Genomic DNA, 57,671 nt, shown 5'->3' with positions numbered 1-57,671 from the left:
TTGATGGGTAAGCCAAGCTTCCTGAATAATAATATTGATTGAACAACGGTACTTGTTGTGCCTGTGCGCTATTGGCTATCAAAGCCAAGGTAAACGCAAGGATGAAGATGTTTCTTAAGTTTTTCATTTGCTTTTGCATGACTTTGATGTTTATCTGTTTCTAATTATAGTTAAGAAGCCTTTAATGGTTCTGGCTGGCGTGGTGGACAGGGCATCTGCATAGATGAGAATCTCATAGTAATAGGTTCCTTCTGGCACTGGGTTATCCTTGAATGTTCCTGCCCAATCGTTGGAGTAATTCACCTTACTATAGATGAGTTTTCCGCCTTGGGCGAAAATTTTCACTTGGTTGAACGGATTGTCGAGCAAGTCTTCAATCACCCAGGTTTCGTTGACTCCGTCACCATTTGGCGAGAATACGTTTTTCACATCGGCACCTGGTTCGTTCTGAGTGTACTCCCTCACCGGTTCGGCCACCACATCTTCAATAGTTATGCTGAAGGTTTGCTCGAAAGTAAGCCCGCCTGCATCGGCTACTTGCACACGAATGCTTCGGCTTGCTCCATCTTCAAAATCTATGGCACCAGCACTGCTTAATGTGTTTCCACTAATGGCAAACTGCGCGTTATCGGCATCGCCAGCACCAGCAATTAAGCTATAGCTAAAGCTGTCTCCATTGTCTGGGTCGAGTGATATGAGCTGCCCTACTTCTTGGGCTTCATCGGCTTCTTCGATGGTGGCATTGGTAAGGCTCAGGGTAAATGGTGCTTCGTTTACATTGGTCACCGTAATTTCAAAGGTCTTGGCAAAGATTCCGCCTTCTCCATCGTTGGTTTCAATACGAACAGAATAGCTGGCTTTATCCTCAAAGTTGAACGAAGTGTTATTCGTTTTTAAGGTTGAACCCTCTAGCGTGAAGCTCGCATTGTCCGAATCGCCAGCGCCACTTACCAATGCATAAGTATGAGTGTTAGTAACATCAGCATCAGTTGTAGACAATGATCCGACTGTAGCATCCAGCGCATTGTTCTCTGCAATAGAACTTGCACTTAAAGTGATGTCGGTTGGGAAGTTATTGAAGTCATCGTTAACGATGGTTACCGTGGCTTCATCACTGACATCAACCCCCAAGGCAGTGCTTAGCCTGCTCATTGAAACGGTTAGTGTTTCATTGGCCTCAATAACCAGATCATTGGTTGGAGTTACGGTAAAGGTTTGTGTTTCTCCGGCTGTTCCGGCAAAGATCAGCGTTTTACCCGCAACGGCTGTGTAGTCGCTATCGGCTAGTGTTGCTGTTCCATCTGTTGTATTCACTTCTACCGTGAACCCGCCCTGAACAGCATTGTCTAGGGTAGCCGTAATTGTAATGGCTCCGTCTCCTTCATTTCCGCTGACATCGGCAAAGGTTACTGCCGCGGTATCATCGTTCTTGATCGTCAATACGGCCTGATCTGTGATCACTACATTGGCTGTGGTTCCAGCCAAGTTGCTCAAAGAAACGGTAAAGGTCTCATCGACTTCGAGTTTACTATCAACACCCGGAGCAATATCCAGCTTTTGAACCTCACCATCGGTTCCGATGAAGGTTAATGTAGTTCCTCTAACAGCAGTGTAGTCTCCATCGGCCACCGTAGCCGTGCCATCGGTAGTCGATAGATCAACTGTAAATCCGCCTTCAATAGTCCCTTCAAGTGTAGCTGACACTAAGAAAGACTCTCCGTCTTCAAACTGGCTTATATTTTCGAAGGTCACTTTTGCATCGTTGTTTACAATGGTATAAGTGAACACTGTATTGACGCCCAAGCTAGCACCAGAGGCGTTGGATAGCGCAATCACTACCGTCTCATTTTCCTCAATAAGTGCATCGTCAACAATTGTCAGGTCTATCGTTTTGCTTAACTCTCCTGCTGCAAAACTGAGCGAACCATTGGCAAGCGTGTAATCTACTCCTCCTGTGGCTGTACCTGTTATTGTATAGTCAACAGTGGCAGCAGAAAGACCAGCCTGATCCAGGTTCACCACAATGCTACTGCTGGTCACTGATTCTGCATTACTTTGGGCCGTTGTGTTGAATGAAACTACAGGCACATCATCGTTTAGAATGGTTATTGTCGCCTCATCAGTAATCGTCACCGTATTATTGACCCCTGTTATCAGATTGTCCATACTTACTGTCAGGGTCTCATTGACTTCTACATCGATATCAGTAGTTGGGGTGATGATAAATGTCTGGATCTCTCCTGCTGTACCTACAAAAGTGATGGTTTCGGCAGTCACAGCAGTGTAATCCGTACCTGCCTCGGCAGTTCCATTGCTTGTGCTTACATCTACCGTAAAGCCGCCTACTACAAATGCGTCAGAAGTTAGGGTAACCGTAATAGCACCATCATCTTCATTGGCCGATACATCGGCAATAGTAACTGTGGCTGAACATCCTTGGGTATCATTCTCGATAGTCCAATTATGCTCATCAATCAATGATTGTCTTGCTTCGGTACCTGCGCAGTATTGAAGGCCTGCGACCCCAAACTCAACATCGTTCTTTACCTCTTGCGCAGCCCAACCGATTAGCGTAGCATCATAATTAGCCACGGACAAACCTGAGTTATCTAAAATCGCATAGAGGTTCTCAATGTTAGTTATGTCCCAAGTGCTCAGGTTTTGGTTAAATGCAGTGGCATTCTCAAACACACTACTCATGCTGCTCAAACCATCGGCAAATACCCATTCACTTATATCCTGATTGAATACTGTGGCGTTTTTAAACATGCTGTTCATGCTTGTGGCCGCACTCATATCCCACTCACTGATGTCCTGATTGAACATGGAAGCTCCCCTGAACATACTGCCGAAACTGGTTACTGAGCTTACATCCCAGCTTCCAATATTCTGATTAAAGGACTCGGCATTTTCGAACATAGAGCTCATGTCTACAATATTGCCAGTCTCCCACGATGAAATGTCCTGATTAAAGGCCACTGCCTCATAGAACATCTGGTTCAGCCTATCAGCATTAGGGAACCTCCATGAGCTAATGTCCTGGTTAAATAGTCTGGCATCTCTGAACATGGCCGTAAGGTTTTCGGCACTGGTCGGCTGCCAGTTGCTTATGTCTTGGTTAAAGGCATGGGCATCTTCGAACATACGTTCCAATTTAGTAGCATTGGAAACATCCCAGTTGCTGATGTTTCCATTAAACGTATCGTTATTCTGGAACATGGCTTGGAAGGTTTCCACCTTACTCACATCCCAAGAGTTAAGGTCTTGGTTAAAGGCATCGGCATCATTGAACATTGCATTCATTCTGGTAACGTTACTCACATCCCAGCCATTGATGTCCTGATTGAATGCTTTGGCATCGTCAAACATGTTCGACATATCCGTTACACCACTCACATTCCAGCCTGTTATGTCACCATTGAATAGCAAGGCATTATCGAACATCTTATCCATTTTATTCACGCTGCTCACATCCCATGAATTGAGATCCTGATTGAACACTGCTGCATCAGCGAACATGGACGACATCAATGTTACCGAGCTTACATCCCAAGCATCAATTGGTTGATCAAAACTCTGAGCATAGTAGAACATATAAGACATGTCTTGAACAGTTGATGTATTCCAATTGGAGATGGATGTATTGAAGTTTCCTGCTTGAGCAAACATGTATGACAGGTCGGTTACTGCACTGACATTCCAGCCGCTAATGTCTCCATTAAAATCGCTCTCTTTAAACATTTCAGACATATCGGTGATGTTAGCAACATCCCAAGATGTTAGGTCTGGGTTACCGATGAAGGTTCTCTCGAACATGCGTTTCATTGAGGTCACCTGCGTAAGGTTTGGCGCATCAGTAGCATTGATATCGAAATCGGCAGCGACAAATGCTCCTTCCATACTTTTCCACTCAATATCACCCCATTGTTCAACAGACCTCAGTCTGGAGAAAGACAATTCAAACTGTGGAAACTGCCCACTTATCTTAACCGTGTAAGTACCCTCTGCCACGTAAGTATGCGAGGCAGCACCGGTCAGGTCAGTTTCGACAGCACCGTCACCCCAATCAATGTCATAGAGATAAGTGTGACTTCCAAGAGTATTGAAGAATGTTCTGGAACGGTTTACATCATTGCTGGTTATCTCCCAAGTGGTAATGAATGGTCTCGGCTCTACAGTCATTTGGCCATTAACTAAGTTGATATTATAGTTAGTTGCGGCACCACCAGAAAGCGTGATATCATAAGTCCCAATTGGACTAGACGCATTGGCTACAGTAGAAGCGGTCGGTTCTGTAATATCTGCTTTGGTATCTCCGTTTGCAAAGCCTGAATAGCTAATGGTTAATTCAGGATTTTCTTCACCATAGGCTTTGGACTTGTCATCAGCAGTGGCTGTTAAAGTCGCTTTACCAATGGTCAGGTCCGCACTAACAAAAGTGATCCTGTAATCAGGATTGAATAAGCTACCCTGCAAGGCATATGTGCCGACATCTTCCCCCTCAACCCTGGTAATTCCTCCACTCAGTTCGTCTCCATTTTCTAAAGCCCCTTCAGTAATGCTGTAGTTGAAAGTAGGGTCCGCATCGCCATAGGTTTTGGTTGCAGCCTCTGCTGTTATCGTCAGGCTTCTTTGTGAAATTGTGAATACTCCTGGAACAGCCGTTATTTCATAATTGTCTGCATCTGCACCATCAGTTAGGTTTATGGCATAAGTACCCGGTGCTTCACCAGCATCTCTGCTTACGGTCACCACTTCATCACTACCTACAATACTTCCGGTTGTTACTGTATAATTCAGGATTGGATCAGTATCGCCTACACTCTTGCTTGCATCAGTGGCAGTCAATTCAATGGCCTTCTTGCCTATGGTTATAGTGCCTTGAACTTGTCTTGATTGATACTCTGCATCTTCAGCCAAGCTGACATTAACGGTAATCTCACCCGCATTGCCCAAAGTCACAGTAGAACCATTGATAGCTGCTCCTGTCTGGTCATTGTTGAAAGTGTAGTTAATTGCTCCTGAAGAATTAGTGTTTGCAGATAGAATGAAATCAGCATCACCGTAAGTCTTGGCAATATCGCTTAAAGATAAAGCCGGGGTTTTCTTGTCTACTGGTCCTAAAACAGTACTTTCTACGGTGGCACCATCAACCTTACCATCGTTTGGAGTCACTTCGAAGCTAAGATATTTGCCAGCATCTGCTACGGTCAAAGTATAGGTAACTGAGGTTGCCCCATTTATTTCAGTTTTGCCTGAACCCGAAAGATCATCATATCTGTACCACTTATAGTTAGAGTTATCTGGATCCGATTCCAAATCGATGAAGTTGTATAGTCCGCGCAATGAAGCACCAATAGTTGGACTAGTTACAACATCCACACCAACCGATTTCACGATAGGAGCCGTATTGCTTGCCAGCACTGTTACTGTGAACTTTTGGGTTTCAGTACCTCCATTCCCATCATCTAAAGTCAGTACTACATCATGCTCACCAATATTGGCTGAAGTTGGGTTACCCGATAACACAAACCCATTTACCGATAACCAATCTGGCCCAGTGGTTTTAGTGAGTATTGGCACATCGTTGTTCAGGTCTTCATAAGTGATGGTATAGCTATAAGCTGCATTATCCATCACAGATGTCAAAGCATCTGAAGTAAAGGCTGGTGGAATATTGGTGACTCCATCATTGATAAGAATTGGACCAAAGTAAGTGCTTTCTTTGGCTGTACCTGCCAGGGTTCCATCGTTCGGAGTTACCTCAAAGCTTACAAACTTGCCGTTGTCGTCATTAGTGACCGTATACAAATTCGAAGTTGCCCCGTTGATCGCTGTTTTGCCAGTTCCTACCGCATCATCTGCTCGGTACCATTGGAAGGTTGTACCCGATTCAGCATCATCATTCTGATCGAAATAAGTGTACGAACCTTCCAGTACCCCATTAACAACCAAAGATTTTTTAATACTTACCCCTTGAGCTACAGGTGCTACATTGGCCTCTTTTACCGTAAAATTCCATGTGGTCTCATTGGTCAATCCAGTAGAATTGTTGTCATTTGCATCTACAAAAGCAGTAGCATCGAAGGTGACTGTATAGAACTCCCCTTCCAAAAGATCGGAAGCTGGGTTGATGGTTACATCGGTTCCCAAAATAGTCACCTCGGCAGAAGTAACATCAATTACTGTGGCTGTTCCATTAACCGGAGTCAAGGTAATGTTTCCAGTTCCCGCAGTAACATCTTCACTCAGAGTAAGGCTCAGGTTGGCGTCTTTTAAAATATCAATCGCTCCATCGACTGGGGAAGTGCTGACCAAGGTTGGTATAACAGCTGCCTCTACGGGACCGGCATAAGCCGCTAAAACTCTTGTTCCGGCATCGGTTCCATCGTTTGGTGTTACCGCAAAAGTGATATACTTGCCCACTTCAGAAGAAGTCAGGGTAAACGTGCTTGACGTTGCGCCTGAAATGGCCGTTCTGTTTGAACCAGTAGCATCATCGGCCACAAACCATTGGAGTGCAGAACCAGATTCGGCATCGGTATCTGCATCGCTATAGTTATAAGAACCTGTAAGCTCCAGATTGGCTTCTAAGCTGCCAGCAATGCTTAAGCTACTAGCCACTGGTGCCGTATTAGGCTGGCTTGCCGTGGTAAAGCTGATCACCGTAGGATCAGTAATCGCTTCTGTTTTCACTCCATTATTACTAACAAAAGCTTCATCATCAATCAATACATAATAAGCTGTATTGTAGGCCAGATCGCTGGACGGGTTGATGGTCACTTTAGAACCACTGTAAATCAAGGTGTTGGCAGGGAAAGTCTCTACTAGATTATCATTGGCATCATAAAGTACCACATTGTTGGTGGCTGTGCCACTTTCTCCAAATAAATAAGGTTGAATGTTTTCGCTGTAGGTCAACACTATATTACTGTTTACAGCAACACCCGTTGCGCTCGTGGCTGGCTCAATACCTATTAATGTTGGCGTGGTTGGCGCTGCCAATGTGGTAAAACGCCATGTAGTAGGGTCTGAGATGCCAACATGAAACAATGCGTTTTCATATGACACGATAAAACCGTCATCAATGAGCACATAGTATTCTGTGCCAGGTTCCAGTTCATCATCATCAAACTCAAATTTGATATAGTTTTCGTCATCGCCATAGTCTAAGTCTCTATCATTCTGGCCATCATATTCAATAGTTTTGATTAGTTCGTCATTGGCTGCTTTATATATTCTAAAGGAACCCAACGGATCTCTTTCTAGGCCTACTCCTATGCTTGTAAAGAGTTTAAAATCAACTTCAGAATCGGCTACATAAGTGGTACTTCCAGTGGCTGGGAAAAAGCTGGTAATGATGTTTTCATTGAAACTCTCTGCTTTAAAAGCAAGGGTTGTATTATCATCAATGGCTTGAATCACTTTTGTACCATCTAAACTGGTGATCAGCCCTTGAGGATATTGAATATAATATTCAACCCCTGCCTCCCAGTTTTGTGAAAGTTCTAACTGAGCCTGCAAAGGCCTACCACTATTTTTTATTCTCGCAGTAGAGATATCTAAAGTTTCAAATAGGCTATTATCACTAGTACGATAAATACTAACTTGTCCTGAGCCAATAGCAATTTGTTCATTGAACTGAATATTTAAGAATGGAAAATCTATCTGGGCATCGCGAGTAGCACTTGGGGAAGTAGCAGCCACAATAAGAGGTATTACTTCTTCCGCTTCTGTAGTAAAACTCCAAGTGTTTTTGTCAGAAATCCCAGCGAATGCAATACCTGACCCATTTTGAAAAGCGGTGTTTGGAATGGTGATGTAATACTCCGTATCTAGTTCAAGATTGGTATCGCCCAATACTATGGTAGCCGTTTGATCATCTACTGTAACCAATATAGAATTGACAGCGACATCTACCAGCAGCTCATCATCTGAGGCTCTTCTTACTTCAATATTTCCCGTACCTTTTACAATGGCCTGATCGAAGGTGATGCTGATTTCAGGAGAAATGTCAACATCTAATTCGTCATCGGCTGGAAATAGGTTTGTAACCAACGGGGCTGGTGTGCCCAAAGTAAGTTTGACTATCTGAGATGTCTCCTCGCATTCACCCTTAGTGACCACCACAAAATATTCGGATTGGTCGAGATCTTCAGTAAGGTTGCTGATGGTTAGCGAAGCGGTAGTGGCACCGGAAATATAATTATCGGATTGAGGGTCTGTTCCAGATTTCAGGGATGTTACACCAGAGTGTTTCACAAGTGTACCTGAGTATCCACCAGCAAATACCTGTCCGTTTAAAACAGATATTGTCCTTTCCCTATACCCAGAGGCATCTGTTTGTGATAGTGTGGTTAGGGTATTACCTTCATCAGCGCTGGAATATACAGCGGCTCCCAAAGACTCTTCCTGCACATTGATATAAAGAATATCATCTTCTATATCTAGGTCGTAAACTTGTGATGATAAAAACTGTTCAGCAGCAGGCAGTTCGGTAAAACTATCCCCTCCATCCTTCGAAACAAACACACTAACGCCTCCTGCATAGATAGTACCATCAGAAGCAACCGCCAACTCTGAAATAGATGAAGTGAGGCCACTATTTCCACCTATTCTGGATGTAAAAGTTTCTCCTCCATCAGTGGAAACACTAAACCCACCATTGGAGTTAGCAGCATACACAGTAGAACCTTTCGCATAAACTTCTTCTACGGAATTACTCCCCAAACCATCATTTGTTGTCTTGGTAACAAAACTTTCACCATTATCTGTTGAAATACTCAAACCAGAGTCAGTAGATACATAGATGGCTTCATTGTTAACATAGATGCTATTTACATTATCATCTGCAAGTCCATTATTTGCCTGATTCTTGTAATCGAAAGTTGCCCCATTGTCTGTGGAAATGGCAAGTCCCATGTTGAAAGTGGCCACATACAACACACCATCAAACTCTACTACCTTCCTTGCTCTTCCTGCGATGTTTACATTTTCGGTGAATGACTCACCTCCATCAGTAGAAGTGAATAGTCTTTCAAAGCCTGTTGTTACGTGAATTGTAGACTCATTTGTATTAATATCGGTAATGAGCAATCCTGAAAAATCATAAATCTCTTCTGTTTTGTTTTGGCTTTTGAACCATTGGTAACTCGCTCCGGCAACCTCAGGCACAGAAAAAGTAACACTGCCAGACACAAAGCCTGACTGATCTTCCGGTTGCGTAAGCACCAAAGGTTCACATACCGTATGGAAAGACCAAATGTCTTTATCGGTTAAGGCCAGGTTGCCGGCATTGCTATTGTCTTTTACCAGATCGGCATCTAGGGTGATGTAGTATTGGCTGGAATTGTCTAGCGAAACGCCCGAGGTAATAGAAACGGTGCTACCGTTGATAGTCAGATCATCGGCTGTGAATGTTTGGACCAGAGCATCGGTAGCATAGTTGAATATCTTTAGCTCTCCTGAGCCTTTGGAAACGGTTTTGCTAAACTCGATGCTCAGTTCGGTATCTATGGCTACATCTGTAGTGCCATTGGCAGGGCTAATTGATGTGACTCCTGGTACATCCAGAACAGTTAACAAAAGATCATCTGATTGCTGTTTGCAATCTCCTTTGGTGACCTCCACAAAGTACACCGTTCCATTTTGCTCTAATGCTACTTTACTGATGGTAAGCTTTCGGGTTTTTGCCCCTTCAATCAGGTTAGTAGAGCCACTGGTTTCATCTTCGAGCTTCAGATTACTTCTATAGGTTGAAAGACCTTCGCTTGTACCTACCTCTAGCTGTCCATTATATTCAGAAAGGGATAAAACACTTTTTGTGAATGCGTCCGGAGAGGAGAATTGGCTAAATGTATCTCCCTGATCTGAAGAAACAAAGAGACCTCTGGATGTGCCTACGAAGAGGTCACCAGCGAATTCGTAAATGGCATTCACGAGATGCCCGTTAAAACCATTGGCTTCTGTAATGGTTTTGGTAAAAGACTCACCAGCATCTGTGGAAATAGAAATAGCTCCATCTTTAAAATCTGCTGTTTGTGTACTTACATAAAGCGTATTTCCAGATTTATAAACATCTCGAATACTATTGAAAGCAAGACCATCTGTAATAGTCTTCTGAATAAAAGTAGCTCCATTATCATTTGAAATAAATAGCCCTTCACGGCTTCCTACGTAAAGAGTTTCACCCACCTCATAGAGCACATCAACAGTTCCTGTAACATCCGTATGTTTGTTGAAGTTTGCTCCCCCATCAGTAGAAACAAGCAAGCCGTTTAAAGCTCCGATATAAATAGACCCATCTTCCGCTTTCAGTACCGTATTAGGAATAGGGCTAGTGATTGAGGTGCGTTGAAAAAGTGTTTGGAAACTATTACCTCCATCTTTTGAAATACTCACAGCGGTATTTTTTTGCACCACATAGATGTCATTGTCAAAAACCCGAATCTCATTAATATCATTTATAACCAAACCATGGGCTGTGGTTCTTATCACCTTAGTATTTCCTTCATCAGTGGTATAATAAATACCTGCGGTTGAAGTGGCGTTGTAGATGGTGCCATCGGGTCCCCGATATACGTCTCGGATTGTAAGGTCTCCGGCTATTTTGACTTCATCAAACCCTTCCTCTCTTCTATACCATTGGTAAGACGCGCCTGGAATTTCTTCCACTTCAAATGTCACATTCGTAGATGCAGCAATTATTTTTCCAGCAGGCTGTGTTGGTATCAGATTGGTATAGCTTAGACTAAAGTCATCTGATTTTTGGAACAGTGGTGTACCATAAGTTACAGAATACGCTGTGGTGCCTTCTTCTACAGTAATATTGCCGATGGCATCAGTATCAAATTCTATCCCTCCTTTTTTCCAGGAAAAAGTGTAATGAGCCGAAGCATCATAATCTGGAATCACCTCCTCCAGGTTATTGACAATAATGGTTTGGTGTGAGGCCAAACCATTATTTCCATTAGCAGTCAGGTCTCGCAATTGGTTATCTGCAATATTCTTATGTGTACCATAAGCTGCTACCAAATTAGTGGCATCGTGTGCCGGGGCAGCGCCCATTAGGCTGGTTACTTCTTCCTGAGTTAAAACCTTATCCCAGATGGTAATTTCGGCCATTTTGCCATCCAAGTAATCTTCCAGGCCATTGTCATTATATTTTGCTCCTAAGGTGGCAAACCATCCTTCACCCAAAGGCATATTCAGCGTTCCGCTGTCTTCCATATTACCGTTTAGATAGAGTTTTGTCTCACCTGTAGCATTGTCATAAGTGTACCCTACATAATACCAGGTGTCATTGGACAATGCGGAAGAGTTTAGACGATCGTTGGTACCATCCCATAAGGCTAAACGCTCCGTATCTCTGATGTAAAAACGGCTTAGATTGTCTACATCTGAATCCTGAAAAACCAAGACCTCATTAAAGCCTCCACTGCCAATGTTACTCTCTTTATTCAGCCACATAAACACAGAGCGGCTTTTACCGGCCAACGCATCGGCCAAGCCATTCACTTCAATGGAATTATTCTCCGTTTCTTCAAAATCCAGATAATTCACCTGACTGGTAGTTACCGTCCGGGTTACGGGATCGTTTAAGCACAGGGTTTCGTCAGTAATTTGGTTTACCGTAGTGGCATTGCCATTTACCGTCATAGACCATGTGTCGGTGCTTTGCACAAAGTTTCTGGTGGCTACCAACTCATAATTTCCAGCGGCTACACCGAAAGTATATGCAGGATCAGTTGAAACTTCTACTCCATCCTTTTTCCAACTTATATGTTCGTACCAGTCAATGGCATTAAAGCCCGGAATAGACTGCACATTTTGAAAATCAACCGTGAGGTTATTGACCATTACCCCATCATTGCCTTTGCCTGAGTGGTCTTTTAAAACATCCGTGGCATCATCGCAATCTCCAAAAACCGAGTAATAGCCCACTAGATTGGCATATTTAGGGTGACCATTATTGATTTTGGCCTTCATGGCCTGCCTAATATCAGCTCCTGTCAGCACCTCATCCCATACGGAGATTTCTGCCATGTCGCCATTGAAATGGTCCGTATCATTGGCATTGTCAAATTCCTGACCGAGAGAGTATTTGGAATCAGCTACCGTACTTTGGTTATTCGTGAATCTCTGGTTTTCAATACCATCTACATAAATCACAGTCTCATTGGTGTTTACATCATAGGTATATCCTACATAATGCCAGAGCTGGTCACTCATATTAAAGGAAGCGGAGCGGGCATTGTTTCCATCGTATAACTCCAGATTGTCTCCGTCATTATCAATCCAAAAAATGGCAACATTGCCCCCTGAGCCAGTATTGATGGCAAATAGTACCTGATTATCATTAGCCACATTGGCCTCGGATTTTACCCACATAAAAACGGAACGGCTGGTGCCATTGAGGTCATCCTGAAGCGCGTTCATGTCTACCCAATAATCCTGATCTTTATCAAAGGTGAGCACTCCTGTAACACTGGTTTGGGCGGTGTAGGCAACAGAGCCTGATTCTGCAATTAAGCCATCAGAGAATACATTAGCACTTGCCTCTGCCCTATTGAAAGTAACATTGTAGTAGGTTTTAACTATTCCCTCTGTGACCTCATAAGTTCCGTTGATCGAAACTAAATCTCCGCCAGGCACCTGATACTTATCACTGTCGCAAACAGATACGTTTTGAACATCACAAGTAAAGCCTGCCTTGCAATTGACTGTACCTAAAGATGAAAGCACCTCTGACCCGAAGGACGTCCCATCATTTGGTATAATTTTCACTTTTAGCTCAGAACCTAGATCAGCAATGGTTGGTGTATATTTCACACTCGTAGCTCCTTCAATAGCGACATCATCCGAATACCATTGAAATGTAGTACCCGATTCTGGATCATCTTCAGGATCAGAATATTCATACATTGCTGTAATTTCTTTACCCACCTCTGCGCCACCTGTTGCTGTTTCATCAAAAATCACTGAAGGTGCCTGATTAAATATACCGTAAAGTTGAACTTCTGATATCTGAACACTATTTGCCTCACTCGCATCACACGGGTTATGAAGCCTGATCCAGTAACTATTAAAGGCCAAATCATTATCAACATCTTCAGTGTTGTCAGCATGTCTCTCCTCATTCAAGTCCCTGCACCTAAAGCTCACCTCGTCAATAAGAGTCCATCCGGGCTTTGTGTCTGTACTGTTTGTTCCTGCAGGAACATTTCTTCCATAAATCTTGATCAACTTAGGGTCCCGTTCTGGATGGTCATTCGCAGTTGTAATGGTCAAGGATTTAACAATTGATATCTCTTCTGTGTCGACATAGAAGTTTAAACCCCAAGACTTTTCGAAAGTCAGAAATTTGTTTGACTTACTTCCATCAATCACATTGCCTATCCCCTCGCCCAAAGCAGATTCAGAAGGTCCAAATGCTATTGGTGTCATTGATGGATTGAAAATTGGCTCTAGGGTCTGTGCTTCTGAAAGTGAAGTTGACAAAAGAGTTATAAAGGAAAACGAAAGAATTAGTGCTTTTAAAATGGGACTTTTCATATAGCAAGTGTTTCGGTATTCAATAGTCAGCAGCGAAGAAACCAATGGTTCGTTGCGCATGAAAAATTATGTTCTGAACTATGGCTGGTTTGTTCTGAAAGTGTGGATGGTTGATAAACCTCTTCACATAGAGAGGAAGAAAGTCTTCTAAAGAAATCTATTTGATCAAAATCAGTGTTGACAGTGTTGAGGTTCCCTAATGGGAATGTGATGTTAATGAAGGGTTAGTTTAGAAACCTGAAATTGTTCTGAATGGGTGATTTTTTGTTCTGAACCCCACCGCCCTATGGGCACTTCCCTTTTAAGGGGATGATTTTTTATTAGGTTGTTATTGCGGGAAGCAAAACTGAGCACTAGCGGAAGTTTGAGACGAAGCAATCTCGAGCTGTTGAGACTGCTTCGTGCCTCGCAGTGACGTGACCGACAGTTCATTGCCTCATAACAACCTTATGCTCATAGCGAAGCTGCTTCTCTCAATGGCGGTGACCAGAAGGTTGGTAGTTCAAGCATTCGTCACCCTCTAAAATCGTCACCCTAAACTCTTTTCAGAGCCTTTTTAGTTCAACAGGAGATGCTGAAACAAGTTCAGCATGACGTACCAATTTAGCTTTGAGTTACTCTACCCGAATTTTCTTCAGGAGGTCGTCACGGTAGTTTTTGCCGATAGGGATTTGTTCACCATTCATCAACACATAGGCTGAGTTGATAGCGTCCATATGGTCTACATTGATGGTAAAACTGCGATGGGTGCGGTAAAAATTATTGGGCAGTCTTTCTGAGAGGTCAGTCAAGCTACCACGAATAAGGTGTTTTTGATCTTTAATCGTGTAAACCTCCACATAAACATGATCGCTCTTTAGAAAGCGTATGTCTTCTAGCTTGATCTTATGAAATAGGTTTTTCTCTTTAATAAAGATGGCATCCTTGATGAGCAATTCTTCGTCAACCTTTCCTTCATTTTTCTGCTCGGCATATTTATGAAGGGCTAACTCAATGGAAGTGTATAGGTCGTCTTTTTTGAATGGTTTGACCAAGTAGGCTGGTGGAGCCACTTTCTTTACCCGCTCTATTGTTCCTGCATCGGCATTGGAAGTGAGGAAAATGAATGGAAAATCAAACTGTTCTTTAATTGTCCAGGCCAGGTCTACTCCGTCTTTTCTTCCCCCCAACTGAATATCTAAAATGGCGATATCTGGGCGCTCAGATTCAATCATCTCCAAAGCTTCTTCGTAGTTAATAGCGGGTTCTAAAACCTCATAACCCAAATCTTCGAGTATCAGACAGATGTTATCTGCTATCACCATTTCATCTTCTACTACCAGTATTTTTACTTTGCTCATTTTTAGATTGCCTTGCGCTGTAAGGTATCGGTGAAGTTAATCACAAATTTTGCTCCTCCAATATTTGAATACTCCACACTGCCATAAAGTTGCTTTGCCAATCTTCTCACTAACCTTAACCCAAGGCTTTTGGCCTTATTAAAGTCGAAATCTTGCGGCAGACCTAGGCCAGAGTCACTCACTGTCAACTGATGTTTCCCATTGCCCAAATCTTCAATCGAAATACTTAACTCTCCTTCTCCTTCTTGGAAGGCATATTTGTAGGCATTTGAAATCAATTCATTCAAGATGAGTCCTAATGGTATAGCCGTATCGATGTCGAAATTAGCTTTCTGAGCAGATTTAACAGACCCTTTAACTTTTCCAGAGCCAGCATAAATAGATGCTAGTTCTGTCATTAGCTGTTCTGCATATTCAGCAAAATCGATTGTAGCAAGATCTTCATTTTGATAAAGCTTTTGATGAATAAGCGCCATCGCTTTCACCCTATTTTGCCCTTCCATAAAGGTATACAGTGCCTTTTCATCTTCAATTCCCCTCGACTGTAAATCGAGCAAACTGGAAACTACTTGCAAGTTGTTTTTTACCCTGTGGTGAATCTCTTTTAATAATAGCTCTTTTTGCTCCAATGACTTCTCTACTTGCGCATTGGCCTTTTTAAGCTTGAGTCCATTACGTTGAATAATAAGCATAATAGCTACTATCAATATCAATACTACTAAAGCACCTGCAATTAGATATCGCTGTTGCTTCAGTTGTGCTGTTTGTCGTTTTTGTGTTTCCTGAAGTAAGTCATTTTGCGCTTCAATGCGCTCTGTTTCAAACTCGGCAGACATTCGCGCTATGGCATCTGTTTTGGCCTGATCGTTAATCTCTTGTGATATCTCTAAGGCTAGTTTACCAAACTCAAAGGCTTTTTTGTAGTCTTTCAATTTAGCGTAAAGATTTGCTTGCCCCAAGGCCAACCGATATCGTACGTTGCCTGCTTCTGATTGTTGGGCTAACTCCCAACCTTCTCTGGCATAAGGCAAAGCCTCATTCCATAATTGTCTTTGTTTGGTCGGATTGTTGGCAAAAACAGAATCAGCCAAAACCAGCTTTTTCTCTACCAAACTCCCATAAATATCACCAACAGACTGAGGGGCCGTTCCTTTTGGAAGATTGGCCACTGATTTCTCGATGTAATCATGTGACTGCTGATAGTTGCCTTTATAAAATTCAATTGTAGATACATTCCTATAATAGTCCGCTGTTGGCCAACCAGAAGTGTTAATTTCTTTTGAAATCTCCCATCCTTTTGTCAGCGATTCAAAGGCCCTATCAAGACTATCTTGTTTAATCAATATCTGTCCGATATTGGTATGCGCCAAAGCAACTGAATTCAAGTTTCCGATCGCCTCATTAATCACCATGGCCTTTTTCATGTACTGCTTGGCCAATTCGTATCTGTTTTGCTCCTTTAATACCAAACCGTAATTCATGTAAAAGGCCCTGAGGTTAACGGTATCTGGCGTTGTTTTTACATATCTAATTCCGTCCAATAAAATTCCAGAAGCTTTTTCCAGCTCTCTTAAATAGTAATACAGCAAACCAGCATTATTATAAGCAGCAGCCATCTTAAATTCTGTGCCTTCTTTTATGTTTCTATTTATTACCGCTTCATATTGCTCAATCGCATTATCAAATTGAGATGCTCTATCATAAGCCTTACCAAGATCATACTGTGTTAGCGTCAGTTCTTCATTCCACTCTATAGACCCAAAAACGTCCATTGCTTCTAGGTAGTACTCAAAACATTCTTCGTCTCCATTGGCCAAATAGGCTTCTGCTTTTGCCCTTAATACAAGGCCTTTAAATTGGGGAGACTCGCTAAAATGTCTTTCAGAAAGTAGTAGTGCTTCATCTAAATAAATCAAACTGGAGTCTAAATTTTTTCTTTCATAGGCCTTACCTAATTCTAAATAGGTTTGAATTTTCAAAGTGTCTTGAATATCAACTCTAAGTATTGCTCTGAGAGAATCCAGACTTTGGGAGAGGCTACTAAAGGGTAGTAATAAAAATAAAAAGCAAGATAGCCTTATAAATGTCTTCAAGGATAAAGGCATGGTTTGTAGTCTAGTTTGAATTCCATTTCAAGATACATTTCATTTTTGTAAATAGAAGAGCTCATTTTTTTTCCTTGCTCAACACCATAAAGGTTAGTCATTTTAAAAACGAATAAGAATTAGCATTTACACATACTTATCTAAACTACATTACGAGACCATTATAACCTTTATAATTATTTGATCACTCATTTTGAAAATAGAGACAAGTGCTACTTAGAAATAAATTGGAAGATTGAGTTCAATCATTATTTGAAAGGAGACATCACGATGAGCCTTTACTGAAATTGTAAGTTTCATTTTTAAACTCGAAATCAAATACTATTTTCAGAACCTAATAGTAAACACATGAAAAAATCAATTCTGGCATTACTACTCCTCTTCACAATGGGGTGCGCCCCAAAAGCTGAAAAATTTACCACAGAGGAATTACCTATTGCCATACCTACCAAGGGAAATACATGGATTGAAGGACTGGATTCTCAGCAAGATAGGGCACTGCTTGATAATGGTGTGAAAAATTGGAATCCAAATAAAGCAACCGCCAAAACCTATTTTTATACTAAGGCCATTGGTGAAATTAAAATTGGGATGAAGGCAAAGGCGGCCAACACTACAACCGTAAATGTCAGTTTCAATGGTGAAAGGAAAACGGTAAAACTCTCCAATACTGAACTCGAACTAGTTTCAATTGCCAGCTTCAATATTGAAAAACCGGGCTATCATACGCTCGAAATCACAGGAGATGACAATTCATCATCTATAGATATTTCTGAAATACTCATTGGCGGGGCTGCTACAGAAGAAAAAGTTTATTTCGCCAAAGATGATTTTTACTGGGGGCGAAGAGGCCCTTCAGTTCATCTAACATATCAGGTGCCCGAAGAGGCATCGGACGTGCTTTATTTCTACAATGAAATCAATGTACCCGCAGGCGAAGATGTATTGGGTAGTTATTTTATGGCCAACGGATTTGTGGAAGGCTATTTTGGAATACAAGTAAATGGCGCTGATGAAAGAAGAATCCTCTTCTCAGTGTGGAGCCCCTTCAAAACCGATAACCCAAAAGAAATTCCTGAAGACCAACAGATTAAAATGTTGAAAAAAGGTGATGGTGTTTATACTGCTGAGTTTGGCAATGAAGGTTCAGGCGGACAGAGTTATCGCAAATACATGTGGAAAGCTGGAACTAGCTATCGCTTTCTTTTAAAGGCAGAACCAGCAGGGAATAACAGTACAGACTATACTGCCTATTTCTTTGCTCCTGAAATTGGGGAGTGGGAATTGATCGCTTCTTTCAGACGACCCAAAACCGATACTTATGTAATGAGGCCTCATTCATTTTTAGAAAACTTCCATACCGAAACGGGTAATCAATCGAGAAAAGGACTATACTCAAACCAATGGGTGTATGACACTAAAGGTAACTGGCATGAAATGACCACCGCCAAGTTTACCGCTGATGCTACCGCCAGAAAAGAATCTAGAATGGACTATGCTGGAGGGGCCGAGGGCACTTCTTTCTTTATGAAGAACTGTGGCTTCTTTACTGGCTGGACACCCATAGATAGCATGATTGAACGTGAACCTTTGGGCGTCGCTCCTAAAATTGATTTTAGCTTGTTACCTTAAAAATTCAGACATAAAAAAAGGGCTTAATAAGCCCTTCCTTCTTTTCCTTCATAGAAATTCATAAATGCCTTATTCACTACCCGATGCCCACCAGGGGTTGGATAATTTCCGGTAAAGTACCAGTCGCCTGAATTATCTGGGCAAGCTTTATGCAGGTTTTCAACAGTTTGGTACACTACTTCAAGTTCTGCTTTCATGCCTTTCGGGCGAACAATTTCAGTGATTTTAGCCGAAATTTCATCGTCAGTAAACTGATCGTAAAGTGCCTTTATATAATTTGTCTGATCTTTATTATCAATGTTTGTCGCAGCCATTTCGTAAGCCTTCTCAAGCTCTTTATGACCTTTGCCATACTTTTCTTCTAGCAACAGCAACATTGCCCTAAAGGCTACAAACTCCTTCATTTTCGACATGTCTATTCCATAACAGTCTGGGTAACGAATTTGCGGTGCTGAAGAAACAATCACAATCTTTTTAGGCTCGAGCAAATCGAGCATCTTTAGAATACTTTTTTCCAAAGTAGTTCCTCGAACAATCGAATCATCAACAACTACGATGGTATCTACCTTTTTCTTAATTACCTCATAAGTAGTATCGTATACACTGGCTACCAATTGGTCCCGACTTTCATCACTAGCAATAAACGTTCGCAGTTTGGCATCTTTAATTACCAGTTTTTCTACCCTTGGCTGAAAACTCAAAAGTTCTTCAACATCATCAATATGCGGTTTCCCATCAATGATAATATCCTTCCTTTTGCGAAGCAGGTATTCGTCTACCCCTTGCATCATACCCAAGAAAGAGATTTCAGCAGTATTAGGTATATAAGAGAAAACTGTATTCTTTAAGTCGAAATTAACAGCCTTTAATATTTGAGGGATTAATAGCTTACCAAGCTCTTTTCTCTCACGATAAATATCTGGATCGGTACCTTTCGAAAAATATATTCTTTCGAATGAACAAGCCTTAAGCTCGCGTTTTTTCATGATTGGCACTTCATCCCATTCACCATCCTTATGTACAATCAAGGCATGGCCTGGCTCTACCTCAGAAATATCGGAATAGTTTACATTGAAAGCTGCTTTGATTGCCTGCTTTTCGGAGGCCACAACAATCACTTCATCATCAATGTATTTGAAAGCTGGGCGAATTCCATTTGGGTCGCGAACCACAAACGATGCCCCATGCCCTAGCATTCCCACCATGGCATAGCCGCCATCAAAGTCCTTAAATGAACGTTTCAGCACACGCTGAATATTCATTTCACTTTCTATAATTTCGGTAATTTCGGTATTGTTCTTTTTCTTTTTGTATTTCTCAAAAATTCGCTGGTTTTCCTCGTCCATAAAATGGCCGATTTTCTCCATTACCGTTACCGTATCTGTTTTTTCTTTTGGGTGTTGCCCTAATTTTAGAAGCAAATCAAAAAGCTCGTCAACGTTAGTCATGTTGAAGTTACCCGCCATTACTAAGTTTCGGCTTCTCCAGTTATTTTGTCTCAGAAATGGGTGACAATTTTCAATACTATTTTTGCCGTGTGTTCCATAACGAAGGTGACCTAACCAAACTTCACCCGTAAAACCCATATTATCCTTCAGCCATTTAGCATCTTTAGGATTGTAGCCTTCTTTCTTTTGGGCCTTCTCAAATTTCTTCGAAATTTTCCCGAAAATATTCGTGATCGGCTGCTGGCTTATGGTTCTGTAACGGCTAATGTAACGGGTTCCAGGGTCTACGCCAATCTTGATGTTTGCCACCCCAACCCCGTCTTGACCGCGGTTGGCTTGCTTTTGCATCATGATGTAGAGTTTACTTATGGCGTAGGTGGCTGAGCCATACTTGTCGATGTAGTATTGGAGGGGTTTTCTGAGACGGATTTTAGCAATCCCGCACTCGTGTTTAATCTGTTCGCTCATTTAGTCGATTCAAAGGGCAAAGTTAATACTATTCAAAACGTTCAACAACCAATCTGATTTAAAGAATAACAATAACAGGGGCGCAACCAAAATAGTGCCCAGTATTTTGTCAGTTAAGCTTCCTGTTACAGGGTTCTCGGCCTCTTCCCTAGTTTTAAAAAACATGTAATAAGGTATTTTTAAATAGAAAAAGAGAGAAACAACAGTATTCAACAAACCGAAAATTAAAACCCAAATTAAAATGGAAGAGCCTTCCGTTTGCCAAGATTCCCAAAGGCTTGAGAAAATATAAAGCTTGGCATTGAAACCGGCCATAGGTGGAAGTCCTGTGAGCGAAATCATTACAATAAGGAGCAACACTCCTAAATAAGGCACTTTGGATCCCATTCCTTTAAAGACATCAAAAGAAGTTTTGCCTTCATTATTTTCGAATAACTGAACCAAGAAGAAAGCCCCAAAATTCATTAACAGATAGATACTTCCGTAGAATAGTGCCGAAGTTGATCCACTTTCAGAAAAAGCTAAAACACCAACCAGCAGAAAACCCGCATGAGCAATGGAAGAATAGGCCAACATTCGTTTGACATCTTTTTGCCAGAGGGCTGAAAAATTACCCACCGTCATGCTAAGAATGGCAATAATTCCTAGCCATAACTGCCAATCGATTATGGCTACATCAAGGTTTGCCACAAAGCGGAACAAAATGGCCAAGGCTGCTAATTTCGGTAATGAAGAGAAAATAGCCACAATTGGTGTGGGGCTGGCCTCGTACACATCGGGTGACCAAATATGAAAAGGAAAGGCACCTAGTTTGAAGACAAAGCCACCAATAGTCATTATTAAAGCCAAGGAAAGTGGAATTATTGATACTTGAGAAATGCCTTCTGCAAAGGCAGTTGAAGTAAAATCTAATGTGCCCGTAAAGCCATACAGCCAACTCATTCCGTAGATCATTACTGCAGAGGCCACAGCGCCAAACAGCAAATATTTCATGGCTGCTTCAGAATTTTTTTTGCTTTTGAAAAGCCCCGTGAGCACATAAGAACAGATAGAAACCAGTTCGATGGCCACATAAACCATTAAAAAATTAATAGACGTGGTCATCAAGAAAGTGCCCAAAACCAAGCCGAAGAATAGCAATAGCGTTTCGCTTGATTTAAAAAATTTCTCCTTTTGCTTAGAGCGAAGCATCATCACCAAACCGATCATTCCGCCAATACTGAAAAGCGCTTTCAAGTAAATGGCTGCTCCATCCAAACGGACCATTCCGCCCATAAGGATTCTATCTCCTTCAATATTTCCCCAACCAGCAATAAGTAAAGCCAAGGAGAATGCCAGACCGACAAAAGCAATGGCTGCCAAACCAACCGACTTGTTTTCTTTGAAAATCAAGTCATAAATCAACAAAAGCACTGCGGTGATGACCAAAGTGATTTCTGGTGCTAACCAAGCAATATCAGCTGAAATACCCTGAATTTGCTCTTTCAGCCCAAGTGCCATATTGGATTGAAACAACATCATTCAACGGAAAGGATTAAAAGCTGTGTGAAACCTTCCACTGAATTGTTGATAAGATCGAGCAAAGTGGCTGGATAAATACCGAACCAAATGATCAGGATTACCAATGGAACCAACATCACATATTCTCTGGCATTCAAATCCACCAAAGTCTCTCTCCAGGCCTTGTCTTTCACCCAAAACTTGCCAAAGAACATTCGCTGGAGTGTCCACAAATAATAGCCTGCGCCTAATACTAAACCCAAAGTAGCCACCACTGGCATCCAATATGGAATGGCGCCAATTACGGTTGAAGATTTAAACGCTCCGATAAACACCATCAGTTCGGCAATAAAGCCTGAGAAGCCCGGCAAGCCTAATGAGGCAAAGAAAGCGATGGTAATCAGAATGGTGAATTTCGGCATTTTAGAAGCCAAGCCGCCATAGTTTTCGATTCCACGGTCATGTGTTCTATCGTACAATACACCCACCAAAAGGAAGAGCATACTCGATATTAATCCGTGACTGAACATTTGATAAATCGCGCCAGTGACACCCTCGACTGTCATGGCGGCTAAACCTAGTAGCACAAAGCCCATATGAGAAACGGAACTGTAAGCAATCAATCGCTTTAAATCTTTTTGCGCCAAAGCGTTCATTGCGCCATACAAAATGGAGAACAAGCCAAAAAAGCCGATCAGCCACGAATAGTGAAATGCACTATCGGGGAAGAAACTAAAGGCCGTTCGGATGATTCCGTAACCGCCAATTTTCAATAGAATTCCTGCCAGCACTACAGAAACTGCGGTTGGTGCTTCTACGTGTGCATCGGGTAACCAAGTGTGGAACGGAAAAGCTGGAAGCTTAATCGCAAAACCGATCAACAAGGCTAAAAACGCCATCCATCGGGCAGATTGACCGAAGATTTCACCATAACTGTTTTTCCCTAAAAATGAATCAGGCAGGTAGTTAGCGTCATCCGCCATTGAAATCATGTTGAATGACTTCACAATATTTTCACTTTCCATTTGCCCAGCTTGCACCGCATACTGTATACTACTGATCATGTCCGGAGAAGCCTCAGAAACATTTTCAATCACTCCTGCTTCTATACCTGTTTTTACTGGGTCATAAACCGAATTGTAAAGTCCAATCATAACGATCAGGATTAGAATGGAACCAACTAGCGTATAAAGGAAAAACTTAATAGCAGCGTATTCTCTTTTTGGCCCGCCCCAAATTCCGATAAGGAAATACATAGGCAAAAGCATAAACTCGAAAAAGAGGTAGAAAAGGAAGAAATCTAGCGCCACAAAACACCCTAAAACGGAAGTTGATAACAGCAAGTACAACCCAAAATAGCCCTTTTGTTTTTGTTTGATTCCAAAGGAAGAAATAGCACCAATAAAAAGTACAATGGCCGCTAGAAGCAACAAAGACAGGTTTAATCCATCTACCCCTACAAAATAATCGACAGAGAATTTACCGAGGGAACCCAGTTCCACCGAAAACCATTCGGCTTTATCTACCAACTGAAGTTGATCTTCGGAATTGGTGAGGCCTTCCACCGAAGCATCAAAACTAGTAACTGCCACTACGGATAACACAAGCGTAACCCCCAATGCGCCAAGAGCGACCCATTTGAAACTACTGGTTTTAGACTGTGGTAAAAATAAGACCACAAGCGCTCCAAGTAGCGGGGTAAATATGATATAGGTTAAAAGATTTTCTATCATTTCACTAAAATAGAAGCCAGATTAACATAAGAATTAAAAAGGCCAAAGCAGCCATAATATATGCTTGTACATTACCCGACTGCACCGAACGCGTCAGTTGCCCAACGCGCCCTGTGGTATAAGTCGTCAAATGTACGAATCCATCAACGATATTCCTGTCGAACCAAGCAATGAGGTGCGCAAACACCACCTGAAACTTGGCGATAAAATTGATGAAACCGTCTAAAACCACACGATCGAACCAAGCAATACGCTTCGCCTTCCACAATATGAATTTCAATATAATCTTTTCGTAAAGCGAATTCTGATACCAATGGTAAAATGAAATTTGGGCTACAAAACCAATTGGTTCGCGCTGCTCAACAAAAGAAGCTGAAAATTTTGCTCCTGGCCTGAATAAGAAGTAGGCAATCGCCAAACCCGCCAATGCTAAGGTAATTGAAAGACCCGCCACCCAAAAATGTAAATTCTCAAACCATTCATGAGGCAAATCCATCAGATTGAATGCCGCATAACTTTCGGGCACCAAGAAAATTGGATCTTGAATTAGGTTATAAAACCAAGTGTTTTCTGCCTTCATAGTGAAGCCAAAAATTACGCTCAGAGAACCAATGGCCAATAGCACCATAGGCAATTTCAAGAATACATTTCCTTCCTTTAAAGGCTTGAGTGTAGCATTTGCTGGAATAAGTTTTGGCAATCTGAAATCACCCGTAAACACCAAGAAGATCATTCTAAAGGTGTAGAATGCAGTGATCAATACTGTGGCAAAGGCTAGCACTTCAATAAAATAGAAGCCTCCACCCTTTTCATCAATCCACACTGCAGTGTTCAATAAAATTGCATCTTTTGAAAGGAAACCAGAAAAGCCAGGTAAACCCGCCAAGGCCAATGCGCAAATCAAAAAGCAAATGAAAGTCACTGGCATATACTTCCTAAGTCCACCCATTACGCGCATGTCTTGCGGATCAAAGTTGACATCCTTGCCCTCAAGTTGATGCAATTGATGAATGATAGTTCCGGCACTTAAGAAAAGTCCTGCCTTAAACATGGCATGAGTTACTAAATGGAAAAGCCCAGCGGTATAAGCACCCACGCCCATGGCCAACACCATATAGCCCAATTGCGAAATGGTACTATAGGCCAAAACCTTTTTAATATCGAATTGAGAAAAAGCTGCAACGGCAGCCATAAAAGCAGTAATAGCTCCTACAACGGCCACAACTTCCAAGGCCTGAGCATCTAAAATCACAAAGATTCGTGCGATCATAAACACACCAGCCGCCACCATAGTAGCTGCGTGAATCAATGCCGAAACTGGCGTTGGCCCTTCCATGGCATCGGGAAGCCAGACTTGCAATGGGAATTGAGCCGATTTACCTACAGCCCCACAAAACAGGGCAATTCCAGCCGCACTGAGCCATCGGCCATCGAGGCTATTTCTGACCAACTCGCCATTTTTAAAGTATTCGGCTACCCAATTTCCATCTTCAATACTGCTGAGTACTGTCAATGATTTTATGCCTTCTAAATCGAAAGTTTGGAACTGAGAATAGAGAATCATCAAGCCAGTGATGAAACCTAAATCACCAATGCGGTTCATGATAAAGGCTTTGTTAGCTGCTAGAGAAGCTGATTTCTTTTCGAACCAAAAACCAATAAGCAGGAAAGAAGATAAACCCACCAATTCCCAAAAAATGAAAATGAAGAGCAAATCGTAAAACAGAATAATGCCCAGCATGGAGAAGGTAAACAGGCCAAGCAAACCAAAATAGCGGGACTTGTTCTCATCATGGCGCATATATTCCATAGAAAAGAAATGCACCAACACCGAAATAAAATTAACCACCACCAACATAATCAGCGCCAGTTGGTCGATGAGGAAAGAGTAAGTGAGTTGCGTATCACCAATGCTGAACCAGTTACCACGAATTGATACTCCCGTAGTGTCCCAATATTGCGAAGCCAGGTAAATGGAAATCACAAGGTTAATTCCCAATAACATCGTGCCCCAGACGGGCGCTATTTTCTTTAGGAAAGTGGTTGTGAAAAACGACATTAACGGAATGGCCATCAAAGCGATGACCCAATAAATCAGAGGATTAAATTCCGTAGTCGATATGATATCATTCAAATCAATCATCCTTTCAGTTCATTGATTTTATCCAAATTGGCCGTTTGGAAATGTTGATAGACTTTGATTACGATTGCCAGCGCTACTGCGGCTTCGGCAGCGGCTACGGTAATGACGAAAAGCGCAAAGATCTGGCCCTGCAACTCTACCGCATCAAAACGGCTAAAAGCAACTAAGTTTAAGTTGGCAGCATTCAACATAAGTTCAATACCAATCAAAACGGCAATGGCATTTTTGCGAGTAACCACAACGGCCAAACCGATACAAAACAAGGCAGCACCCAACAGTAAAATCGTATTAAGCGGCATCGGTTCCCTCCTCTCTTGTATTTCCTGCAATGCGCACTGCGCCAATTAAAGCGAGTAAAAGCAAAATGCCAATCACTTCGAAAACCAATACATAATCCGTCATGATTTTCATTCCTAAATCTCGAACACTTGAAGGGGATGAAGGCGCATTTTTCATCCAACCCATATTGGCAAAATCTGCCATTTCAATGGCTTTGGCCAAAATATAAAATAGCCCGACCGAGATCAAAATTCCAAAAAACTTATTGTACACCTCAGTTTCCACTTTGGCTTGCGACAGACGGTTGGTGAGCATAATTCCAAAAACCATCAATATGAGGATGCCCCCTACATACACCAAAATTTGGGTGATGGCTACAAATTCAGCACCGAGCAATACGAAAATGCCCGCCATGCCGATGAACGTGGCAATAAGGGCAAATGCCGAATACAGAATATTCTTAGACAATAGAATAAACAAAGCCGACAGACCCGTAAGTCCTAAAAACGCATAGAATATGATGTTCTCTATTGGCATCCGTTAATCGTTTGTCTCATTTTTATCTTCATCATCCTTTTTCTTCGGCTGAATTTTTGGCCGCATTATCGGGCGAGGTTTTGGCTTGGCTTCTTCCGAAGAACCTTCCTCCTCTTTCTTCCTTACCTGAATTTTAGGTCGAATCACCACTCGCTGCACAGGCTTTTCTTCCGAAGCATTTGCTTTTGGTGCTGCAGGAATTTTCGGTTTCGCTGGGATTTTCGGTCTTGTAGCTTTTGGAGCCTCGTCTGCTTTAATTTCCTCCTTTGGTTCCTCTGTTTTCTTGGCCTGAATTTTTGGTTTCATCACCACTTTTGGCCTTACTGGCTTAGGCGCATCATCCTTCTTTTCTTCGGTAGAAGTTGTAGCCGTCTTTGGCTTCATTGGCTTAGGCCTGAAAGCTGGCTTTGCCCCTGCGGGTTTTGCAGCCGTTTCAGTTGCAGGTTTGCTTTTTGCAAAAGCCGCCATCTTCTCTTTCTCTTCTTCCTTCTTTTTGTTGAACTCTTCTAAAGCCTGCTTTTTCTCCAGAATTTCCAGCGGTGTCATTTCGCCAAAAGCAAAATTATGGTCCGCAAAATCGAAAGCACTGAAATCGTATTCCTTCGTCATGGTGAGGCATTCCGTAGGGCAAACGGTAGTACACAAACCACAGAAGCAGCATTTTGCCATATCAATATCGAATTTGGCGGCATGAATACGTTTTGGAGTGCCATCGGAAGTCTTCCCGATTTCTTCTACCGCCCTTACTGGCTCAATGTCAATACAGTCTACAGGACAAATTTTAGCGCACTTGTCACAGACAATGCAATCTTCAATTTCATTGTGAAGCTTATAGCGCCCATTGTCGGGCACAGGAATTATTTCTTTAGGGTATTGCGTGGCAAAAATCCCATTCTGCTTCTCGAAGTAATTTTCTTCATCCACATACAATGGATCGCGCTGAGTAGTGGCATCCTTCATGTGCTCAAAAGTAACCTTGAGCCCTTCTTTCAGGGTTTTTGTAGCAATGGCGATATTTTTCCAGTACTTACTCATATCATCAGCAATCTCCACAAAGCACTCACCAAAACCAAAATTATAGCGCCCGGAGTCAGGTATTTCCAGCTTAAATTCATGAGCTGATCTAGCCTTAATCTAGGGTAGGTCCAACGGATCCAAATTTGCAAACCTACTGTAAGCAAAGCCTTCGACACCAACCAAAATGCGCCCCATAAATGTCCTGCAATTGTGCCCGGTTCGCCACTGGTCCAATCGGCCAAGGCCACAGCACCAATGTTCGGTAGTGGAGTATTCCAACCACCCCAAAACAGAATTGCTCCTAAAAATGAAATCAAGAGCATCATACCATATTCTGAAAGCATGATCATGGCCCATCTGAAACCGGAATATTCTACATGAAAACCAGCGACCAATTCCGATTCTGCTATCGGAATATCAAATGGAGCACGGTTGGCCTCGGCCAAAGAGGCAATGAAAAAGATAAGATAAGCAAAGAAGAAAAATGGTATTCTGAAAATGTTCCAAGTCAGGAAGCCGCCAATGTGAGTAGTTTCAATTCCCAAAGCCTTAATGCCGAAAAGGAAGTTCTGAGCATTCGGGTCTATGGCATTGATGAATATCCCTTGCTGATAAACGATCTCTTGTAAGTTGAGGGACTGAGAAACCATAATGACGCAGACCACGGACAGCCCTAAAGGAATTTCATAAGAAATAATTTGAGCCACAGAGCGCATAGCGCCCAGCAAGGCATATTTACTATTAGAACCCCAACCTGCCATCAAAATACCAATCACATCTAGCGAAACGATGGCCAATAGGTAGAAAATTCCAGTTTCAATTTGAGAACCCCCAAAATCTGAAGTGAGCGGGAGCACGGCAAAACCAGCAAATACCGAAGTAAAAATAATGAGTGGGGCTACTTTGAAGATTCTTTTATCGGCTGCTAAAGGAACAATATCTTCTTTTTGGAGCAGTTTGAGCAAGTCGGCAACGGTTTGGAGCAAACCATAAGGACCCGTTTCCATTGGACCATACCTGTCCTGAATGAATGCAGAGATTTTTCTTTCCGCATACACCGCAAAAATGGTATAGATGAGCACAAAATTTAAAAAGAATAAAAATGCGTACACGATCCGAATTTCCCTTGTTCACTGCAAAGAAAGTATATAATTCGTTAAGTCGTAAAGTAAAGCCTACAAGATGTGTAGGATAATCAGTTATTAACTCAGAACAAGCCTCACTTATGTTTCCTTTTTAACCTATCTACTCCCACAAAACGTGTTTCTCCAATTTAATTTCTTCTTGAAAAAAGAGTTCGGCAGCAGCCTGAAAAGAAGGGGTGAAATCAGAAACAAGGAACCTGTTCTTCCCTGAGCGTTCAATGGCAAGTAAGTCGCTTTCTTGAAGCATATTTTGCAAAGCATGAGCAACTATGGTGGAAGAATCAATCACTTCGATTTTATCCTGAAAAAATGCCGACACCTGCTTTTTGATCAAAGGGTAATGCGTGCAGCCCAAAATCAAGGCTTCTATCCCTTCAAGTTCTTCTCGCCCCAAGTACTGATTTATGATTTGCTCCGAAATGTCGTTCTTGTAAAAGCCCTCTTCAATCATGGGCACCAAGAGCGGTGTTGCTAAAGCTCCAAAGTTAATTTTTGGGTTTTCACTCTTTAGCTTTCGTTCATAAACACCAGAGCCCACAGTTTGCTTTGTGCCTATCAAACCGATATTAGCATCATCATTATATTTCTCGGCCACATAAGCCACCACAGGGTCGATTACATTAAGCACTTGTGCTTTGCTACCCACATAAGCTTTAACGAGCTCATAAGCGGCCGCAGAAGCCGAGTTACAGGCAATCAAAATCACCTTACAGCCTTGTTGCAGCAGCACATCACAAATTTTTACCGAATAAGCCTGAATGGTAGCCGCAGACTTATCTCCATAAGGTAAATGAGCACTATCACCAAAATAGATGATTTGTTCATTGGGTAGTAGGTTTTTTACCGCATGCGCCACGGTAAGACCTCCCATTCCACTATCAAAAATTCCTATGGGTTGATTTTTTGTCATGTATAACTACGAAGGTATTTGTTTCGAATAAAAACTTAACGCGGCAGTGCTAAATTATTATTGACTTTCTGAAGGAAGGGAATCCGACTGTTTATTTTTTTACCAGCCGTTAAATAATGTGAAAGGCAGGTAGACTGCCATTTGCCTTACTATCTTTAGGGATGCTAAATCACGGAAAAAACACGAATGTCGAGCAAAGAAGTAGAGACATAAAAAAAGTCTCAACTTTCGCTGAGACTTTAGGAAGTGATCTGGCTGGGGCTCGAACCCAGGACCCTCTCCTTAAAAGGGAGATGCTCTACCAACTGAGCTACCAAATCAAAATGTTTTTCTTGTTGTATTAAGGTCGTTTTCCTTAATTGCGACTGCAAAGGTAAGAGGTAAATAATTAAATGCAAGAGCGAAATTTTAAAATTCTGATATTCATTTTTCTGGGACTTCTATATTTCCAAGAACCTTCTTATTCTCAAGAAGTTACAAATGATTTAAAAATTGCAGATTCTTTGTTCCAAAAGAAGCTCTATACGCAATCACTCACCATTTACGAAAAAATTGCGCGAGAAGAGCAGCTTGCATCACCTGCTATGCTATTAAAGATGGCATTTATATATGAGAGTTTAGAGGATTTAGGAAATGCTCTTTACACTTTGAACAACTATTACAAACTCACTTCAGATAAAAAAGTGCTCACCAAAATGAATGAAATGGCGCAGCAAAATAATCTGGAAGGCTACTCTACCAGTGACTTCAACCTCTTTTTAAAGTTCTTTGATGAAAATAGGAATTACTTTGTGCTGGTGTCTCTTGCATTGGGTGTTCTTATTCTAAGCATGATTTTGAAAAGGAAGAAAAAACTAGAAGAAAGATCTGCCGGGCTTACCATAGGCTTGGCCTTTACACTTTTACTTGCCACCTATTTGCTTAATTTTTCGCAGTTGGCTACCAAAGGCATTATCACTTCGGCCAATGCTTATTTAATGAGTGGTCCTTCTGCTGGAGCCGATTTAATCGAAATTACTGGGGAAGGCCACAAAGTAGAAATTGTGGGTCAGAAGGACATTTGGGTAGAAATTAAATGGAAAAACACTAGGGCTTTTATCAGAGAAAACAACCTTAAAGAATTGCCTTAGAGGTAATGATTCATCCTTGCAAATTTAAAACTGCACTTTAAATTTGTAAGGGTCGTCTATCGATCTACCTCGCCCAAAACAATATCAATCGAACCAATTACCGCAATTAAGTCCGATATTAAACCGCCCTTGGCAAGCTCGTTGATAATAGATAGGTTTACGAAACTTGCACCTCTTGCTTTGCAGCGGAATGGCACATCAGATCTTCCATCGGCACGGAAGAAAAAACCAGTTTCACCTTTTGGGTTTTCGGCTCGAATGTAAAAATCTTGCGCTTTAGGCCTGATTTTCTTTGGCGCTAGTGCGCGAGGGTCGAAATCACGAGTTCTCTTGTGTTCACCCGTCAGTTTCTCTAAGCACTGCTCAATAATCCTTACCGACTCGTAACATTCTTGTACACGCACCCAAGTCCTGTCCCAGCAATCGCCTAAGGTTCCCGCTTCGCCTTTACCTACTGGTATATCGAAATCTATTTCTGGATAAACTGAATAGCCATCTATTTTTCGTAAATCATACTTCAAGCCAGAGCCACGCAGCATTGGACCAGTGATGCCATAATTAATCGCTAAATCGACAGGCAATACGCCCACATTGGCGGTTCTGTCAATAAATATTTTATTGTCGATGACTACTCTTTCTAGCTCCTTAATTTTAGGCTTTAAGTAAGTAGTAAACTCAAGACATCTTTCTTCAAAACCTACGGGCAAATCGTAAAACAAGCCGCCCACCCAAATATAATTGTAAAGCATTCTCGCACCAGAGGCCCACTCCAATAAACGAACAATATGCTCTCTGTCGCGGGTCATCCAGAAAAATGCAGTGACCGCACCAATGTCCATTCCGTAGGAACCAAGCGCAATAAAATGAGAGGCCAATCGGTTCAGTTCGGCTACTAAAACGCGGATGTATTCAACTCGTTTTGGAATAATTTTATCGATACCCAACATGCGCTCAACCCCCATTGCATAAGCATGTTCGGTGTTCATGGCGGCCAAATAATCCATTCGATCTACAAAAGGAATGATCTGATTATAAGGCAGTTTCTCCGCATGTTTTTCGAAACAGCGGTGTAAATAGCCCAAGTGCGGAACCACTTCAATTACTTCTTCGCCTTTGGCCAACACCTCTAAACGAAGTACCCCGTGGGTAGAAGGATGTTGCGGACCAATATTGATAATCATCTCCTCTCTTTTCAAATCTTCTGACTTGAATTTTTGAGGAGCCGACTTGCGCAAATTCTCCTGATCGAAAATATACTGTACCTGATTCGCCACTTAATATTCTACTTTAATTCCGCGATAGTATTCTTGTTCTTGGTAGTCTTTTCTGAGGGGGAAACCATCCCAATCGGCTGGCATTAAAATCCTTCTCAAATCAGGGTGATTATTGATATGAATACCGTACATATCGTAGACTTCTCGCTCTTGCCAATCGGCAGTTTTCCATAAACCACAAAGCGAATCGATGGCTGGTTGCTCTCTTGACAATTCCACTTTTACCATTAAATGGTGATCGAAAGGAATAGAATAGAGGTTATAAATCATCTCCATTGTATTTGATTCTGGGCCGTTGTCTAGGCCAGTAATACAGGAAAGCGAATCGAAATAAAGCTGATCATCTTTCTGAAGGAAACCCATGACCTCCACCAAGTTTTCAGCATTAATATTAATGGCCTTTGGCGAAGCATTTTCGTCTGTCGAAAGAATAATTTCTTCTCCTAAACTGGCTTTAATATGGGTTACAATTTGCTCGAAATTCATGCTACTTTGGCTTTCTTTTCCAACAACTTTTCAATGGCTTTTGGTGCCACAATGGTTTCTTGTCTTATTTTTTCTTGAAGCTTAAGCAAACCACCAATCAGAGCTTCTGGCCTTGGTGGACAACCTGGCACATACACATCTACAGGAATTATTCTGTCTACGCCTTTTACTACATGGTAGCCATGTTCCCAATACGGGCCTCCACAATTAGAACATGAACCCATGGAAACCACATAGCGTGGCTCGGCCATTTGCTCGTAAAGTCTTCTTACACGGTCGGCCATTTTGAAGGTGACCGTTCCCGCTACAATCATTACATCTGCTTGGCGCGGACTTGCGAAAGGCACAATACCGAATCGGTCTAAATCATAGGGAGTGGATTGAGCGCCCATAAATTCAATGGCACAACAGGCTGTACCGAAGGCCATAGGCCACATGGAAGATAGTCGTGCCCAGTTAATGAGGTCATCCAATTTTGAAATGACAATGCCACCTTTCTGTATGTTTCGATCTAAAAGCCCCATTAGTCTCTATACTTTTGATATGCTTCTGCAGGAATTGGCGATTTAAAATCAGAGGCTCGGTTGACTGGCTTTACCCAATCTAAATATCCTTTTCGCCAAGCATAAGCCAAGCCCAAGGCCAATATAAAAATGAAAATGAACATTTCAGTAATTGCGAACCAAGCCCAAGTATAATCAGTGCCTTGTATCAATTCTTTGTCTCCAAAAATTACAGCCCATGGGAATAGATAGATGATTTCCACTTCGAAAAGCAGGAAGATAATAGCGACAATGTAAAACTTGATATTGAACTGACCCCAAGCCGTACCGATGGTTTCTTCACCCGACTCGTAAGTAGTCAGTTTTTCGTAATTAGGTTTTTTGGGACGAATAATACTGGCTGCAATAAGCCCTACCGACACGAATGTGATGGCTCCCAAGATAAAAATCAATACCGTTCCGAATTCTGTAAGGTTAGGCTCTATCATTCTAATTTAAAACTTCAATGGGTCGATATACTGAAAATGACCATTCAACTGGATGCGCTCTTTGGCGCGCTCCATTTCTTTCACAAAAGGAATAGCTAATTCCATATGCCTGATCAAAAATTCGTATCGCTGCGACTGGTTTTCCATTTGCAACATATCGTATTCTTGTTCCAAAGATAAGCCCAATTTATGAACCAGCTCATATTCCTCGGTCAAATTCGCAACATTGAGTTTGTGATCCATCCTGAGAATCTCCACTAATTGAGTGGCCAGTTCCTTTAAGCGAGACCATTGTTTGGCTTCACCGTCTTTATTGTTCTTTATAAAGGTAACTTTCCCTCCTGCGTAGAGTTTTCCCTGTACCATTTCTTGAAATGTAACCAATTCGAAAACCCGAGTACAGCGGGTCACAATATCCATTTCCCCATTGGCGTAAGTTTTGACTACCTTCTCAACAATCATTTCAGAACCAAACTCCATAATTCCGGTGTCGAATACAGGAATACCAAAGCTTTTGCCCTCGGCTACACACTCTTTAATCAGCTGTTTATAGCGAGGTTCAAAAATATGAAGGTTGAGTTTTTCGTCTGGAAAAACGACAAGCTTTAAAGGAAAAAAGGGGAGAAATGTTTCCATAATAAATCAATTGGTAGTAAAAAAGAAAAGCCCCTGTCGGGGCTTTTTGTTTTACATATTCTTTACAATTTCATCTCCAAATTCAGAGCATTTAAGGAGTGTCGCTCCGTCCATCAGTCGCTCGAAATCGTAGGTTACTCGTTTTTTAGCAATTGAAGCTTCCAAACCTTTGTAAATCAAATTAGCAGCTTCTTGCCAGCCAAAATATTCTAACATCATAGCGCCAGAAAGAATTACTGAACCTGGATTCACTTTGTCCTGACCTGCATATTTTGGAGCAGTACCGTGGGTAGCTTCAAAAATTGCATTTCCTGACAGGTAATTGATGTTTGCTCCTGGTGCAATACCAATACCACCTACAATAGCAGCCAAAGCATCAGAAATATAATCACCATTAAGGTTTAATGTTGCGATTACTGAATACTCAGCTGGTCTCAAAAGGATTTGCTGAAGGAATGCATCGGCAATCACATCTTTGATGATCACTTGGTGTCCATCTTTCTCAATGATCTGCCAAGGTCCACCTTCATAATCTTTAGCTCCGTAGCTATTTTTAGCCAATTCGTAACCCCAAGTTTTGAAAGCCCCTTCGGTGTATTTCATGATGTTACCTTTGTGTACTAGGGTAACAGAATCTCTTTTTTGTTCGAAAGCGTAATCGATGGCGCTTTTCACCAAACGATGTGTTCCTTCTTCTGAAACTGGTTTTAAGCCATAACCTGCGGTTTCAGGAAATCTTACTTTTTCGAATTTTTTAGGGAAAGTTGACTTTAAAAAATCATTCAATTTCTTAGCGTCTTCAGTTCCTTTTTCGAACTCAATACCAGCGTAAATATCTTCTGTATTCTCTCTAAAAATCACCATATCAGTAAGACCTGGCTCTTTTACTGGAGAAGGCGTTCCTTCAAACCATCTTACCGGACGAACACAAGCGTACAAATCCAATTCTTGACGAAGGGCAACATTTAATGAACGAATTCCTCCACCAACTGGAGTAGTTAATGGGCCTTTAATACCTACCAAATACTCTCTAAAAGCATCTAGCGTAGCGGCTGGCATCCATTCGCCTGTTTGGTTAAAGGCTTTTTCTCCAGCCAAAACTTCTTTCCAAACTATGCTTTTTGCACCACTGTAAGCTTTCTCTACAGCGCTATCCAAAACCTTTTGGGCGGCTGGCCAAATATCTACACCAATGCCATCTCCTTCGATAAATGGAACTGTAGGGTTGTTGGGTACATTTAGAACCCCGTTACTAATGGTTATTTTTTGTTCGCTCATTTCGTTAAACGGTTATTTGATTCGTAATTTGAGTTAATCTTGCTAAGGTAAGAAATTATCTAGGTTGAAAGTTCCTCAATTTGGACTTTCCCTTCAATTTAAACACCTGCTTTTAATAGCTTTCCTTATCGTTAGGAAAGTCTTTTGCTTTTACGTCTTTCACGTAGTTGGTCACCGCATCTTTAATTGTAGTACCCAAATCGGCATACTGTCTTAAAAAACGTGGTTTAAACTCTGTGGTAATACCCAGCATATCGTGGATTACCAACACCTGACCGTCTACATGTGGGCCAGCCCCTATACCAATGGTTGGAATATTAATTTCTTCAGAAACACGTTTGGCGAGTTCGGCAGGAATTTTTTCGAGCACGATTGCATAGCAACCGCAGGCCTCTAAAAGCTTAGCATCTTCAATTAGTTTATCTGCCTCTTCTTCTTCTTTCGCCCTTACTGAATAAGTGCCGAATTTATAAATAGACTGAGGTGTTAGGCCCAAATGCCCCATTACAGGAACACCCGCACTCAAGATTCTAGTGACGGATTCCTTAATTTCGGCACCGCCTTCCATTTTCACACTATGCGCACCAGATTCTTTCATAATTCTGATGGCAGAACGCAAAGCTTCGGAGCTGTTTCCTTGGTATGAACCAAAGGGGATATCAACTGCTACAAAAGCGCGCTTTACAGCCCTTACCACAGAACTGGCGTGGTAGATCATTTGATCAAGTGTAATTGGCAAAGTAGTTTCGTGCCCAGCCATTACGTTAGAGGCCGAATCGCCTACCAGAATTATATCTATACCCGCTTCATCCACCAATGAAGCCATTGAATAATCGTAAGCCGTAAGCATAGAGATTTTCTCTCCGCGGTCTTTCATGGCTTGAAGTTGGTGGGTAGTTACTTTCTTTATTTCCGATTTGTGTATTGACATGTCGATAAAATTAAAGGGGTAAATATAAACATTTACCCCTTCTTGTTTTGCAAAGTATAGCGATGGCTATCTACGGTTATTTTTCATTGAAGATGTGTACATCTCTTTGTGGGAAAGGAATTGAAATTCCTTCAGCATCAAATGCTTTTTTCACCTTCTCAATCATATCCCAGTTAACATTCCAATACTCAGGAGTTGCCACCCAAGCGCGCACAGTAATATCTACACTGCTGTCACCTAGGTTTCCTACCCTTACCATTGGGGCTGGTTCTTTTAAAAAGCGGCTATCGTTTTCTATTATTTTTAAAATAATGGCTTTAGCTTTTTCGAAATCATCTCCATAGCCAATTCCAAAAACTTTGTCCCATCTACGATTTTCTTCCATAGAGAAGTTAACAATATTGGCGCCTGCTACTTTTCCATTAGGCAGAAAAATAGTTTTATTATCGGGTGTTTTCAGTACAGTGTTCATGATAGAAACCCCATTTACTGAACCTCCTGTACCGTCTATTTCTACGTAATCACCTGCCTTAAAAGGCTTAAGTGTTAACACTAAAATTCCACCTGCAAAATTAGCCAAACTGCCTTGTAGCGCTAAACCAATAGCTAAACCAGCCGCACCAAAGACTGCCAAGAAACTTGCTGTTTCAATTCCAATTTGGTCTACAACTGCAAAAAGTAAAACAGCATATAAACCAACTTTAACTACCCCCACTAAGGTTGGGATTAATATTGGGTCAGTCTCTCTTTTAATTAATGTTTTATGAGCAAGTTTTACAAGTCGTTTTATAAGCCAAACTCCAACTATAAGGGTTATTAATGCACCCAATACCTGTAGGCCATAGCTTACTACATAGCCCACTATAAGGTCCCATACTCCTTTTACACTTTCTTGTAAATCAGATTCCATTTTGTTTTTTATTAGTCGTTTAAGGTTTTACTGGTCTAATTTGAACTTAGACTGTGTATTAAAAATCAATACAAATATGCGGAGAAATCAGAGTCCGTCAAATTCACTTGTATATGTTCTTGAATGGTAGTGGCCAGTTCAAGGCCTTTGTAGTCTACCGAAATTGGAAAGCGCTTGTGACTTCTGTTTACCAAAACCGCAGTTTGTATTTTTTTTGCCCCCATTTTCAAGAAGGGATCGAGGGCGTAAATCATGGTTCTTCCTGAATTCATTACATCGTCAACAAGAACCATGGTAAACTGTTCAATTTCTGGAAAGTCAGAAAACTGCACCTGAGGCTGTACTGGCGCATCTTTTTCTACGCTCAGCTTAGCCACGTGTACCGAAATTTTTGAAATCGACTCTATCTCCTTCTTTAACATTGAAGAAATTTTGAGCCCATTTTCAGCTACTCCTACCAAAATAATCTGTTTGAGCTCATGGTTTTGCTCATAGATTTCGTAAGCCATTCGCCTGATTTTTTGTTCAATCTGGCTTTTATCTAAAATTTGCTTTTTCTCTTTTGACATAAACTTTTACCTACTCCGTAGAGGATAGAGGCATTACTTTGCTATCCTTAAAAGTAGAGAGTATGACCATAGACTGCAAGTTATCTACCACAGATATATCGCTTACTTTCTCGAGCATTAGTTTTTGATAGGCTGAAATATCAGCGGCAATCACTTTTAGAACGAAATCGCCAGAGCCGGTTACGTGATGGCATTCGATAACTTCATCTATTTTGTTAATCTCTTCTAAGAAAACATCAATGTTTCCTCTGTTATGACCTTTTAGAGTAGCATATACAAAGGTGCTCACCCCAAGACCGATTTTGTCGGTATCGAGTTTGGCGTGGTAACTTTTGATGATTCCCGAAACCTCAAGTTTTTTTACTCTCTCTAAGGTTGGAGCGGGAGACAATCCAATTTCTTTGGAAAGTTGTGCATTGGTAATTTTTGCATTAGACTGAAGTATCTCTAAGATCTTTCTGTCTATTTTGTCGAGTTTGATATTTTGACCCATTACTAAGTGTTTTTACGAAATAATATTCGGAATACTAGTTATTTACTGAAATAAAAGCAATACGAAATTACATTTACGGAGAATTTTCAACGTTTTTTCTTTTTGATTTCTTTTTCTAGCTCTCTGGCTTTTTTATTAGTTTCCTCTTTACGCTTTGTGTTGTCTCTTATTTTATCAAGCATAGGGGTAGCCTCATCGTACCGCTGTTCTTGTACATAATATTCTGATAGGTGAAGTAAAGAATAGATATGATAACCAGATTCCTCAAGCTCCAACGCATTTGAATAGGCAATGGTTTGGAGATAATAAGCTTCTGCTTTATCCCACTCGTTTCGCTTCCTATTAATATCTGCCAAAAAGAAGCTGGCATACCTGCCACTCATTTCTTCATAACCTACCTTACCATCCTTTATTCTACTCATAATTTCGAGCGAAACTCTTTCTGCATCTTGAAACTGCCCCGCGGTATATAGCATCTGCGCGTAAAAGCGATGAAAATACGGGTTGTTTGGGTATTGCTCATTCATGTATTCAGCCCATCTGAGGGCATCGAATGTTTCGTTCAACTCAAATGCCTTGATACGCATTAAAAAATAAATGGCCTCTACCCTAGTATAAAAAGCATTGGTTGCTACCGTTTTCATTTGTTCAACCCCCAATTTTTTATCGCCTTTTGGGAAGAAAAATAAAACCGGCCTTAAAAGTGGATATTCTTCTCTAATCCAAACCGAATAATAGTTAAACAAGGCATCTCCAAAAAGGATTTCGGGGCTGAAACTTTCGTTGCCGTGTGTTCTTTCTAAATACTTTAGCGCAAGTCTTCCTGCATTAGTCGCTCTTCCCCAATTCTTTTTTTCAGAATGATATCGACCTTGAAAACCATAAGAACCAGCTAAGAAGAAATTTGCTTCTATGTTATCCTTATCAATTTCTATCATGGCCTCTGCCTTTGCAATAGCCGTATCCATGTGGGCCAAAAATTCCTCTCCTAGCGGAGATTCCTTTTCCAAATTGGGCATCATTTGCCACCAAGTACTTATTCCATATAAGAAATAACCGAGGGGGTGTTCTGGGAAATTGTATTTTATCCAATTGAACTCAACTTCCGCTTTACGAAAATCGAAGTTATACATATAGTCAACCGCATCTGTAATTTCCTTCTGAAGGTTCATGTTGAGCAACAGATACTTGGCCGTATCGCCTAAAACCTTCTCTTTTTGTACCTGCGCATTTATCACATTCGGCACTGCTAAAAACAGCACGAACACACCTATAATTACCTTCTTCAAAACCTTCAAATTGATTTATGTGCAACGGACACGCAAAACTACTGCCACACAGTCGATTCACAATACGCTTAACTAATTTTATTATTGCTTTTAGCCATTAATCGTAGATTTGTCGAAATTGTTTTGCCATGCCAAGAGAATATACACCGCTTGAAGTAAAAATGAAGGAATACACTTCCATCAATAAAACAATGGTGTTTATACTAATGTGTATCATCTCTACTCTGCTACTATACATTCAGCAAACTTTTATTTTGTATGAAATTACCGCATTTAAATTCATGGACGGGGTTGACCTAATGATTTTAAAGGCAATTTCCGGACTAAAATACCTTGGGATACCAATTATGTTTGCCTTGAAGTTTACCGTCACAGGTTTCATTTTATGGACAGGCTGTTTTCTATGGGGCTACAAGGTAACTTATAAACAATGTTGGCAGATTGCCATGTTTGCTGAAATGATCTTTTTTATTCCTGAGATTCTTACGATTCTCTGGTTCTTTTTTATTGATGTAGACCCAACTTACCAAGATTTTCTTGCTTTTGAGCCTCTTTCATACATGAACTTCTTTAATCATGAAGAAGTACCGGAAAAGTATTGGTATGTAAATTCGGCTCTCAATGTATTTGAAGTAGGCTACTGGATACTGCTTACCTACGGAATTAATTTTGCTGCGCGCAAAAAGAAGTCGATTGCCAACGCCATTGTATTCACTTCTTATGTTCCGCTTTTCTTGCTTTGGCTTTGGTTTTACTTAGGTGTGTATAAATAAAATGGACTGCGAAACTCGATCGGTTTTCAGCCTCAAGTTCACATTGCAACTTGCCATTCACCGTATTAATAAAATTTAACCCTTCTACAATCTAAATTTTACTAATTTCACGCCCTGCTAATAGGTTTATAATTGCGCATGGCGCTCGGTTCATTCTGGTTTTCTATAAAATGAACTCGCCATTAAAAATACTGAAATGACAGACTTTAAGAAATTCAATAATCTCACTGGGTGGGCGGTTTTTATAGCTTCGTTGATCGTTTATATTTTGACGCTCGAAGAAACCGCAAGCTTTTGGGATTCAGGAGAGTTTATTGCCATTGCCTATAAACTAGAGGTATCTCACCCTCCAGGCGCGCCACTTTACATGCTTATTGGGCGAATGTTCTCATTTTTTGCTTTTGGCGATGTAACTCAAGTAGCTTATTGGATCAACATGGTAAGTGCTGTTTCTAGTGCTTTTGCGGTGCTTTTCCTGTATTGGACCATCGTAATGTTGGGCAGAAAATTGATCAATGCTGAATTGGGTAACGAAACCAATGTTCAAAAAATATTACTTGCTGGAGCAGGCGTAGTGGGCGCCATGAGCTTTGCTTTTACTGATTCATTCTGGTTTTCGGCAGTAGAAGGCGAAGTATATGGAATGTCTTCATTCTTTACCGCTTTTGTGTTTTGGGCCATGCTTAAATGGGAAATTGTAGATGATGAAAGTGGAAGAAATAAATGGATTGTATTGATCTTTTATATGCTTGGGCTTTCTACAGGTGCTCACCTTTTAGGTTTGGTTACTTTACCTGCTTTAGGCTTAATCTATTATTTCAAAAAATACGAAAACCCAACTTGGAAAGGTGCTTTCGCGGCAATGGGCATTTCATTGTTTTTGGTAATGCTCATCAACTCCTTTATCATTCCTGGACTTCCAACTCTGGCCGGAAAGTTTGAGATTACCTTCGTAAATACCTTTGGCTTGCCATTTGGTTCGGGCGCATTATTTATGATTGCCCTACTCATTGCCGCCATTGTATTTGGATTGAAATGGACCAGAAGAAAAGAATACGTTACCCTAAACACCTTGATCCTTGGAATCACTTTTGTGTTGATAGGCTACTCTTGTTATGCGGTAATCCTTATTCGCTCTAAAGACAACCCTGCGATTGACCAAAACAATCCGGAAAATGTAATGACTTTCATCTCTTATCTTAAGAGAGAACAGTACGGTAGCCGACCTCTACTTTACGGTCAGTATTACAATGCACCGCAGCCACAAACAAAGCAAGGTGCTCCTATATATTATAAAGATAATGACGAGTACAAAATCTCTGATTATAAAGTAGAAACCACCTATGACGATGCTTGGTCAACGTTTCTACCAAGAATGTACAGTTCTTCACCTGCCCATATTCAAAAATATATGGCCATTACTGGTTTAAGAGAAGGTGAAAAACCAACTTTCATAGACAACTTGGCTTTCATGTTCTCGCATCAGATTGGGCACATGTATATGCGCTATTTTATGTTCAATTTTTCTGGAAGGGAAAGCGACATTCAAGATGCAGATTACTTAACCGCTTTTGATGGCAATAAAGATGTGCCTGATTTTATTAAGAATAATAAATCGAGGAATCAGTATTATATGATTCCGTTGATTCTCGGCCTCATAGGTTTCTTCTTCCAATTTAACCGAGACCCAAAACGCTTTTCGGCTACGCTGATGTTCTTTATTCTTACGGGATTGGCCCTAGTAATCTACCTGAATTCGCCACCAATAGAACCTAGAGAACGAGATTATATTTACACGGGTTCGTATTACGCATTTGCCATTTGGATTGGTTTTGCGGTATTGGCCATTGGCAGTGCAGCAATGAAGCGGGGCAAGGCTCTAGCTTATGGTGCGCTGGCGCTATGCCTTGTTTCACCGATTATTTTAGCAGCTGAAAACTGGGATGACCATGACAGAACTGGAAGGTTCTTCTCTGTAGATTCGGCAAGAAACTTCTTGGCCTCATGTGCTCCAAATGCCATACTATTTACTGGAGGTGACAATGACACTTTCCCGCTTTGGTATGTACAAGAAGTAGAAGGCTTTAGAACCGATGTGCGTGTAATTGTACTGAGTTATTATAACACCGATTGGTATGTAGACCAAACCAAGGTGAAAATGAACGACTCTGAGGCTTTCCCTTATTCTTTAGATATTGAAAGCTACCGTCAAGGTACAAACGACTATTTATATGTAGATGAACGCCCTCAATACAAAGGCAAAGCGATTGACTTGAAAGATTATATTTCCTTAGTACAGCGCAAGAGCCCAGTGATCCAAAGACAACTCGGCTCAGGCACAGTAATCAATACAGTTCCAGCCCGTTCACTCTTCCTTAATGTGGATTCGGCACAAGTAGAAAAACTGGGAGTTATTCCGAACAGCCTTAAGAAATATCAGACGGATAGAATGACGTTTACTTTTAAGCAAGGCGAGAACTTCTTAGAGAAAGCGCACTTGATGATGCTTGATTTGATTGCAACCAATAACTGGGAAAGACCAATTTATTTCAATTACACTTCGGTAAGCTCGGTTCCATTCGATTTGGATGACTACTTAGTGCAAGAAGGAATGGCCTACCGCCTTCTTCCTGTTCAAAAACCAGGAAGTATGAGAGAGATTGTGAATACAGATTTGATGTATGATAATGTGATGAACAAGTTCCAGTTTAGGGGATTAGACGACCCAAGTACGAACCTGAACGGAGACTACAGAGGTTTTGCGCAAAATCACAGGTCTATGTTTACCACTTTAGCAGATGCCTTAATTACTGAGGGGGACACTACCAGAGCAAAAACTGTTTTGGACTATGGTATGGAAGTAATGCCTAAAGAGTCGCTTCCTTACGATATTGCTTCTGTAAGTTTTGTTCAGGCTTATTTAAATATTGGCGAAGAAGAAAAAGCTTTGAGCATGGGTATGGAGATAGCAGAAATGTTTAATGAAATGGCTACTTATCATCAAAAGAAGATGCGCTATGATTACGAGTTCAGAAAGTACTTAAATGGACTTCAGTACTTGCAATCCATCTTTAGCCAATATGGCTACCCAGAGCAAGCAGCAAGGCTAAGAGAGATGCTCGATGGACAAAACACGATGTTGTCCATGGATAGAAGTAACTTCTAAATAAAGAATGAAATAGCCGAGAAATCGGTTATTTCTCTAAAATCAAAAATAAATCTAATGCAGTATCTGCATCATCAGTCAGGGGGTAATCTTCCTGACTGATTTCGTTTACAAGCTTTGTGTTTCCGTTGTTGAGCTTGTTTCTGTTCAGTCTATTTAGAATATCGTAAGGAATTCTAAGCAATGGAGCTGGCAAATTGTATTGCAAATTGAAAATATCGAAGCGGGTAATTCGCTGTACCGATCGTTTATTTTCTTCGTAATAGGCCATTACTTTTTCATTGCCCGTTACCCCTTTCATTTCCACCTTATTAAAAATTTCAGAAGCCAAATCCGTTAACTGTTGGGCGGTGTATTCGCGCACATGCCAAGGATTTCTGGTCAGGGTTTTCTTAATATTTGGGGTAGTCAAAATAGCCTTACCACCAGGTTTTAATACACGGTAGATTTCTTTTAAAAACTCCTTATCCTTCTTCACATGTTCAATCACTTGAAATGAAACAATAGAATCGAAACTATTATCGGCCAAATCAGAAAAAGGTGGAAAAACCGCCTGACGAAAATCTAGCTTAGGATATTTACTCTTCAGTTCGTCAATTACAGATTGAATTTTATCTAAAGCCACGTAGCTATCTGCCAAAGGCGCCAGCAGTTCTACACCGCGCCCTTCGCCACAACCCAACTCTAATAAATCTCCCTTTATATAAGGTACAGCCAAATAATAGGCCCTTAATAATCTTTGATGTATGGGGTTATCAGATGCAATTTTGTCCGAAGCAATTTCAGTTGTGTACGTAGCCATGCTTAACTTTTGCTCAAAAATAAACCATTTAGCTTACAATGAGCTAATCAAGTCAGCATTCGCTACAATTTGATTACATTTGTCGTCAGTTTTACACCGCATGAAAAGGCTCGTATTCACTTTAATTCTTACAATCTGCGCTCAGTGGCTATATTCTCAAAGCCGAATGAGTTCAGCAGACGTTAGTTTTCTGTACAACCCAGATCATGAATTTTTAATTGACCACAGGCTAGCCCAAGACGGCAATAAAGTAAAAGTATACATTCGCTTTATTCTGAATAGCGGGGTGGTTAAAATTAGTGATTACGAAATTCAATACGATGTTCGTGATAGCTACATTGATGAAAAGCACGTAAATTCTACCACTAGAATTGATTCTGCGTCATTAGTAGCCACGGGCTTCCGCGAGTTTATTTACTCATTTGAATTTGAAAAAACAGCTGACCAAAGTCTGATAATATTAGAAGTCAACAATATTTTACGAGGTAGAAAATTTTTGATCGACATACCGATTGAAAGGAACAGAAGCACTCAAAATCAACCTTTCCTTATTTTTGAGGCACAAAGAAATGTGCCCTATTTCTCTCGTTTCATTAACCTAGATCAATCGGTAAGGCTGGTGAATGTTTTCGGTAATGAAGGAAAATATCAAATAGAAGGCGTGATTAATAATCAAGCGGTTGCCATTCCTCCTTTTGATGAAGGGCGAATACAGGCGCCTTCTAAAATAGAGATTGATACCTTGTATGGCGCAGTTGAAAATGAAATTTTGAAGTTTTCAACCCCCGGATATTACATCATAAATGAAGCTACGGATCCATCAAATACTCTAGGAGTTCTGGTAACTGATCCTTTTTTTCCGTACTTCGGTCAGTTTGAAAGATTGGTGGAGCCTTTAATTTTTATTACTACCAACGATGAATACAAAACCTTGAGGACAGCCAGAGATACACGGTCGGCTTTCGAAAATTTTGTTACCACTCGAATTTCAAACGGAGGAAGAATAGCCCAAGATTTTGTGAAATACTATTACAGGAGGCTTCGAAAATCGGCTCATTTATTCACTTCTAATAAAGAAGGCTGGAAAACCGATCGAGGAATGGTGTACCAAATTTACGGAAACCCATTGCAGGTGTTCCGCAATGAAGAACAAGAGTTGTGGGTATATGCTGCTCCAAATGGAGGCCGAATACGCTTTAATTTCGAAATCGTTTCAGAAGAAAACAACCTTTTGACTTACCGTTTAATTAGAGAAAGTAAGTTTAAAGAATCGTGGGTAGATGCTGTGACCAGCTGGCGTAGCGGAAAAGTAATTGAATGATGATAGACCAACCTAAAGATGACTTCATTTACGGAAGTCGGGCAATAATCGAAGCCATAAACGCTGGAAAAGAAATAGATAAGCTGCTTCTACAAAAAGACGTTAAAAACGAACTTACCACCGAATTGTTAATCGCTGCGCGCGACTTCAATATTCCGGTTCAGAAAGTGCCCATAGAAAAACTGAACCGCATTACGCGAAAAAACCATCAGGGAGCAGTTGCCTTTGTTTCATCAGTAGTATATGCTTCTTTAGATAATATTATTTCTGAAGCTTACAGCAAAGGTGAGGTGCCTCTTTTGATTGTATTGGACCGTATTACCGATGTCAGAAATTTTGGAGCCATTGCCCGAACAGCAGAATGTGTAGGAGCCCATGGTATTGTAATTCCATCGAGAGGAAGCGCACAAGTGGGTAGCGATGCCATGAAAACTTCTGCGGGTGCTTTAAACTTTATTCCAGTTTGCCGGGCCGATAATTTAAAAACCACCCTTAGAGAAATTCGTGATAACGGAATTACAGTTTTAGCCTGTACCGAAAAGGCCTCTGATTTGGTTTACCAACATGACCTTACCGTACCTATCGCTTTACTAATGGGTTCGGAAGAAGACGGTATTTCACCTGAGTATCTAAAGCTTGCCGATCAGCTTTGTAAACTTCCGATTAAAGGAAATATAGAGTCACTAAATGTGTCAGTAGCGACATCCGTAGTTTTATACGAAGTAGTAAGACAGCGCGGTTAAGGGCTCGTTTTATAAAAACAAAAATGGCCACTCTATACCAGGGTAGCCATTTTTGTTTGATACAAATTTTTAACTCTAGCTAAATTCTTCGCCTTTGGCTTTGGCATCTTGTAAGAATTCTCTGAATTTCTTCTCGGCATCTTTCTTACAAATAAGCACTACATTATCATTTTGTGTAATGAGGTAGCCATCTAAATCTTGTGCTACAATTAAGGTATCGCTTGGACCTTTTACAAAGCAATTTTTAGAGTTGTATAAAAGCGCCTTTCCATCTACTACATTACCGTTGTCGTCCTTGGCTTTAATTTCATGCAAAGAATCCCAACTTCCCAAGTCTGACCAATCAAAAGTACCTTTCACCATAAAAACGTTATTGGCCTTTTCCATTATGCCATAATCAATGGAAATACTCTTGCATTGAGCATAAGCACTGTTGATGAATTTTTGCTCTTCTGGGGTATAATAAGCATCATTACCTTCCTCAAAAATCATTGCCAAGTCCGTGAGGTGCTCATGTAAAGCCGCAACAATAGTTTCTACAGACCATATAAAAATTCCTGCGTTCCAAACAAAATCACCGCTCTCCACAAACTTTTGAGCCAATTCAAGCTCTGGCTTTTCAGTAAATGTTTTTACTTTCTTTACCTTTTTCAAAGGGCTAGAATGATACTGAATATAGCCATAGCCCGTTTCTGGCCTTGTAGGAACTATGCCCAAAGTAATCAGTTTATCAGATCCAGTCGATGCCTTTATTGCAGTGTTTAAGTTTTTAGTAAATAGATTTTCTTTAAAAACTACATGGTCTGAAGGCGCCACAATCATTACCCCCTTTGGGTCTTTTTTCTTGATTTTAAAAGCAGGATAGGCTACAGCCGCAGCGGTATTCCTTCCAATTGGCTCTAAAAGAATTTGGTCATCTGAAAGCATTGGAAGCTGCTCTTTTACTAAATCGTGGTACCGCTTATTGGTAACTATGTAGAAATTCTCTTCAGGGCATACGGCCAAAAATCGGTCATAAGTCATTTGGAGCAAAGTACGACCTGTACCCAAAACATCTAAAAATTGTTTGGGCTTGTTCGCACGACTGTACGGCCAGAAGCGACTTCCAATGCCGCCAGCCATAATCACTACATAATTGTGTTCCATACTATACTATTCCTTCGTTTATCAAATCCTGGATATGGATAAACCCAACGATATTTTCAGCATCATCTAAAACTACCAAATGGTTGATTGAATGTTCTCTCATTTGGTTCATGGCTCGCAAAGCAAACTCTCCTTTTAATATCGTTTTAGGGTTTTTAGTCATTACCTCGGCCACAGTCCTGTGCTCAAAACTCATGTCTTTCTCGATCATTCGCCTGATATCTCCGTCCGTAAAAATCCCTGTGAGTTTTCCGTTATTACCCACAACGGCTGTAGCCCCTAAACGTTTATTAGAAATTTCGAGAATGCTCTCTTTTACCAAATCTGTTTCTTTCACAATTGGTAAACCGTTTTTAGGATAAATGTCCTCTACTTTAAGGTAGAGCTGTTTTCCCAATGACCCACCGGGGTGGTACTTTGCAAAATCTTCACTGGTAAACCCTCGGCACTCCAATAAACAAACAGCTAGGGCATCGCCCAAAGCCATATGCGCAGTAGTACTAGTGGTGGGAGCCAAATTATTAGGGTCAGCTTCCTTATCAATTGTTGCATTCAATATGTAGTCTGCTTGTTTAGCTAAGTCAGAATCCAGATTGCTCACCAAGGCAATAAGTTTTGCTCCCGTTCTTTTTATCAGCGGAACCAGCACTTTTATTTCTGGAGTATTACCGCTTTTAGAAATACAAATGACAGCATCATTTGGCTGTACCATTCCCAAATCACCATGAATGGCATCTGCGGCATGCATAAAAAGAGAAGGCGTTCCTGTGGAATTTAAGGTCGCTACAATCTTATTTGCAACAATTGCGCTCTTTCCTACTCCAGTGATAACCACCCTTCCTTCTAATTTTAGAATCAATGAAACGATGGCTTCAAAACCCTCGTCAATGAATTCAGAAATTTGTCTAATAGCGTCCGCTTCTTTGAGAAGAGTATTTTTGGCTGTGGTTTGAATATTTTTTGCTAATTTCAACTTAATGGCGTTTGAAACATACGCGACAAAGATAAGGATTCGCTCAAACGTTTTTTAAAACTGGATATATTTATAGGAAGTGTGGAGGAATTAAGAAAAAAATTAAAAGAAGTATTCGGTTACGATACCTTTAGAGGCAACCAAGAACCAGTAATAAGAAATATTCTCGCAGGTAAAAATACCTTCGTGATTATGCCCACTGGAGCGGGTAAATCAATGTGTTATCAGTTACCAGCGATTGTTAGGCCAGGAACGGCCATAGTAATATCGCCTTTGATTGCCCTGATGAAAAATCAGGTAGATCAAATGAATGCTGTGGGAATCAATGCCCGTTTCTTGAATTCGACTTTAACAAAAAGTCAGATCAACAAACTGAAAAAAGCAGTTCTCGCTGGAGAAGTAAAATTGCTTTATGTAGCGCCAGAGTCGCTTACAAAAGAAGAAAATGTAGAGTTTCTTAAGCAAGCCGACATTTCTTTTGCGGCCATTGATGAAGCCCACTGTATTTCTGAATGGGGGCATGACTTTAGGCCAGAATACCGCAGAATTAAAAGTATAATCGATCAGCTGGGAGATTTACCCATTATTGCGCTTACCGCTACAGCTACCCCAAAAGTACAGTTAGACATTCAGCGTAACCTGCAAATGGAACAAGCCGACCTTTTCAAGTCGTCATTCAACCGCGAAAATCTTTATTACGAAGTTAGACCCAAGAAATCGATCAAAAAACAATTGATCAAGTTCATGAGGGAAAACAAAGGCAAATCGGGAATTATCTATTGCCTTAGTCGTAAAAAAGTAGAAGAAATTGCAAACTTTCTTCAAGTAAATGGCTTTAACGCCAGGCCTTATCATGCAGGCTTCGATCCTGAGGTTCGAATCAAAAACCAAGATGATTTTCTGAATGAAGAAGTAGACGTAATTGTAGCTACTATTGCCTTTGGAATGGGAATTGACAAACCCGATGTAAGGTTTGTTATTCACTACGATGTGCCAAAATCACTTGAAGGCTATTATCAAGAAACTGGTCGTGCGGGCAGAGATGGCCTCGAAGGTCAGTGCATAATGTTCTACAGCTATTCAGACATTATGAAGCTGGAGAAATTCAACAAAGACAAGCCAGTTACTGAGAAAGAAAACTCCAAAATTCTGCTCGATGAAATGAGTTATTACTCGGAGTCAACAGTATGTAGGAGAAAACAATTGCTCCACTATTTTGGCGAAGAATACGATGACACCCAATGTCGTGAAAGCGGCATGTGCGACAACTGCAAGTATGAGCGCGAAGAATACGAAGCGCAAGATTATATCAAAACAGCCATTCAGGCCGTAACCGAAACAGACGAAAGGTTTGGCTTAGGACACATTGTAAATGTAATTCGAGGCTCTCAAAATCAGTATATTAAAAGCTACAAGCACAACAAGCTTTCGGTTTTTGGAGCTGGAAAAGAACAAGAAGAAAGTTTCTGGAAATCTGTTGTACGCCAAACCTTACTTTATGAATTCTTGGCCAAAGACATTGAAAATGTTGGAGTTTTAAAGCTTACGCAAAAAGGAAAAGACTTCTTAAAAAACCCATATTCATTTAAGCTCACTAAAGATCACGATTTTAGTGATGTAGACTTGGGCGAAGATGATGGCAATGAAGTGACCCACCAAACCACTACTGGTCAGTCGTACGATAAAGTACTCTTTGATTTGCTAAAAGCAGAACAAAGAAAAGTAGCCAAAGAGCATGATTTACCGCCATACGCCATTGTTCAAGAGCCATCTTTACAAGAAATGGCCACTACTTACCCCACTACCGAAGAAGCACTGAGCAATGTAAATGGTATTGGAATGGGTAAAGTGAAAAAATTTGGCGCGCCATTCCTTAAAATCATCAATAAGTATGTTGAAGACAACGACATTGATACGGAAGATGTGGTTGTAATCAAATCGTCTGGTTCTAAATCCAAAAACAAAATCTATATCATTCAGCAGATCGATAGAAAAATTGATCTGGAAGAAGTAGCTGATATGAAAGGCTGGACCATGGAGACTTTGTTGGACGAAATGGAAATTATTTGTTTTTCAGGCACCAAGCTTAACCTTGATTACTATTTGGAAGAAATCATGGATGAAGATCGTGAGGAAGACATTCTCGATTATTTCTTAAATGCTGAAAGTGATGATATTCAGTTGGCGCTTGAGGAATTCGCAGATGAAGACGTTTCTGAAGAAGACCTTCGTTTGGTGAGAATAAAATTCCATTCAGAATACGCAAATTAATTACCTTTACCGCTTCAAAAATTTCAAATTTCATGAACATTCTTGTGTTGGGCAGTGGCGGACGCGAACATGCTTTTGCTTGGAAAATCTCGCAAAGCCCACGTTGTAATAAACTGTTTGTTGCCCCTGGAAATGCAGGTACAGCAAGCATTGCCGAAAACGTAAATATTAAAGTAACCGATTTTAAAACCATCGGTGAATTTGTAATAGAAAACCAGATTGACTTAGTAGTTGTTGGGCCAGAAGATCCTTTGGTAAATGGCATTCGCGATTATTTTGAAAAAGACAGTCAGCTTAAGAGTGTGCTTTTGGTTGGACCAGGAGCCGCTGGTGCTCAATTAGAGGGCAGTAAAGATTTCTCGAAAGACTTCATGAATCGCCATGGCGTTCCAACCGCAAAATCTAAAACCTTTACTATTGACACCCTGGAAGAAGGACTCAATTATGTTTCGAGCCACCCAACACCTATCGTGTTAAAAGCCGATGGTTTGGCTGCAGGTAAGGGCGTAATTATTTCCGAAACCGCAGAACACGCCCGTGAAACGCTAAAAGAAATGCTGGTAGATGCCAAGTTTGGTGAAGCATCAAGCCGCGTTGTAGTTGAGCAGTTTTTACACGGAATCGAGCTGTCAGTTTTTGTATTGAGCGATGGTTCTAACTATAAAATTCTTCCCGAAGCCAAAGATTATAAACGCATTGGAGAGAAAGACACAGGTTTAAATACTGGAGGAATGGGTGCCATTTCACCAGTTCCTTTTGCTACCAAAGAGTTTCTAGCCAAGGTAGAAGAAAAAGTAATTAAGCCAACGATCAATGGTTTGAAGCAAGAAGGCATCGACTACAAAGGCTTCCTTTTCATCGGTTTAATGAATATGGAAGGAGAGCCTTACGTAATTGAATATAACGTTCGAATGGGCGACCCCGAAACGCAATCGGTATTATCTAGAATCGACTCTGATCTATTAGAGATTTTAGAAGGTTCAGCCAATGGAACGCTCCATGAAAAGAGCTTCAGTGTTAGTCCTCAAACGGCTACTACTGTGGTAATGGTGGCGGGTGGTTATCCTGAAGCTTATGAAAAAGGCAAAGAAATTTCAGGAATTGAAAAGGTAAACGAGGCCACTGTTTTTCATGCAGGAACTCAACTGAACGCTTCTAACCAAGTATTGACCAATGGCGGTAGAGTATTGGCGGTTACAGGCATGGGCGCATCGGTAGAAAAAGCCCTTGAAAATGCGTATACTGGGGTGAACAAAATTTCTTGGCAAGATGAATATCACAGAACCGATATTGGCCAAGACATTTTGAAATTATTAAAATAACGATTTAACGGCCGAAAGGTCTTAAATATAATATATGAGCTGTAGTTGTGGAGTAAGTACCGAAGGGGAAGTCTCTGGCTGCAACAATAACGGAGGCTGTTCAACTGGGGGTTGTAACAAAATGAATGTCTTCGACTGGCTGTCTAATATGGACATGCCCGCTGTAGACACTTTCGATATTGTAGAAGTTAGATTCAAAAACGGCAGAAAAGAATTCTTCCGTAATACAGATAACATAGATTTTGTTACTGGCGATGCCGTTATTGTAGATGTACCAAGTGGCCACCATTTGGGTTATGTTTCTATGCAGGGCGAACTGGTAAGGCTCCAAATGCAAAAGAAAAAGATTGCCAACAACGATGAAATCAAAAAGATTTATCGAAAAGCTACGCTCAAAGATCTTGAAAAATATGACAGCGTAAGAAAGCGCGACATGCCTACCATGTTCCGTACACGCCAGATCATTCAAGACCAAAAACTGAATATGAAACTCACCGATGTTGAGTTTCAGGCAGACAATACCAAAGCTACTTTTTACTATTCAGCAGAAGATCGCGTTGACTTTAGAGAACTGATCAAAGTTTTGGCCAGTGAGTTCAAAATCCGTGTCGAAATGAAACAAATCAGCCTCAGACAAGAAGCTGGTCGTTTGGGCGGAATAGGCTCTTGTGGAAGAGAATTGTGCTGCTCTACTTGGTTGAACGAGTTTAAAAGTGTGAGCACCAGTGCTGCTCGCTACCAAAACCTAAGCTTAAACCCAGGTAAACTTTCTGGGCAGTGTGGCCGACTTAAGTGTTGTCTCAATTACGAGCTTGAAACTTATATGGAGGCTTTGGAAGATATTCCAGAAGTGACCAAGCTAAAAACCAAGGTAGGAGATGCCAAGCTTCAAAAAACCGATATTTTCAGAAAAATCATGTGGTTTGGCTACGATGGCGAAAACACTTGGCACCCTATTGATGCCCATAGAGTGGCTGAGATAAAAGAAATGAATGAAAAAGGGGTGATTCCTGAAACCTTGACCTTAGACGAACTTGAGATTAAAGATTTGAGCGATGTGGGCATTAACCGCGACCTTGAAAAAATGGACAAAAAGTTCAAACAAAAAGACAAGGGAGCAAATAATCAAGGAGGTAAAAAGAGAAACCTTAACTCCAAAAACAGAAATAGGAGTAACAAGAACAGAAACCGAAATAAGAACAAAAATAACAGGCCAGAAAAATGAGACGAGTACAATGGCTTTGCCTGTTAGTTTTGGTAGTTACACTAAGCGCCTGCGATCGGCACAAAATCTATGAAGAGGTGTATGATTTTGAGGCTGCCGTCTGGAATATGGATACCATACCTGAATTCGAGTTTAAAATTGATGACAACCAACCCAAAAGAATACTGTTGAACGTTCGTAATTCAATTGATTTTAAATCTCAAAACCTCTATCTCACTTATTACTTGCTGAACGAACAAGGCACAGAAATCAAGTCTGAGTTGATCAATATTCAATTGTTTGACCCCATTACAGGAAAGCCTTCTGGCAAAGGCAATAGCATTTTTCAACACGAAGTAGAGATTCTTCCTGCCTACACCTTTCCAAAAACAGGAACCTACAAAATCAAAGTAGCCCAATATATGCGCGAAGCTAACTTGGAAGAAGTTCCTTCTGTGGGGATTCGGGTGGAGGAAGCTTCTAATTAATTTGAGTTCTAGCTACCTGCACTACTATGTATTTTGAATCACCAGCAGTGCTTTATTGAAATCCTGAATCTTGAGGTCATTTTGGTGAATGCCAAAATAAGCCATTCCATCACCCAAAAACTCCTGAAGACTCTGGTCTTCACTTTCTAAATCGAACTGGAATAAAAGAAGGAATTCTTCTCCCATCTTGTACAACTTCATTTCCTGTTTTTCAGAAAGTGGCTCAGGCAATTTTGAATACTGTACAGCCCACCAAGGTTTAACCATTCCTTGCAGTGCCAATGGATGCCCAAGTATTTGATGGTTTGGGATATCAACATCCCCCATTAACATTTCCCTGATCTCGAACTGATACTCGTCTAAGAACTCTTCCAATTCGATTCCTTTTTCTGAAAGCCTCTCCATTTGGTAATCTTGGTACGATGGAAAAGTATAATGTTGATAAAATGAGATGGCTCGTTCGGTAAGTGTTAGTTCCCCATCCAGTTGGGCTTTATGAAGACTTTGTTTCTCAGCTTCCTCATAAATCACCTTAAATTCACCAATCTGTTCCGGGAACCTATCTTTTATCTCTGTACAAACAAAAAAGTATAAAACTCCCGTTTTGGGCAACAAATGTGAAGGCTCATATTCTTTAATTTCCTCAAGTACAACCTGACAAAGAAAAGTAAGTGATTTTTCTTGAAAGCTTGGCCAAATAAAACTATTGGGAATATCCGGTAGCCCCCCGAATTTGGAAGTCACTTCTCCTTCCTGAATTATTTCTACTGTCTTAATGCCGATTGTGGGCTTTACATATTTTAAAACCTCATTAAAATCTTTGGGAAAGGATGACAGTAGTAAACTCAGTAAATGTGTATTCATAACACTACAGTTCTCGAAAATCTATACCAGTAATGCCCGATTCCTCCAATTGATCCCTTAACCTTTGCGAAACATAGTAGCCAATTCCCCCACTAACGTAGCTTAAGAACAGAAAATCTTGATTGTTGGGCAAAAAATCTAATTGCTTGATTCGAAACGAAAAGTCTTCCCCGTATTCTTTTCTTACATCCTCCCTTAAAGTATGGAGCTGATCTGTACTATGAATGCTAATTTCCTTTATTTCTTCAAACGAGTTTTTTGTTAGTATTATTTCTGATTTAGTCAGGTCAAGCGCTTCATAGTCGAAAGTATAGATGCTCATTACCCAGTACTTTTTCGCAATGGATTTTTGAACTACCTCTGTGGCAAAGAACTCTATGCCCTCTGCCCTGTACAGTTCAAATATTTCCTTTAACCGCTCGCTAATTAATAACTTTAGTGTAAAGCCAATGGTACTTGTGCTTATCAGGTCGGTAAACTTGGCCCTTGGGACAAGCTTGGCCTTGGCCATAATGGGTTCAAATTGTGCCTTTTCAAAGCGTATTCTATCTATAAACTGAGGGTGGTGAATACTTACAGGAAAGATAGCCTCTTCAACCTGAGGGTAATTGCTACCTATTACTTTGGTATCTATTGATTCTTTAATTCTATAATACATTTTAAAAAATTATATCGTTTATGTGTGTGTTGGGGTTGTCCAGTATTGCCTGTCTTATCCTTTGTATTAAAGGCTTTAATTTATTGACGGCTTCATCAGGAGTTAGACTTGGAAAATCTCTATCAATTGCATCTAATGCATCTCTAACTCTTTGATTATAGGCATTATGGTTAGGTTGATTCCTCCATGTGGCAACAGGGATACCGTTTAAAATATCGTTCATATGAAATGGATTGGTAGATGACGATGCCGCCTTTTGGATTACTGTGTGTTTCTGTTCTGCCCAAACCAGAATATGGTGTGCCTGTACGGTTTTGTCCCCGTCAGCTAGCCCTATTATTTTCCGGAGTTTTGAACTTCGCCCAAAATCTATATAGCCATCAGCTTTTAACACCCATCGAAGTGGTCCTTTTGTTGCAAATTTAGCTCCGGTTGCAACCCATCCCGCAATGGGTACAGCAGCACTAAAGCTAAGAGCAGCATTAACGCCATCACCCCGAACAAGGTAAATACCTCCATTGATCACATCAAATACTTCACCCACAACAGGAGCAAGCCCACCTAAGTCCAATAGGGTTTGGAATGCATTCAGGGATGCCTCAAAATAGAGCTTCCTAGTATTCCACACTCGATTAGGGAAATCGGTAAACCATTCTGGATCGTTGCTGTGTTCAGCAACTAAAAAGGCAACTTCTAAAGATAGGTAGGCCGTAAATAAGGAAGGATCGTATAAATGTAATGTGTAAGGAGATATTTTAAAGACATAGGCAGGAGTATAACTCCCTTCCAATAGCCCACTTTTTGTTAAATCTAGTAATGACTGTGCCGCTAGGGTTGTTGCTTCTGTCAAGAAACCATTCTCATCAAATTCTCCATCTGCGCTTACAATATCAGCCAACTCAAAAGATATTTCAGGGTTGTTCTCCAACCAAGCAATTTGCGAACCATCTAAAGACATCAAACGGTTCAAATAACGAGTAGAGCTAAGCAATGGGTTTATAACTCCCACGTCCTCGGTTTCTGGCTGAGGGCAGGCATCAGGGTCGCCAATACTATAAGATGGGCCAATAGTATAGCAGTATGTGCGTCTAACTGTTATCGTTTTTGTTTTTCCGGAGCCATTTCCATAGAGGGCGTTATAATAATCAGCATCATTACACCCATTGTTCTCAAAATCTGGAGCGTCTATTCCCGTTTGACCACTAATTTCAGTACCGCAAGCGTCCACCTCAATTTCTTCTATATAATGGTAACAAAAGGATGTATATCCCCCGCCTGATGGAGGTTCATTGTTTGGTGGGTAGTCGGAGTCGGAGCCACCCCCACTGTTGCCGCCTTCATAACCTGTTTGCTGGTCGCATTGGCTTGGGTCACTTACCCCCGCGCGCTGTTCTAAGTTTGCACTGCTTCGTGGACCAAAGGAAAAATCCTTTAAAAATCTTTTGGTAGTGGTTCCCGTAAAATTGGCCATTGAAAAGCCGCTTTCAATGAACTGGGGAATTTCCGCAGAGTCAACTTTATAATCAATCAGATAAGGAGTATCCCAATCGCCCCCTTCACGTTTTTTCAAGACAAGGTTCGTAAATGTAAACGGATTGTTATCCTCATCCTCAACAAGGAAAGTATAATTGGAATTCTTTACCGTATCAATGACTTCAAATATCCTATCAATACTAATTTTTCCAATTGAGGTAATCACCTGACCGGTGTTTGCCGAACCACGAGTATCTACATTGGTTTTAAGGGCACTGTTCAATTGGCTCATTACTTCTGGCAGGGCATCGGGGTTTTTATACTGCGCCTTCATTTTAGGAATTTCAGGAACAGTTTCGGTATCGCTAGTCTGGCAGCCAAAGACAGCAAAAAGCAACAGAATTAAAAAGTAAAATTTAATTTTTTTCATGGATGATAAGAATAAGAAATAAGCAACAATATTCAATCACACATACACACGCTCAAATATTTCAATTAAAAAATAAACATCCAACTAAAACGAAATTTTTTTGCAAAAAAGATAAATACGCTTTATTAAATAATAGCCTAGAATCACCCATTTAACACTCAAATCATTGAATATCAACAAAATAAAACTATAGTTTACTATCCTGACTGGGATGCTGTATCGTCCTGAAATAGGTTGAC

At 40.9% G+C, this 57,671-nt stretch carries 40 protein-coding genes and 1 tRNA gene (1 of these 41 running past the window's edge); 10 read left to right on the top strand and 31 right to left on the bottom strand.

The features are described from left to right. The 4 genes from OB69_RS11570 to OB69_RS11555 form a co-directional block, all read right to left on the bottom strand. Positions 1–139: the 5' end (the start) of a PorP/SprF family type IX secretion system membrane protein gene (locus OB69_RS11570; RefSeq protein WP_053223899.1), read on the bottom strand. Its footprint begins 1,493 nt before the window's first position; the window shows 139 of its 1,632 coding nt (coding positions 1–139); it begins with the start codon at positions 137–139; the stop codon falls past the left edge of the window. Positions 140–150: 11 nt separating this feature from the next. Continuing rightward, positions 151–13,554, bottom strand: coding sequence for a BspA family leucine-rich repeat surface protein (locus OB69_RS11565; protein WP_185096902.1), 13,404 nt, complete (start codon positions 13,552–13,554; stop codon positions 151–153). A gap of 614 nt (positions 13,555–14,168) precedes the next feature. Then, a complete protein-coding gene (locus tag OB69_RS11560; RefSeq protein ID WP_053223897.1) occupies positions 14,169–14,894 on the bottom strand; it encodes a LytR/AlgR family response regulator transcription factor in 726 nt (241 codons plus the stop codon). A gap of 2 nt (positions 14,895–14,896) precedes the next feature. Continuing rightward, positions 14,897–16,873, bottom strand: a complete 1,977-nt coding sequence (locus tag OB69_RS11555; RefSeq protein WP_053223896.1) for a histidine kinase dimerization/phosphoacceptor domain -containing protein — start codon at positions 16,871–16,873, stop codon at positions 14,897–14,899. Positions 16,874–17,347: 474 nt separating this feature from the next. Here OB69_RS11555 and OB69_RS11550 point away from each other — a divergent pair, with 474 nt between their 5' ends. Then, positions 17,348–18,631 (top strand): DUF3472 domain-containing protein, encoded by a 1,284-nt coding sequence (locus tag OB69_RS11550; protein WP_053223895.1) that lies wholly within the window; start codon positions 17,348–17,350, stop codon positions 18,629–18,631. 23 nt (positions 18,632–18,654) lie between these two features. On the opposite strand, the gene OB69_RS11545 is transcribed toward OB69_RS11550, so the two are convergent. The 10 genes from OB69_RS11545 to OB69_RS11500 form a co-directional block, all read right to left on the bottom strand. Then, a complete protein-coding gene (locus OB69_RS11545; RefSeq protein ID WP_053223894.1) occupies positions 18,655–20,547 on the bottom strand; it encodes an amidophosphoribosyltransferase in 1,893 nt (630 codons plus the stop codon). 9 nt (positions 20,548–20,556) lie between these two features. After that, positions 20,557–22,068, bottom strand: a complete 1,512-nt coding sequence (locus OB69_RS11540; protein ID WP_082338163.1) for an NADH-quinone oxidoreductase subunit N — start codon at positions 22,066–22,068, stop codon at positions 20,557–20,559. Further along, entirely contained in the window at positions 22,065–23,780 is a 1,716-nt protein-coding gene (locus OB69_RS11535; RefSeq protein WP_053223892.1) for a complex I subunit 4 family protein, read from the bottom strand. The genes OB69_RS11540 and OB69_RS11535 overlap by 4 nt, the downstream gene beginning before the upstream one ends. A 4-nt stretch (positions 23,781–23,784) precedes the next feature. Further along, complete coding sequence (nuoL, locus tag OB69_RS11530) at positions 23,785–25,923, bottom strand: NADH-quinone oxidoreductase subunit L (protein ID WP_053223891.1); 2,139 nt, start codon at positions 25,921–25,923, stop codon at positions 23,785–23,787. Further along, positions 25,920–26,222 carry an NADH-quinone oxidoreductase subunit NuoK gene (nuoK, locus tag OB69_RS11525; protein WP_053223890.1) on the bottom strand — a complete coding sequence of 101 codons (303 nt, stop codon included), beginning with the start codon at positions 26,220–26,222 and terminating at the stop codon, positions 25,920–25,922. Before nuoK ends, nuoL begins: the two co-directional genes overlap by 4 nt. After that, a complete protein-coding gene (locus OB69_RS11520; RefSeq protein ID WP_071426775.1) occupies positions 26,212–26,739 on the bottom strand; it encodes an NADH-quinone oxidoreductase subunit J family protein in 528 nt (175 codons plus the stop codon). Before OB69_RS11520 ends, nuoK begins: the two co-directional genes overlap by 11 nt. A 3-nt stretch (positions 26,740–26,742) precedes the next feature. Beyond that, complete coding sequence (locus OB69_RS18235; protein ID WP_071426774.1) at positions 26,743–27,774, bottom strand: 4Fe-4S dicluster domain-containing protein; 1,032 nt, start codon at positions 27,772–27,774, stop codon at positions 26,743–26,745. Further along, positions 27,771–28,868 (bottom strand): complex I subunit 1/NuoH family protein, encoded by a 1,098-nt coding sequence (locus tag OB69_RS11510; RefSeq protein WP_053223888.1) that lies wholly within the window; start codon positions 28,866–28,868, stop codon positions 27,771–27,773. Before OB69_RS11510 ends, OB69_RS18235 begins: the two co-directional genes overlap by 4 nt. Positions 28,869–29,001: 133 nt before the next feature. Continuing rightward, entirely contained in the window at positions 29,002–29,811 is an 810-nt protein-coding gene (gene murI / locus OB69_RS11505) for a glutamate racemase (RefSeq protein WP_053223887.1), read from the bottom strand. A gap of 247 nt (positions 29,812–30,058) precedes the next feature. Beyond that, positions 30,059–30,131 (bottom strand) — tRNA-Lys (locus tag OB69_RS11500). Between the two features lie 72 nt (positions 30,132–30,203). Between OB69_RS11500 and OB69_RS11495 the strand changes: the two genes are divergently transcribed. Further along, on the top strand, positions 30,204–30,941 hold the full coding sequence (locus OB69_RS11495) for an SH3 domain-containing protein (protein ID WP_053223886.1): 738 nt from the start codon (positions 30,204–30,206) through the stop codon (positions 30,939–30,941). Positions 30,942–30,997: 56 nt separating this feature from the next. Here the strand turns inward: OB69_RS11495 and OB69_RS11490 are convergent, their stop codons facing one another. The 11 genes from OB69_RS11490 to OB69_RS11440 form a co-directional block, all read right to left on the bottom strand. Then, on the bottom strand, positions 30,998–32,215 hold the full coding sequence (locus tag OB69_RS11490) for an NADH-quinone oxidoreductase subunit D (protein ID WP_053223885.1): 1,218 nt from the start codon (positions 32,213–32,215) through the stop codon (positions 30,998–31,000). Further along, positions 32,216–32,701, bottom strand: a complete 486-nt coding sequence (locus OB69_RS11485) for an NADH-quinone oxidoreductase subunit C (RefSeq protein WP_053223884.1) — start codon at positions 32,699–32,701, stop codon at positions 32,216–32,218. It abuts the gene before it with no gap. Continuing rightward, on the bottom strand, positions 32,698–33,225 hold the full coding sequence (gene nuoB, locus OB69_RS11480; RefSeq protein ID WP_053223883.1) for an NADH-quinone oxidoreductase subunit NuoB: 528 nt from the start codon (positions 33,223–33,225) through the stop codon (positions 32,698–32,700). Before nuoB ends, OB69_RS11485 begins: the two co-directional genes overlap by 4 nt. Continuing rightward, a complete protein-coding gene (locus OB69_RS11475) occupies positions 33,225–33,692 on the bottom strand; it encodes an NADH-quinone oxidoreductase subunit A (protein ID WP_053223882.1) in 468 nt (155 codons plus the stop codon). Before OB69_RS11475 ends, nuoB begins: the two co-directional genes overlap by 1 nt. Positions 33,693–33,698: 6 nt before the next feature. Continuing rightward, a complete protein-coding gene (locus tag OB69_RS11470) occupies positions 33,699–34,328 on the bottom strand; it encodes an LON peptidase substrate-binding domain-containing protein (protein WP_053223881.1) in 630 nt (209 codons plus the stop codon). 51 nt (positions 34,329–34,379) lie between these two features. Further along, positions 34,380–35,606, bottom strand: coding sequence for an NADP-dependent isocitrate dehydrogenase (icd, locus tag OB69_RS11465; protein ID WP_053223880.1), 1,227 nt, complete (start codon positions 35,604–35,606; stop codon positions 34,380–34,382). Between the two features lie 112 nt (positions 35,607–35,718). Further along, positions 35,719–36,537, bottom strand: a complete 819-nt coding sequence (panB, locus tag OB69_RS11460; protein ID WP_053223879.1) for a 3-methyl-2-oxobutanoate hydroxymethyltransferase — start codon at positions 36,535–36,537, stop codon at positions 35,719–35,721. 76 nt (positions 36,538–36,613) lie between these two features. Continuing rightward, positions 36,614–37,447, bottom strand: a complete 834-nt coding sequence (locus tag OB69_RS11455) for a mechanosensitive ion channel family protein (RefSeq protein WP_053223878.1) — start codon at positions 37,445–37,447, stop codon at positions 36,614–36,616. Between the two features lie 65 nt (positions 37,448–37,512). Then, positions 37,513–38,016 carry a phosphoribosyltransferase family protein gene (locus tag OB69_RS11450; RefSeq protein WP_053223877.1) on the bottom strand — a complete coding sequence of 168 codons (504 nt, stop codon included), beginning with the start codon at positions 38,014–38,016 and terminating at the stop codon, positions 37,513–37,515. Positions 38,017–38,026: 10 nt separating this feature from the next. Further along, the gene (locus OB69_RS11445) at positions 38,027–38,509 is read right to left on the bottom strand and encodes an Lrp/AsnC family transcriptional regulator (RefSeq protein ID WP_053223876.1); all 483 of its coding nucleotides are present in this window, start codon (positions 38,507–38,509) and stop codon (positions 38,027–38,029) included. A gap of 86 nt (positions 38,510–38,595) precedes the next feature. Next, the gene (locus OB69_RS11440) at positions 38,596–39,798 is read right to left on the bottom strand and encodes a tetratricopeptide repeat protein (RefSeq protein ID WP_071426776.1); all 1,203 of its coding nucleotides are present in this window, start codon (positions 39,796–39,798) and stop codon (positions 38,596–38,598) included. A gap of 128 nt (positions 39,799–39,926) precedes the next feature. Between OB69_RS11440 and OB69_RS11435 the strand changes: the two genes are divergently transcribed. Both OB69_RS11435 and OB69_RS11430 read left to right on the top strand, forming a co-directional pair. Then, entirely contained in the window at positions 39,927–40,571 is a 645-nt protein-coding gene (locus tag OB69_RS11435) for a hypothetical protein (RefSeq protein ID WP_053223874.1), read from the top strand. A gap of 196 nt (positions 40,572–40,767) precedes the next feature. After that, a complete protein-coding gene (locus OB69_RS11430) occupies positions 40,768–43,737 on the top strand; it encodes a glycosyltransferase family 117 protein (protein ID WP_053223873.1) in 2,970 nt (989 codons plus the stop codon). Between the two features lie 28 nt (positions 43,738–43,765). Here OB69_RS11430 and OB69_RS11425 read toward each other — a convergent pair whose 3' ends face one another. Beyond that, a complete protein-coding gene (locus OB69_RS11425; RefSeq protein ID WP_053223872.1) occupies positions 43,766–44,539 on the bottom strand; it encodes a class I SAM-dependent methyltransferase in 774 nt (257 codons plus the stop codon). 166 nt (positions 44,540–44,705) lie between these two features. Here OB69_RS11425 and OB69_RS11420 point away from each other — a divergent pair, with 166 nt between their 5' ends. Further along, on the top strand, positions 44,706–45,860 hold the full coding sequence (locus tag OB69_RS11420; RefSeq protein WP_185096901.1) for a GWxTD domain-containing protein: 1,155 nt from the start codon (positions 44,706–44,708) through the stop codon (positions 45,858–45,860). Continuing rightward, complete coding sequence (gene rlmB / locus OB69_RS11415; RefSeq protein WP_082338162.1) at positions 45,860–46,603, top strand: 23S rRNA (guanosine(2251)-2'-O)-methyltransferase RlmB; 744 nt, start codon at positions 45,860–45,862, stop codon at positions 46,601–46,603. Before OB69_RS11420 ends, rlmB begins: the two co-directional genes overlap by 1 nt. Positions 46,604–46,678: 75 nt before the next feature. Here rlmB and OB69_RS11410 read toward each other — a convergent pair whose 3' ends face one another. Further along, a complete protein-coding gene (locus OB69_RS11410) occupies positions 46,679–47,749 on the bottom strand; it encodes a mannose-1-phosphate guanylyltransferase (RefSeq protein WP_053223869.1) in 1,071 nt (356 codons plus the stop codon). A gap of 1 nt (position 47,750) precedes the next feature. Continuing rightward, complete coding sequence (locus tag OB69_RS11405; RefSeq protein ID WP_053223868.1) at positions 47,751–48,722, bottom strand: KpsF/GutQ family sugar-phosphate isomerase; 972 nt, start codon at positions 48,720–48,722, stop codon at positions 47,751–47,753. Positions 48,723–48,803: 81 nt separating this feature from the next. On the opposite strand from OB69_RS11405, the gene recQ reads away from it, so the two are divergent. From recQ to OB69_RS11385, 4 genes are read left to right on the top strand one after another with little or no spacing between them, the layout of a single operon-like run. Then, positions 48,804–50,993, top strand: coding sequence for a DNA helicase RecQ (gene recQ, locus OB69_RS11400; protein WP_053223867.1), 2,190 nt, complete (start codon positions 48,804–48,806; stop codon positions 50,991–50,993). 32 nt (positions 50,994–51,025) lie between these two features. After that, positions 51,026–52,315: a phosphoribosylamine--glycine ligase gene (purD, locus tag OB69_RS11395; RefSeq protein WP_053223866.1), complete on the top strand. Its 1,290-nt coding sequence runs from the start codon at positions 51,026–51,028 to the stop codon at positions 52,313–52,315. Between the two features lie 34 nt (positions 52,316–52,349). Then, complete coding sequence (locus OB69_RS11390) at positions 52,350–53,540, top strand: PSP1 domain-containing protein (protein WP_082338160.1); 1,191 nt, start codon at positions 52,350–52,352, stop codon at positions 53,538–53,540. Next, complete coding sequence (locus OB69_RS11385; RefSeq protein WP_071426773.1) at positions 53,537–54,007, top strand: gliding motility lipoprotein GldH; 471 nt, start codon at positions 53,537–53,539, stop codon at positions 54,005–54,007. Before OB69_RS11390 ends, OB69_RS11385 begins: the two co-directional genes overlap by 4 nt. Before the next feature lie 24 nt (positions 54,008–54,031). On the opposite strand, the gene OB69_RS11380 is transcribed toward OB69_RS11385, so the two are convergent. Genes OB69_RS11380 through OB69_RS11370 form a run of 3 tightly spaced genes read right to left on the bottom strand, consistent with a single transcriptional unit; the run spans position 54,032 to position 57,432 of the window. Continuing rightward, a complete protein-coding gene (locus tag OB69_RS11380; protein ID WP_053223864.1) occupies positions 54,032–54,871 on the bottom strand; it encodes a DUF1963 domain-containing protein in 840 nt (279 codons plus the stop codon). Positions 54,872–54,875: 4 nt separating this feature from the next. Then, a complete protein-coding gene (locus OB69_RS11375; protein WP_053223863.1) occupies positions 54,876–55,529 on the bottom strand; it encodes an imm11 family protein in 654 nt (217 codons plus the stop codon). A 1-nt stretch (position 55,530) separates the two neighbouring features. After that, positions 55,531–57,432: an AHH domain-containing protein gene (locus OB69_RS11370; RefSeq protein ID WP_053223862.1), complete on the bottom strand. Its 1,902-nt coding sequence runs from the start codon at positions 57,430–57,432 to the stop codon at positions 55,531–55,533. Positions 57,433–57,671: the final 239 nt, after the last annotated feature.

It is taken from the genome of Roseivirga seohaensis subsp. aquiponti (genome assembly GCF_001267955.1).
GTDB classification, from domain to species: domain Bacteria; phylum Bacteroidota; class Bacteroidia; order Cytophagales; family Cyclobacteriaceae; genus Roseivirga; species Roseivirga seohaensis.
Note: the sequence above shows the minus strand (reverse complement) of the source record. Positions and strands in the feature narration are given on the sequence as shown.

Excerpts from the sequence above, each read along its gene's own strand:
- OB69_RS11565 (WP_185096902.1), bottom strand. The coding sequence starts at position 13,554 with ATGAAAAGTCCCATTTTAAAAGCACTAATTCTTTCGTTTTCCTTTATA.
- OB69_RS11560 (WP_053223897.1), bottom strand. The coding sequence starts at position 14,894 with ATGAGCAAAGTAAAAATACTGGTAGTAGAAGATGAAATGGTGATAGCA.
- OB69_RS11550 (WP_053223895.1), top strand. The coding sequence starts at position 17,348 with ATGAAAAAATCAATTCTGGCATTACTACTCCTCTTCACAATGGGGTGC.
- OB69_RS11545 (WP_053223894.1), bottom strand. The coding sequence starts at position 20,547 with ATGAGCGAACAGATTAAACACGAGTGCGGGATTGCTAAAATCCGTCTC.
- OB69_RS11540 (WP_082338163.1), bottom strand. The coding sequence starts at position 22,068 with ATGATGTTGTTTCAATCCAATATGGCACTTGGGCTGAAAGAGCAAATT.
- OB69_RS11535 (WP_053223892.1), bottom strand. The coding sequence starts at position 23,780 with ATGATAGAAAATCTTTTAACCTATATCATATTTACCCCGCTACTTGGA.
- nuoL (WP_053223891.1), bottom strand. The coding sequence starts at position 25,923 with ATGATTGATTTGAATGATATCATATCGACTACGGAATTTAATCCTCTG.
- nuoK (WP_053223890.1), bottom strand. The coding sequence starts at position 26,222 with ATGCCGCTTAATACGATTTTACTGTTGGGTGCTGCCTTGTTTTGTATC.
- OB69_RS11520 (WP_071426775.1), bottom strand. The coding sequence starts at position 26,739 with ATGCCAATAGAGAACATCATATTCTATGCGTTTTTAGGACTTACGGGT.
- OB69_RS18235 (WP_071426774.1), bottom strand. The coding sequence starts at position 27,774 with ATGAGTAAGTACTGGAAAAATATCGCCATTGCTACAAAAACCCTGAAA.
- murI (WP_053223887.1), bottom strand. The coding sequence starts at position 29,811 with ATGACAAAAAATCAACCCATAGGAATTTTTGATAGTGGAATGGGAGGT.
- OB69_RS11495 (WP_053223886.1), top strand. The coding sequence starts at position 30,204 with ATGCAAGAGCGAAATTTTAAAATTCTGATATTCATTTTTCTGGGACTT.
- OB69_RS11485 (WP_053223884.1), bottom strand. The coding sequence starts at position 32,701 with ATGAATTTCGAGCAAATTGTAACCCATATTAAAGCCAGTTTAGGAGAA.
- nuoB (WP_053223883.1), bottom strand. The coding sequence starts at position 33,225 with ATGGGGCTTTTAGATCGAAACATACAGAAAGGTGGCATTGTCATTTCA.
- OB69_RS11475 (WP_053223882.1), bottom strand. The coding sequence starts at position 33,692 with ATGATAGAGCCTAACCTTACAGAATTCGGAACGGTATTGATTTTTATC.
- OB69_RS11470 (WP_053223881.1), bottom strand. The coding sequence starts at position 34,328 with ATGGAAACATTTCTCCCCTTTTTTCCTTTAAAGCTTGTCGTTTTTCCA.
- icd (WP_053223880.1), bottom strand. The coding sequence starts at position 35,606 with ATGAGCGAACAAAAAATAACCATTAGTAACGGGGTTCTAAATGTACCC.
- panB (WP_053223879.1), bottom strand. The coding sequence starts at position 36,537 with ATGTCAATACACAAATCGGAAATAAAGAAAGTAACTACCCACCAACTT.
- OB69_RS11455 (WP_053223878.1), bottom strand. The coding sequence starts at position 37,447 with ATGGAATCTGATTTACAAGAAAGTGTAAAAGGAGTATGGGACCTTATA.
- OB69_RS11450 (WP_053223877.1), bottom strand. The coding sequence starts at position 38,016 with ATGTCAAAAGAGAAAAAGCAAATTTTAGATAAAAGCCAGATTGAACAA.
- OB69_RS11445 (WP_053223876.1), bottom strand. The coding sequence starts at position 38,509 with ATGGGTCAAAATATCAAACTCGACAAAATAGACAGAAAGATCTTAGAG.
- OB69_RS11435 (WP_053223874.1), top strand. The coding sequence starts at position 39,927 with ATGCCAAGAGAATATACACCGCTTGAAGTAAAAATGAAGGAATACACT.
- OB69_RS11430 (WP_053223873.1), top strand. The coding sequence starts at position 40,768 with ATGACAGACTTTAAGAAATTCAATAATCTCACTGGGTGGGCGGTTTTT.
- OB69_RS11425 (WP_053223872.1), bottom strand. The coding sequence starts at position 44,539 with ATGGCTACGTACACAACTGAAATTGCTTCGGACAAAATTGCATCTGAT.
- OB69_RS11420 (WP_185096901.1), top strand. The coding sequence starts at position 44,706 with ATGAGTTCAGCAGACGTTAGTTTTCTGTACAACCCAGATCATGAATTT.
- rlmB (WP_082338162.1), top strand. The coding sequence starts at position 45,860 with ATGATAGACCAACCTAAAGATGACTTCATTTACGGAAGTCGGGCAATA.
- OB69_RS11410 (WP_053223869.1), bottom strand. The coding sequence starts at position 47,749 with ATGGAACACAATTATGTAGTGATTATGGCTGGCGGCATTGGAAGTCGC.
- purD (WP_053223866.1), top strand. The coding sequence starts at position 51,026 with ATGAACATTCTTGTGTTGGGCAGTGGCGGACGCGAACATGCTTTTGCT.
- OB69_RS11390 (WP_082338160.1), top strand. The coding sequence starts at position 52,350 with ATGAGCTGTAGTTGTGGAGTAAGTACCGAAGGGGAAGTCTCTGGCTGC.
- OB69_RS11385 (WP_071426773.1), top strand. The coding sequence starts at position 53,537 with ATGAGACGAGTACAATGGCTTTGCCTGTTAGTTTTGGTAGTTACACTA.
- OB69_RS11380 (WP_053223864.1), bottom strand. The coding sequence starts at position 54,871 with ATGAATACACATTTACTGAGTTTACTACTGTCATCCTTTCCCAAAGAT.
- OB69_RS11375 (WP_053223863.1), bottom strand. The coding sequence starts at position 55,529 with ATGTATTATAGAATTAAAGAATCAATAGATACCAAAGTAATAGGTAGC.
- OB69_RS11370 (WP_053223862.1), bottom strand. The coding sequence starts at position 57,432 with ATGAAAAAAATTAAATTTTACTTTTTAATTCTGTTGCTTTTTGCTGTC.